Origin of the sequence: Streptomyces sp. NPDC005761 (assembly GCF_040630635.1) — a bacterium.
Taxonomy (GTDB): domain Bacteria; phylum Actinomycetota; class Actinomycetes; order Streptomycetales; family Streptomycetaceae; genus Streptomyces.
This window is the reverse complement of record NZ_JBEXXX010000051.1, coordinates 1-57,032: the sequence shown is the minus strand read 5'-3', so window position 1 is coordinate 57,032 and position 57,032 is coordinate 1. Positions and strand designations below refer to the sequence as shown.

Annotated in this window: 50 protein-coding genes (1 of these 50 running past the window's edge); 24 read left to right on the top strand and 26 right to left on the bottom strand. The window is 70.9% G+C overall.

The window, feature by feature from the left end; genetic code table 11:
• On the bottom strand, window positions 1-130 hold the start of the coding sequence (locus ABZ434_RS31820) for an ROK family protein (protein WP_359144022.1). Its footprint begins 833 nt before the window's first position; only the first 130 of its 963 coding nucleotides appear in the window; the start codon lies at window positions 128-130; the stop codon falls past the left edge of the window.
• Between the two features lie 41 nt (window positions 131-171).
• Here ABZ434_RS31820 and ABZ434_RS31815 point away from each other — a divergent pair, with 41 nt between their 5' ends.
• Genes ABZ434_RS31815 through ABZ434_RS31805 form a run of 3 tightly spaced genes read left to right on the top strand, consistent with a single transcriptional unit; the run spans window position 172 to window position 2,541 of the window.
• On the top strand, window positions 172-981 hold the full coding sequence (locus ABZ434_RS31815; protein WP_359144019.1) for a creatininase family protein: 810 nt from the start codon (window positions 172-174) through the stop codon (window positions 979-981).
• A 31-nt stretch (window positions 982-1,012) separates the two neighbouring features.
• Window positions 1,013-2,140, top strand: coding sequence for an enolase C-terminal domain-like protein (locus tag ABZ434_RS31810; protein ID WP_359144016.1), 1,128 nt, complete (start codon window positions 1,013-1,015; stop codon window positions 2,138-2,140).
• Window positions 2,137-2,541 carry a Rid family hydrolase gene (locus tag ABZ434_RS31805; protein WP_359144013.1) on the top strand — a complete coding sequence of 135 codons (405 nt, stop codon included), beginning with the start codon at window positions 2,137-2,139 and terminating at the stop codon, window positions 2,539-2,541. The genes ABZ434_RS31810 and ABZ434_RS31805 overlap by 4 nt, the downstream gene beginning before the upstream one ends.
• Window positions 2,542-2,621: 80 nt before the next feature.
• Here ABZ434_RS31805 and ABZ434_RS31800 read toward each other — a convergent pair whose 3' ends face one another.
• Both ABZ434_RS31800 and ABZ434_RS31795 read right to left on the bottom strand, forming a co-directional pair.
• Complete coding sequence (locus ABZ434_RS31800; RefSeq protein ID WP_359144010.1) at window positions 2,622-3,170, bottom strand: LURP-one-related family protein; 549 nt, start codon at window positions 3,168-3,170, stop codon at window positions 2,622-2,624.
• Window positions 3,171-3,307: 137 nt separating this feature from the next.
• Window positions 3,308-4,834, bottom strand: a complete 1,527-nt coding sequence (locus ABZ434_RS31795) for an alpha/beta hydrolase (RefSeq protein ID WP_359144007.1) — start codon at window positions 4,832-4,834, stop codon at window positions 3,308-3,310.
• A gap of 96 nt (window positions 4,835-4,930) precedes the next feature.
• Here ABZ434_RS31795 and ABZ434_RS31790 point away from each other — a divergent pair, with 96 nt between their 5' ends.
• Window positions 4,931-5,878: a MerR family transcriptional regulator gene (locus ABZ434_RS31790; protein ID WP_359144004.1), complete on the top strand. Its 948-nt coding sequence runs from the start codon at window positions 4,931-4,933 to the stop codon at window positions 5,876-5,878.
• A 49-nt stretch (window positions 5,879-5,927) separates the two neighbouring features.
• Here the strand turns inward: ABZ434_RS31790 and ABZ434_RS31785 are convergent, their stop codons facing one another.
• The 9 genes from ABZ434_RS31785 to ABZ434_RS31745 form a co-directional block, all read right to left on the bottom strand.
• On the bottom strand, window positions 5,928-6,485 hold the full coding sequence (locus ABZ434_RS31785; RefSeq protein ID WP_359144001.1) for a GNAT family protein: 558 nt from the start codon (window positions 6,483-6,485) through the stop codon (window positions 5,928-5,930).
• A 58-nt stretch (window positions 6,486-6,543) separates the two neighbouring features.
• Window positions 6,544-6,783 (bottom strand): LapA family protein, encoded by a 240-nt coding sequence (locus tag ABZ434_RS31780; RefSeq protein WP_359143999.1) that lies wholly within the window; start codon window positions 6,781-6,783, stop codon window positions 6,544-6,546.
• 113 nt (window positions 6,784-6,896) lie between these two features.
• The gene (locus tag ABZ434_RS31775; RefSeq protein WP_359144027.1) at window positions 6,897-8,669 is read right to left on the bottom strand and encodes a CocE/NonD family hydrolase; all 1,773 of its coding nucleotides are present in this window, start codon (window positions 8,667-8,669) and stop codon (window positions 6,897-6,899) included.
• A 284-nt stretch (window positions 8,670-8,953) separates the two neighbouring features.
• Window positions 8,954-9,901: an LD-carboxypeptidase gene (locus ABZ434_RS31770; protein ID WP_359143996.1), complete on the bottom strand. Its 948-nt coding sequence runs from the start codon at window positions 9,899-9,901 to the stop codon at window positions 8,954-8,956.
• Complete coding sequence (locus tag ABZ434_RS31765) at window positions 9,898-11,886, bottom strand: prolyl oligopeptidase family serine peptidase (RefSeq protein WP_359143993.1); 1,989 nt, start codon at window positions 11,884-11,886, stop codon at window positions 9,898-9,900. The genes ABZ434_RS31770 and ABZ434_RS31765 overlap by 4 nt, the downstream gene beginning before the upstream one ends.
• A gap of 20 nt (window positions 11,887-11,906) precedes the next feature.
• Entirely contained in the window at window positions 11,907-13,250 is a 1,344-nt protein-coding gene (locus ABZ434_RS31760; RefSeq protein WP_359143990.1) for a M20/M25/M40 family metallo-hydrolase, read from the bottom strand.
• Window positions 13,243-14,076, bottom strand: a complete 834-nt coding sequence (locus ABZ434_RS31755) for a M55 family metallopeptidase (protein ID WP_359143987.1) — start codon at window positions 14,074-14,076, stop codon at window positions 13,243-13,245. Before ABZ434_RS31755 ends, ABZ434_RS31760 begins: the two co-directional genes overlap by 8 nt.
• 107 nt (window positions 14,077-14,183) lie before the next feature.
• Complete coding sequence (locus tag ABZ434_RS31750; protein ID WP_359143985.1) at window positions 14,184-15,110, bottom strand: ketopantoate reductase family protein; 927 nt, start codon at window positions 15,108-15,110, stop codon at window positions 14,184-14,186.
• A 48-nt stretch (window positions 15,111-15,158) separates the two neighbouring features.
• Complete coding sequence (locus ABZ434_RS31745) at window positions 15,159-16,136, bottom strand: zinc-binding dehydrogenase (protein WP_359143982.1); 978 nt, start codon at window positions 16,134-16,136, stop codon at window positions 15,159-15,161.
• A gap of 104 nt (window positions 16,137-16,240) precedes the next feature.
• Between ABZ434_RS31745 and ABZ434_RS31740 the strand changes: the two genes are divergently transcribed.
• The gene (locus ABZ434_RS31740; protein ID WP_359143979.1) at window positions 16,241-16,582 is read left to right on the top strand and encodes a helix-turn-helix transcriptional regulator; all 342 of its coding nucleotides are present in this window, start codon (window positions 16,241-16,243) and stop codon (window positions 16,580-16,582) included.
• A 75-nt stretch (window positions 16,583-16,657) separates the two neighbouring features.
• Here the strand turns inward: ABZ434_RS31740 and ABZ434_RS31735 are convergent, their stop codons facing one another.
• Window positions 16,658-17,659, bottom strand: coding sequence for an aldo/keto reductase (locus tag ABZ434_RS31735; RefSeq protein WP_359143976.1), 1,002 nt, complete (start codon window positions 17,657-17,659; stop codon window positions 16,658-16,660).
• A gap of 128 nt (window positions 17,660-17,787) precedes the next feature.
• Between ABZ434_RS31735 and ABZ434_RS31730 the strand changes: the two genes are divergently transcribed.
• Window positions 17,788-18,678 (top strand): LysR family transcriptional regulator, encoded by an 891-nt coding sequence (locus tag ABZ434_RS31730; RefSeq protein ID WP_359143973.1) that lies wholly within the window; start codon window positions 17,788-17,790, stop codon window positions 18,676-18,678.
• Between the two features lie 322 nt (window positions 18,679-19,000).
• On the opposite strand, the gene ABZ434_RS31725 is transcribed toward ABZ434_RS31730, so the two are convergent.
• The 4 genes from ABZ434_RS31725 to ABZ434_RS31710 all read right to left on the bottom strand — a co-directional run bounded on the left by ABZ434_RS31725 (window position 19,001) and on the right by ABZ434_RS31710 (window position 25,709).
• On the bottom strand, window positions 19,001-19,720 hold the full coding sequence (locus ABZ434_RS31725; RefSeq protein ID WP_359143970.1) for a class I SAM-dependent methyltransferase: 720 nt from the start codon (window positions 19,718-19,720) through the stop codon (window positions 19,001-19,003).
• Window positions 19,721-19,833: 113 nt separating this feature from the next.
• Entirely contained in the window at window positions 19,834-22,281 is a 2,448-nt protein-coding gene (locus ABZ434_RS31720) for a SpoIIE family protein phosphatase (protein WP_359143967.1), read from the bottom strand.
• 348 nt (window positions 22,282-22,629) lie between these two features.
• Entirely contained in the window at window positions 22,630-25,077 is a 2,448-nt protein-coding gene (locus tag ABZ434_RS31715) for an MFS transporter (protein ID WP_359143964.1), read from the bottom strand.
• A 188-nt stretch (window positions 25,078-25,265) separates the two neighbouring features.
• Window positions 25,266-25,709: an SRPBCC family protein gene (locus ABZ434_RS31710; protein WP_352121118.1), complete on the bottom strand. Its 444-nt coding sequence runs from the start codon at window positions 25,707-25,709 to the stop codon at window positions 25,266-25,268.
• 148 nt (window positions 25,710-25,857) lie between these two features.
• Between ABZ434_RS31710 and ABZ434_RS31705 the strand changes: the two genes are divergently transcribed.
• The 3 genes from ABZ434_RS31705 to ABZ434_RS31695 all read left to right on the top strand — a co-directional run bounded on the left by ABZ434_RS31705 (window position 25,858) and on the right by ABZ434_RS31695 (window position 29,248).
• The gene (locus tag ABZ434_RS31705; RefSeq protein WP_359143961.1) at window positions 25,858-26,907 is read left to right on the top strand and encodes an Rv2578c family radical SAM protein; all 1,050 of its coding nucleotides are present in this window, start codon (window positions 25,858-25,860) and stop codon (window positions 26,905-26,907) included.
• A 126-nt stretch (window positions 26,908-27,033) separates the two neighbouring features.
• Window positions 27,034-28,626 (top strand): alpha/beta hydrolase, encoded by a 1,593-nt coding sequence (locus tag ABZ434_RS31700; RefSeq protein ID WP_359143958.1) that lies wholly within the window; start codon window positions 27,034-27,036, stop codon window positions 28,624-28,626.
• 46 nt (window positions 28,627-28,672) lie between these two features.
• The gene (locus tag ABZ434_RS31695) at window positions 28,673-29,248 is read left to right on the top strand and encodes a GNAT family N-acetyltransferase (RefSeq protein WP_359143955.1); all 576 of its coding nucleotides are present in this window, start codon (window positions 28,673-28,675) and stop codon (window positions 29,246-29,248) included.
• On the opposite strand, the gene ABZ434_RS31690 is transcribed toward ABZ434_RS31695, so the two are convergent.
• On the bottom strand, window positions 29,226-29,798 hold the full coding sequence (locus ABZ434_RS31690) for an adenylosuccinate lyase (protein ID WP_359143951.1): 573 nt from the start codon (window positions 29,796-29,798) through the stop codon (window positions 29,226-29,228). The two genes, ABZ434_RS31695 and ABZ434_RS31690, sit on opposite strands and share 23 nt — an antisense overlap.
• Window positions 29,799-30,172: 374 nt before the next feature.
• Between ABZ434_RS31690 and ABZ434_RS31685 the strand changes: the two genes are divergently transcribed.
• Together ABZ434_RS31685 and ABZ434_RS31680 are read left to right on the top strand one after the other, a co-directional pair.
• Entirely contained in the window at window positions 30,173-31,954 is a 1,782-nt protein-coding gene (locus ABZ434_RS31685; protein WP_359143948.1) for a 3-hydroxybutyryl-CoA dehydrogenase, read from the top strand.
• Between the two features lie 130 nt (window positions 31,955-32,084).
• On the top strand, window positions 32,085-32,900 hold the full coding sequence (locus ABZ434_RS31680) for a TetR family transcriptional regulator (RefSeq protein ID WP_359143945.1): 816 nt from the start codon (window positions 32,085-32,087) through the stop codon (window positions 32,898-32,900).
• Window positions 32,901-32,947: 47 nt separating this feature from the next.
• On the opposite strand, the gene ABZ434_RS31675 is transcribed toward ABZ434_RS31680, so the two are convergent.
• Window positions 32,948-33,709, bottom strand: coding sequence for a restriction endonuclease (locus ABZ434_RS31675; protein WP_359143942.1), 762 nt, complete (start codon window positions 33,707-33,709; stop codon window positions 32,948-32,950).
• Window positions 33,710-33,893: 184 nt separating this feature from the next.
• Here ABZ434_RS31675 and ABZ434_RS31670 point away from each other — a divergent pair, with 184 nt between their 5' ends.
• From ABZ434_RS31670 to ABZ434_RS31630, 9 genes are all read left to right on the top strand, one after another.
• A complete protein-coding gene (locus ABZ434_RS31670) occupies window positions 33,894-34,697 on the top strand; it encodes a GNAT family N-acetyltransferase (protein ID WP_359143939.1) in 804 nt (267 codons plus the stop codon).
• 356 nt (window positions 34,698-35,053) lie between these two features.
• Window positions 35,054-36,391, top strand: coding sequence for a crotonyl-CoA carboxylase/reductase (ccrA, locus tag ABZ434_RS31665; RefSeq protein WP_359143936.1), 1,338 nt, complete (start codon window positions 35,054-35,056; stop codon window positions 36,389-36,391).
• 1 nt (window position 36,392) lies between these two features.
• Window positions 36,393-38,405, top strand: coding sequence for a protein meaA (locus ABZ434_RS31660; protein WP_359143933.1), 2,013 nt, complete (start codon window positions 36,393-36,395; stop codon window positions 38,403-38,405).
• Window positions 38,402-39,427 (top strand): CoA ester lyase, encoded by a 1,026-nt coding sequence (locus ABZ434_RS31655; protein ID WP_359143930.1) that lies wholly within the window; start codon window positions 38,402-38,404, stop codon window positions 39,425-39,427. Before ABZ434_RS31660 ends, ABZ434_RS31655 begins: the two co-directional genes overlap by 4 nt.
• A gap of 2 nt (window positions 39,428-39,429) precedes the next feature.
• Window positions 39,430-39,957: a MaoC family dehydratase gene (locus ABZ434_RS31650; RefSeq protein ID WP_326740005.1), complete on the top strand. Its 528-nt coding sequence runs from the start codon at window positions 39,430-39,432 to the stop codon at window positions 39,955-39,957.
• A gap of 2 nt (window positions 39,958-39,959) precedes the next feature.
• Window positions 39,960-41,165, top strand: coding sequence for an acyl-CoA dehydrogenase family protein (locus ABZ434_RS31645; RefSeq protein ID WP_359143926.1), 1,206 nt, complete (start codon window positions 39,960-39,962; stop codon window positions 41,163-41,165).
• Window positions 41,166-41,346: 181 nt separating this feature from the next.
• Complete coding sequence (locus ABZ434_RS31640; RefSeq protein WP_326656564.1) at window positions 41,347-41,994, top strand: phosphatidylserine decarboxylase; 648 nt, start codon at window positions 41,347-41,349, stop codon at window positions 41,992-41,994.
• Window positions 41,981-42,835: a CDP-diacylglycerol--serine O-phosphatidyltransferase gene (gene pssA, locus ABZ434_RS31635; protein ID WP_359143922.1), complete on the top strand. Its 855-nt coding sequence runs from the start codon at window positions 41,981-41,983 to the stop codon at window positions 42,833-42,835. Before ABZ434_RS31640 ends, pssA begins: the two co-directional genes overlap by 14 nt.
• A 1,368-nt stretch (window positions 42,836-44,203) precedes the next feature.
• Window positions 44,204-46,573: a discoidin domain-containing protein gene (locus ABZ434_RS31630; protein ID WP_359143919.1), complete on the top strand. Its 2,370-nt coding sequence runs from the start codon at window positions 44,204-44,206 to the stop codon at window positions 46,571-46,573.
• A gap of 66 nt (window positions 46,574-46,639) precedes the next feature.
• Here the strand turns inward: ABZ434_RS31630 and ABZ434_RS31625 are convergent, their stop codons facing one another.
• From ABZ434_RS31625 to ABZ434_RS31605, 5 genes are all read right to left on the bottom strand, one after another.
• Window positions 46,640-47,890, bottom strand: coding sequence for an ABC transporter substrate-binding protein (locus ABZ434_RS31625; protein ID WP_359143916.1), 1,251 nt, complete (start codon window positions 47,888-47,890; stop codon window positions 46,640-46,642).
• A complete protein-coding gene (locus tag ABZ434_RS31620) occupies window positions 47,887-48,933 on the bottom strand; it encodes a branched-chain amino acid ABC transporter permease (protein WP_359144024.1) in 1,047 nt (348 codons plus the stop codon). Before ABZ434_RS31620 ends, ABZ434_RS31625 begins: the two co-directional genes overlap by 4 nt.
• A gap of 67 nt (window positions 48,934-49,000) precedes the next feature.
• A complete protein-coding gene (locus ABZ434_RS31615; protein ID WP_359143913.1) occupies window positions 49,001-49,891 on the bottom strand; it encodes a branched-chain amino acid ABC transporter permease in 891 nt (296 codons plus the stop codon).
• Window positions 49,888-50,691, bottom strand: a complete 804-nt coding sequence (locus ABZ434_RS31610; protein WP_359143910.1) for an ABC transporter ATP-binding protein — start codon at window positions 50,689-50,691, stop codon at window positions 49,888-49,890. Before ABZ434_RS31610 ends, ABZ434_RS31615 begins: the two co-directional genes overlap by 4 nt.
• Window positions 50,688-51,485, bottom strand: coding sequence for an ABC transporter ATP-binding protein (locus ABZ434_RS31605; protein ID WP_359143907.1), 798 nt, complete (start codon window positions 51,483-51,485; stop codon window positions 50,688-50,690). The genes ABZ434_RS31610 and ABZ434_RS31605 overlap by 4 nt, the downstream gene beginning before the upstream one ends.
• Before the next feature lie 348 nt (window positions 51,486-51,833).
• Here ABZ434_RS31605 and ABZ434_RS31600 point away from each other — a divergent pair, with 348 nt between their 5' ends.
• Window positions 51,834-52,559 carry a helix-turn-helix domain-containing protein gene (locus ABZ434_RS31600; RefSeq protein ID WP_359143904.1) on the top strand — a complete coding sequence of 242 codons (726 nt, stop codon included), beginning with the start codon at window positions 51,834-51,836 and terminating at the stop codon, window positions 52,557-52,559.
• Window positions 52,560-52,596: 37 nt separating this feature from the next.
• On the opposite strand, the gene ABZ434_RS31595 is transcribed toward ABZ434_RS31600, so the two are convergent.
• Window positions 52,597-53,724 carry a glycerate kinase gene (locus ABZ434_RS31595; RefSeq protein ID WP_359143901.1) on the bottom strand — a complete coding sequence of 376 codons (1,128 nt, stop codon included), beginning with the start codon at window positions 53,722-53,724 and terminating at the stop codon, window positions 52,597-52,599.
• A gap of 112 nt (window positions 53,725-53,836) precedes the next feature.
• On the opposite strand from ABZ434_RS31595, the gene ABZ434_RS31590 reads away from it, so the two are divergent.
• Window positions 53,837-54,328 carry an NUDIX hydrolase gene (locus tag ABZ434_RS31590; RefSeq protein ID WP_359143898.1) on the top strand — a complete coding sequence of 164 codons (492 nt, stop codon included), beginning with the start codon at window positions 53,837-53,839 and terminating at the stop codon, window positions 54,326-54,328.
• A 156-nt stretch (window positions 54,329-54,484) separates the two neighbouring features.
• Here ABZ434_RS31590 and ABZ434_RS31585 read toward each other — a convergent pair whose 3' ends face one another.
• A complete protein-coding gene (locus ABZ434_RS31585) occupies window positions 54,485-55,078 on the bottom strand; it encodes a CGNR zinc finger domain-containing protein (RefSeq protein WP_359143895.1) in 594 nt (197 codons plus the stop codon).
• Window positions 55,079-55,164: 86 nt separating this feature from the next.
• On the opposite strand from ABZ434_RS31585, the gene ABZ434_RS31580 reads away from it, so the two are divergent.
• Both ABZ434_RS31580 and ABZ434_RS31575 read left to right on the top strand, forming a co-directional pair.
• Window positions 55,165-56,079 (top strand): alpha/beta hydrolase, encoded by a 915-nt coding sequence (locus ABZ434_RS31580; protein ID WP_359143892.1) that lies wholly within the window; start codon window positions 55,165-55,167, stop codon window positions 56,077-56,079.
• A 261-nt stretch (window positions 56,080-56,340) separates the two neighbouring features.
• Window positions 56,341-56,925 (top strand): TMEM165/GDT1 family protein, encoded by a 585-nt coding sequence (locus ABZ434_RS31575; RefSeq protein WP_359143889.1) that lies wholly within the window; start codon window positions 56,341-56,343, stop codon window positions 56,923-56,925.
• The last annotated feature ends 107 nt before the right edge of the window (window positions 56,926-57,032 follow it).

The following is a 57,032-nucleotide window of genomic DNA, read 5'->3' as shown; positions in this document are numbered from 1 at the left end:
GGGTGAGCAGCGCGGCACGCACCAGTCCGGGCAGTACTTCGACGGCGCCCAGCACACCGACGTCCCGACCGGCCGGCTCCCCCGGCTGCGGATCGGGTACCAACCGCAAAGGAATACGTTCATGCGCCATGCGCCGACTCTGTCATGCCCCCGGACCGGGGAGACACCGGCATGACCCACCGGAATCTGACCGAGGCCACGTGGCGCGAGACGCGGGCTGCGGCTCCCTCCGCGATCGCCGTCCTGCCCATCGGTTCGCAGGAGCAGCACGCCGAGCACCTGCCGATGGGCACGGACACCATGCTCGCCGACGCCGTCGTCTCCCGCGCCCTGGACCTGCTCGACGAGCGGGCGGACGCGGGCGTGGACGTGCCCGATCTCGTACGCCTGCCGACCCTGCCGTACGGGCACAGTCCGCACCATCTCTTCGCTGCGGCACTGACGCTGTCCGCGCCGGTCCTCGGCCTGGTCCTCGACGAGCTCCTCGATTCGCTGGCCGCCTGCGGCTACCGCCGGGTGCTCGTCGTCAACGGACACGGTGGCAACGACGAGATCATGCGCCTCGCGGTCAAGCGGTTCGCGCTGCGCGCCGACGTCACGGCTGCCGCCTGCTCGTACTGGACGCTCGACGACACCGGCGAACCCGCTGCGGACGCGGACGCCCCGGAGGAGCGGCACGCGGAGCTGGTGCCTGGGCACGCCGGATGGTTCGAGACCTCGCTGATGCTGGCCGCGGAGCCGGCCCTGGTACGCGCCGGGCGGGCCCGGCACGCGCCGGTCGAGCCGCCGCCGCTGTTCGACAAGCCGCCCTACCCCGGCCTGACCGTCGAGCGGCACGGCGAGTGGGAACGGGTCGGCGGCGCCACCGACGACGCGGCCGGCGCGGACGCCGCGCACGGAGAGCGCCTGCTCGACCGGCGTGCCCGCGGCCTGGCCCGCGCGGTGCTCGCCTTCGACAGCGCGACGCGCCCCCTCGCATGACCTCCACCCCCGCACACGTAAGGAATGGTTCATGAAGATCACCGAGGTCGACGTCCACGTCGTCAACCTGCCGCTGGTCAACCCGTTCACCAGCTCGTTCGAGACGAAGACCGGGGAGACACGCACCGTCGTACGCATCAGGACGGACACCGGCGTGGAGGGCTGGGGCGAGACGATGTGGGGCCGGCCGGTCGCCGCGATCGTCCGCGACCTCGCCGAGGACCTGATCGGCACCAGCCCGTTCGCCCTGGAGTCCTTCCACCGCCGTCATCACATGGTGCCGTTCTTCTACGGATACTTGGGGTACGCGGCCCTGGCCGCGATCGACGTGGCCTGCTGGGACGCCATGGGCAAGGCCACCGGACAGTCGGTGACCGATCTGCTGGGCGGCCCGGTCCGCGACGAGGTACCGCTGACCGCGCTGATCACGCGAGCCGACGCGCCCGGCACCGCTGCGGCCGGCCTGCCGCGCGCACTCGCCGAGCACACCGAGCGCGTGGTGGCCGAGGGCGGCTTCACGGCGGTGAAGCTCAAGGGCACCAAGGACGTCCAGGGCGATGTCGCGATCCTGCGGGCGGTGCGTGCCGCGCTGCCCGAGGTGAATCTGCGCGTCGACCCGAACGCCGCCTGGTCCGTGCCGGACTCGATACGCGCCGGCATCGCCCTGGAGGAGCTGGACCTGGAGTACCTGGAGGATCCCTGCGTCGGGATCGAGGGGATGAGCCAGGTCCGCCAGAAGGTCCGCATCCCCCTGTGCACCAACATGTGTGTGGTCCGCTTCGAGGACTTCGCGCCCGCGGTGCGCCTCAACGCGGTCGACGTGATCCACGGTGACGTCTACAAGTGGGGCGGCATCGCTCCGACGAAGGCGCTCGCCGCGCACTGCGAGACGTTCGGCCTCGGCATGAACCTGCACAGCGGAGGCGAACTGGGCATCGCCACGGCCGCGCATCTCGCGGTGGTCGCCAGTACCCCCGTGCTGTCGCGCGCCATCGACTCCATGTACTACCTGCACGCGGACGACATCATCGAGCCGCTCACGCTGGAGAACGGCAGCCTGCGGGTGCCGGACGGCCCGGGTCTCGGCGTCACCGTCGACGAGGGCAAGCTCCGCCACTACGCCGAGGTCAACGCGCGCGAGGGAGACCTGACGAGGTGACGACCGACAGTCTCCGCACCGGCCGCCGAGCCGTCACCACGGCCGGTGCTCCCGCGCCGATCGGCGGGTACAGCCAGGGCATCGCTGCGGGCCCGTACCTGTTCACCTCCGGGTTCGGTCCGCAGGACCCGGTCACGGGCGAGCTGGGCGACACGATCGAGGAGCAGACCCGTCAGGTCCTCGCGAACGTGAGCGCCCTCCTCGCCGCGGACGGGCTCACGCTGGACGACGTGGTGAAGGCGACGGTCCATCTCCAGGACGTGCACCGTGACTTCCCGGGCTTCGACCGGGTCTACCGGGAGCACTTCGGCGACCCGCGTCCGGTCCGCACCACGGTCGGCTCCGAACTGATGGGCATCCTCGTGGAGATCGACGTGGTGGCGCTGCGCAGAACTCCCTGACACCTCCCATGCCCGCGGGCCGGGCCGTCTTCGGACGGCCCGGCCCGCGTCACTGTTCCCCGGCCGTGCCCAGGTCCCGCTCAGTCTCCCGGGTGCGCCATGGCGTCGATGGCGATCGCGGCCGCCAGGACGGTGGTGTGTTCGACGCCCGGGCCGACGTCGAGGCCGTAGGTGTCCCGTACGCGGAACCACTTCTTCGACACCTCGGCCACTTTGAAGCCGTCCCGCTCGATCGTGTACTCGTGGTCGAGGATGTTGCCGTGCACCGACAGGTCGTCGCCGTCCTCCTGCTTGATCCGCCACCGGTCTCGCAGGGGACCGATCACGGCCTTCTTGACCAGGGCGACACGGTTCCCCTCGGCATCGTCGATCGCCATCGAGTCCTTGATCCTCAACGGCCTGCTCTGCACCGTGGCGACTCGCCGGCCACCGGGGTCCTCGATGTGGTAGGTCCGCCGCGCCCGAAGTGCCTTGCCGTTGACCTTGTAACGGTGGTCACCGGACTCGTCGTCGATCCAGTAGTCGTCTCCGATGGAGATCATCTTCTGCCGCATCCGATAGCGGGTCACACCTTCGCCGTGGTCGAACGCTCTATTGGCGTGACGGCGCTCCTTGCGCTCCTGGAACATCGTCCGTCCTTCTCGCCGTCCGTCGGGGAAAGGAAACCGAGGAAATCGGCCTCCATGACGGCGGATAATTCCTTATTATCCTCCTTCATGGACATATGCAGCTTTTGAGGCTTTCGCGGCTGTACGGCTTATTTCGGTCAGCCCCTCACGTGCACCAGCACCGCTCGCATCGCTCGCCGTACCGCCTGGCGCGACTCCTCCGTCGGGTCGAGGGTCTCGAAGGCGTGGCGCCCGTCGGGGACGTCGATCACCTCGACGTCCGCCCCGCAGGTGCCGGCCGCGGTCAGGAACTCCTCGACGGTGACGGCGATCTCCGGGGCCTCCCGCCCCACCCGCGTGATCAGGATGGGCAGGGTTCCGGCGCTCGCCACCGCCTTGACCGGATGGAACCGGCTGTCGACCAGTCCCCAGCCGGCATGCGAGGCCAGCACCGGATAGGAAGCTGCCAGGCAGCGCAGCCAGGCCGGCGGGCGGCACAACCAGTCGGCCGCCATGAGGCCGCCTCCGGAGAAGAACCACAGCGCGATCCGGTCCGCGTCCACCCGCGGATCGGCCCGCGCCAGCTCCACCGCGGCGGCCACGTCCGCTGCGGCGCGCGGGTAGTCGGCCATGTCGTGCAGACGGTGGTCGAGTGTCACTCCGACCACCCCTTCCGTGGCCGCGTACCGCGCGTACCCCTTCAGCGTCGGCCAGTCCCGTGGAGTCGGCCGCGCCCCCTCGGGCACCGGACCGCCGTGCACGAACACCACGGCAGGCCGGGGGCCCTCGGCGTCGGGCAGATACAGGTCGACGTTTCCGTGGCGCTCGTGCGGGAGTTCGGGCAGCTCCAGCAGGAACGGCCGCAGGTGCGCGGGTGGTCCGACGGAGCCTCGGGCGACCAGCCGGTGTCCTTCGCCGGCGGCCGCTCGCAGCATGACGTCGGCGAGTTCGGCCGGCAGGGACAGCATCGGCCAGTGCCCGGTGGGCAGTTCGAAGAACGAGACCTTCGGATCGACCAGCGGCTGGAAGGCGGGATCGCCCAGGTCCACCCGCCGCTGGACCATCTCGACGCTCGATCCGTTCGCGTTGCACAACACCCCCGTCACGGGAACCGACGCCACCGCACCGGCGAGCCGCAGCGGCTGGACCAGGGTGCGCAGGGGCTGCGGCGAGGCAAGGGCGGCGAGCCGGTCGAGCGAGGCTTCGGGGATGCCTGCGATGCTGCCCCAGCGGGGCCACTCGTCACGGGCCGGGACGGCGAGGCCCCGGCCGTCCTCCCCCGCGCCGGCGCGCCCGGCCACCTCCTCGCGCACCGACCGGTCCGGGACGGCGGCCAGCGCGGGCACTCCGTCCTGGCCCGGCCCCGTGTCCACGCAGACGATCCTGGTGATGCGCTCCGCACGGCGGTCGGCGGCTCCCAGGACGGGGTGGACGCCGTAGTCGTGCCCGACCAGCACGATCTCCTGACCGGGTCCGGCCGCCGCGCTCACCGAATCGATCAGCACGAGAACGTCCTCGATATGCGTCTCCAGGTCGATGCCGTGCGTCGCGACGCCCTGCGGCCCGCCGAGACCGGTGAGAGCCGCCGTGTGCACCCCTGCGCCCGCCGATGCCAGGCGGGCGGCGGTCTCCTCCCATACGTGCGCGCCGGTGAACATGCCTGGAACCAGGATGAATTCGGTCATGGCCCTCTCCTCCGCGATCCGTCGTCGGCCGCCCGGTCACCAAGGGGCCGGCCGCCCTCGCCGGTACCGTAGAAGCTCCCTCAGAGGGAGGTTCAAGTGTTCACGTCGCCCGATGGCCTGTGCAGCATCGGCGAGCTCGCCGAGCGCGCGGGCGTCACCGTCAAGACTGTCCGCTTCTACTCCGACAACGGTTTGCTGCCGGAGTCGGCTCGCAGCGCGGGCGGCCATCGCCGTTACGGTCCCGACTCGCTGGGCCGGCTGCGCCTGCTCCGCTCCCTGCGCAGCCTCGGACTGCCGGTGCGCGAGGTGCGCCGCGTCCTCGACGAGGAGGACGGTGCGGGCCGGGTGCTGGAGGACGTCGTGGCGGGGCAGTTGCGTGAAGTCGGCTCGCAGCTCACGGCCCTGCGCTGGCGGGAGGCGGGGATGCGGCTGGTGCTGGAGTGCCCGTCCGGGGAGCGGGCCGAACGGTTGCGCCTGATCGGTGCGGTGGCCGGCCCTCCGAGCACCGCCCCGCTGGCCCGGTTCTGGCGTGCCTGGCTGCCGCCGCGGATGCCGGCCCGGGCGACGGCCGCGTTCCTGGAGGTGGCGGTGGTTCAGCCTCCCGACGCTCCGGATCCGGCCCAGGTGCTCGCCTTCGCCCGGCTGAACGCGCTCGTGACCCGCCCGTGCACCGGCGCCGAACGGCCCCAGCCCGAGGCGCACAAGGCCTCGGGGCCCCGCGCGTCCACTGTTCTGTACGCGGGTCTCGCGCAGGCGTACGAGCTGGCCGGCGCTCAGGTGCGCCGGGGAGTGGAACCGCACCCCGGCGAGGAGCTGGACAGTTTCGTGGACGCCTACGCGAGCGCGTACGGCAGCCGGGACACGACGGCCTTCCGCGGCCTTCTCGCCGGCCAGCTGGCCGCCGACCCGCGCATCGACCGGTACTGGGAGCTGACTGCCGAAGTGATCACCGCGCCCGGACGTCCGCCGGAGCCGACGCCCGGGACCGCGCACGACTGGCTGTTCGCCGCGCTGGACGCGGAGACCGCCGCAGCGGCCGGCTGAGCTCCCGGCCCGCGCGAGACCCGGTGCCGATCAGGAGCCCTGTGCCGCTTCAGCGCATCCCGGCCGTGATCGCCCACCGTTCGTGATCGCGCCAGGCCCCGTCGATGAGGAGGAAGTCCGGCGAGAAACCCTCCAGCCGGAATCCCGCCCTGCGCACCAGGGCGATCGAGCCCGCGTTGCCGGGCTGGATGTTGGCCTCCAGACGGTGCAGACCGAGCGACCCGAAGGCATGTCCGATGACGAGGCCGAGCCCCTCGCTCATCAGGCCGCGCCCGGTCGCGTGGGCGAAACCGCCGTAGCCGAGCGCACCGCAGCAGAATCCGCCCATGACGATGTTGTTGATGTTGATGAACCCGGCGATCGCACCGTCGCCCGGGCTCCCGGGCGTACCGCTGCGCTCGCACACCAGAAAGCCCGCCCTCGCCGGGTCCCGGAGCAGCACGCCCGCGTAGGCGGCGTACGCGTCGGGGTCGGCGGGCGGGAACAGCCAGGGGCGGTGCAGTTCGCGGCTCTCACGGGCACGGGCGGTGAACTCCGCCGCATCGGTGTGCGAGAAGGGGCGGATCGCCGTGCGCGGGCCCTCGGCCAGATAGGTGGTGTCGGACATCGGACCAGCGTAGATCGTCGCCGCCCGCCAAAACGGCCGGGCGGCCGGCGACGAAGGCCTACTTGGTGCGCCTGCGGAAGATGTAGGCCCCGCAGGCCATGCCGGCCAGGAACATCACGATCAGCCAGACGTACAGCGGCATGGTCACCAGCGGGACGATGAGGCGTACCTCGACCTCTTCGGTGTTCTCGACGATGAACACGATCGACAGGACCGCGATGATGATGACGAGAATGCGGGCCGGTGTGAACGCGCCGCTGCTGCCCTTGCTGCCGCTCGACACATCCTTCGGGCTCATGAAGCGGCCCCTTCCCTCGTTCTTGTGCGCCACCGCCCCCGGAGCACCAGGATGACTCCGTCCGGGTGCCGGGGGGCGGCGATGTACCGCCATTCGAGTGACGTACGCAAGCGCTAGTTCGCCGTACCGCCCACTACCGGCAGCTCCAGCACCCCCGTGTCCCCGGGCGCGCTGACGACGGTGACGGGCTTGACACCGCGGTTGCCGAAGTACGCACTGTCACTGGCCGCGATGGCGAACTCCAGCCGGTGCCCCGTCTCGTACCGGTGGACGATGCCGGGCAGTTGGACGGTGAAGGCGCGGGTCACGTCGGGCACCCTGACGGGCGAGACGAGCCGGTTCACCAGCGTCCGGGTGCCGTCCGGCGCCACGTCGTACACCTTGGCGAACAGGACGAGCTTGTCGGCGGCGTCGCCGCTGTTCTGCACGCGCTCCGTCCTCGGCGAGACCACCTTCAGTGTGGCCTTCGGGGCCCCGACCACGTCGACCGGGGAGGTGAGGGGGGCACTGGTCCAGCCGAGGTAGGTGCCCTTGGTGTCGTAGGGCTTCGGGTCGGGCAGTCCGATGAGGCCGGCCAGAGAGCTCTCGGAGTGGCTGGTGGGGATCAGCCAGTTGGAGTACTGGCGGCTGCCGCGTGCGACCTTGGCGCGGTTGTCGACGAGTTTGCCGTCGCCGGAGAGATACATCGTCCGCGTCGGACCGGGAACGGCGTCCGCGGTGCCGTAGCCGCTCTGCCAGTCGCGGTAGTAGGCGAACTCCGGTCCGGTGTCCGTCGCCGGCTCGTGGCGGAGGTAGCGGTCGAACCAGGCAAGGATGCGCCCGCCGACGTAGCTGCTCTCCAGATTGCCCTGGCCGAGATCGAGTTCGCCGTCCACCTGCCCCCCGCTGTGCCCCCAGGCCTGCCAGATCATCTTGGCCGTGGTGCCCTGCTCCTTGAGCGTCCTGTACGTGGCGGTGGCCTCGTTGAGGTTGAAGAGGCTGTCGGCCTGCCCCTGGATCAGCAGGGTGGGCGCCTTGACGCGCTTCAGGTACGAGACGGGCGAGACGCTGCGCGCGTAGGCGAGCATGGCGGCGGTCCTGTCGTTCGGATAGCGGCCTGAGTTGAGCAGCCGGATCGTGTCGCAGGCCTGCGCGGCGAAGTGGAGGCAGTCCAGACTGCCGAAGCGGGACGGGTCGAGGCTGGGGCTGAGGACGGTCTGACCCTCTCCCATCAGGTAGAAGCCGTTGGTCCACTGCCACTTGAAGGCACCGGCGGTGTCGGAGGAGACGCCCTGGGCCGTACCGGCGTTGTTGGGGGCGAGCGCGTAGCCGAGGTCGTTCCAGGTGATGAGCGGGACGAGGGCGTCCACGCGGGGGTCGACTGCCGCGGTGGCCATCTGGATGGCTCCGCCGTACGAGCCGCCGATCATGCCGACCGTGGGGTCTCCGGGGCCGTCCTGGGTGACGAAGTCGGCTTTGGTGCCGTCGTCGGCGGCGCGTGTTCCGCCGAGGTAGTCGACGAGGGCGGCCGCCGCCCGGCCGTCCGTCTCCGGGTCGTCGAGCGTGATGAGGCAGCCGGACTTGCCGAAGCCCAGCCCGGAGTAGACGAGTCCGGCGTAGCCGCGTGAGGCGAACGCCTTGCCGATGCCGTCGGTCGAGCCGTCCGACTTGCTGCCGCCGAAGCCGTTCGTGGCGAGGACAGCCGGCACCGGGTGCCGGGCGTCGGCCCCGGCGGGCCGGTAGAGGTCCGCGTCCACGGTGCAGGCACGACCGCCCGCGGACACCGTGAACTTCAGTGGGGTGACGGTGTATTCGGGCGCGGCGGTTCCGGCCTGCGCGGTGCCGGCGAGGGCGAGGGGTGCGGCGAGCGCGGCCCCGGCGACGAGGGCCAGCGGTCTGCGGGACAGCGGCTTTGACGGCTTCGAGGACTTCGAACGGGACCGGAAGCGGGAACCGGAGACAGCACGCGACACGAGGACCTCCACACCGAGGACACCTTACCGACCGGTAAGTACTGGGTCGCGCTCATGCTGTGACACAGGTCATAGCCGTGTCAACGCCCAGGGCGGGGTTTCCTGAAGGTTGCTCAGCTTCTTCGCAGCGCGGCCCTGTCCGGGCCGGTGGGCCTACGGATGGCGGACATGGTGACGGCCCCGGCACGATGCCGGGGCCTCGCCGGGGTTCCGTTCTCTCAGACCAGCGCCGGCACCTCGACCGTGAGGGTGGCCGGACCGCCGTCCGCCGGAGCGTCCAGCACGGCGGGCACTCCGAGCGGAATCGTCAGCCCGGTGGGACCGTGACCGAAGCCGAGCTCCTCGACGACGGGCACACCGAGCGGGCCGAGCCGGTCGGCGAGCACCGCCCTGACGTCCTCGTACGGCCCGCAGCCCGCCCAGGACCCACAGGCCACCCCCGCGATGCCGTCGAGCGCCCCGGCCCGCGACAACTGGGTGAGGATGCGGTCGATGCTGTACGGATCCTCGGTCGTGTCCTCGATGACCAGCAGCCCGCCGCGAGCCACGGTACGCGCGTGCGGGGTGGCGAGATCGGCGGCGAGCAGGCTCACACAGCCGCCGTACGTGATGCCCCGGACCCGCCCCGGCACCAGCGCTCTCGCATCGTCGAGTCCGAGCGTCATCACACTCTCGGGCTCGAACAGGGTGGCCCTCAGCGACTCCTGGGTCCGCGGATCCTTCAGGAAGGCCTCCGTCCCCACCATCGGCCCGTGCAGCGTCGCGAGCCCCGTCCGCAGGGCGAACGCCTCGTGGAGCACGGTGATGTCGCTGTAGCCGACGAACACCTTGGGTCCGGCGGCCCGCATCGCCGCCCAGTCGACCAGATCCACCATGCGGTGCGCTCCGTACCCGCCGCGGGCACAGATCACCGCGTCGACGGACGGATCGCACCAGGCGTCCTGGAGGTCCCGGGCCCGCCCCTCGTCCGTACCGGCGAGGTAGCCCAGCTCCGGATGAACGTCGAGCACGTGCGGCATCACGAGTGGTTCGAGCCCCCAGCCTCGCAGGAGGTCGAGCCCCGGCTCCAGCCGGTCGGCGGGCACCGGCCCGCTCGGGGACACGACGGCGACCCTGGCGCCCGCGCGCAGCCGGGCGGGACGGGTCAGGGGGGCGAGAGTCGTCACTTGTCCAGCTCCAGCCGCGGTACGTCGGTGCGGTCGATGCCGAAGGTCTGGGCGTACAGGGACAACTCGGCCTCCAGCGCGCTGATCATGGTCTCCGCGCGCCGGAACCCGTGCCCCTCGCCCGGGTAGGTGAGATAGGCGTGCGGGATGCCGCGCCCGTGGACCGTGGCCAGGAACCGCTCGCACTGGACGGGCGGGCAGATCGGGTCGTCCTCCCCCTGGAGGATCAGGAAGGGGGTGGTGAGGCCGTCGGTGCGGTTGATCGGCGACCTGTCGCGGTAGCGGTCGGGGACCTCGGCGATCGGGCCGACCAGCGACTCCAGGTACTGCGATTCGAAGTCGTGGGTCTCGTCGGTGCCCCAGCCGGTCAGGTCCAGGATGGGGTAGATGATCGTGCCGCAGGCGTAGACGTCGGTCCCGGTCAGCGAGGCGGCGGTGGTCCATCCCCCTGCGCTGCCACCGCGGACGGCGAGCCGGTCCGGGTCGGCGGTGCCCTCGTCGGCGAGCGCCAGGGCGACGGCGGCGCAGTCCTCGACGTCGACGACACCCCACTGTTCGCGCAGCCGGTTGCGGTAGGACCGGCCGTAACCGGTGGAACCCCCGTAGTTGACCTCGGCGACGCCGATGCCGCGCGAGGTGAAGTAGGCGATCTCCAGGTCGAGTACGAGCGCGGCGTGGCCGGTCGGACCGCCGTGGGCCCACATCACGTAGGGCGGCAGCTCGCCGTCGGGGCCGGTCCGGTCGGGACTGTGCGGCGGGTAGACCTGTGCGTGGATCTCGCGGCCCCCGGGGCCGGTGAACGTACGGACGGAGGGCTCGGGGTAGTAGGACGGGTCGACCGCGTCCTCGTGCGGTGCGCCGATGATCCGGGTGTGTCCGGTCGCCGTGTCCAGCTCCACGATCTCGTACGCGCTGCGCGGGCTCGCCGCGATGCCGATGACTCGGCTGCCCTGCACGGCGAGGGTCTCGGCCCATTCGGTCCAGGGCCCTGCGATGTCGGCCAGTTCGCCCGTCTCCGGGTCGAGGATGCCGAGCGCGGTGGATCCCCTGCCGTGGAGTACGGCGATCGTCCCGTTGTCCAGCGGACAGAACCAGTTGAGCCCGATCTTCCACAACGGGCCCGCGAACTCCTCCTCCCGGACACAGAGTTCGACGGCCGCACCTCGGTCCGGGTCTGCCCGGTAGAGGTTCCACCACCCGCTGCGGTCACTGGCGAACAGCAACTGGCCCCCGGAGGTCCAGCGGACCTGCGGAACGGACTCCTCCGGGCCGCCCACGAAACTCCGGGTGTCGTGGAACGTGCCGTCCTCGCCGATGTCGGCGAGCATCACCTCGGTGCCGTCCCACGGCATCCGCGGGTGGTCCCAGGCGATCCAGGCCGCGCGCCGCCCGTCGGGCGAGACCTCGGCCCCGGTGACGAACCGGTGCCTGTCGTCGGAGAGTTCGCGTACCGCCGACCGGTCGTCCGCCGCCGATCCGTCCAGTGGCACGGCGACGACCACCCGGCGCACCTCGGTGGGCCCCTCACCGGTGAACTCCTCCAGGACGCACCAGACCTCGCCCGCCGCTCCCCGGTCCGGGTGCAGGCGCGGGTCGGCCCACCGCAGTCCTCCGCCGATCTCGGACACGGGCGTCAGGGGCCACGGCTCACGCGGTCCGTCGGGGGCGTAGGCGTACAGCCGCTGGTCGTCGAAGTGGACGAAGACGATCAGCGGGCCGCCCTCGGCGCGTTCGGTGCCGGCCCAGGGCCGCCCCCCGTACTCGATGACGCGGCTGCGGGCGTTCCACGGCGCGGGCAGCTCGGCGGTGGTGCCGTCCGCCGAGCGGCGGACCAGGGCGCGCCGGCCGGCCTGGGCCGGGCGCGGTTCCGTCCACCACAGCTCGTCGCCGACCGCTCCGACGTACTCGGGGCGGCCGTCGCGGGAGGCGGCCAGCGCGGCGTCGATCGGTGACGGCCAGCTTCCGTAGGCCTGCGTGGATACCATGGTCGATTCCCCCGAGAGGTTCAGGCGGTGCGCAGATAGTGGTCGAGAACCCGGACGCCGAAGTGCAGCGCCTCGACGGGGACACGTTCGTCCACGCCGTGGAAGAGGGCCTGGTAGTCGAAGCCGACGGGCAGCTTCAGCGGCGAGAATCCGTAGCCGGTGATGCCGAGCCGGGAGAACTGCTTGGCGTCGGTGCCGCCGGACATGCTGTACGGCACGACGTGGCCGTCGGGGTCGAACCGCTCGACGGCCGCACGGAGCTTGGCGAACGTGGGTGAGTCGACCGGCGCCTGGAGGGGTACCTCGCGGTGGTGGAACTCCCAGTCGACCGACGCCCCGGTCAGCCGGTCCAGCGTGGCGTGGAACTCGTCCTCGCCGCCGGGCACCATCCTGCCGTCGATGTAGGCGGTGGCGTGGCCCGGGATCACGTTGACCTTGTAACCGGCTTCGAGCATCGTCGGGTTGGAGCTGTTGCGGATGGTCGGCGCGACGAGGTCGGCGGCCGGTCCGATCTTCCCGAGGAGTTCGTCCACGTCGAGGTCGGGGGCGTCGAGGTCGGGGTGGAGGCCGTGCAGAGCGGCGATCTCGGTGAGTGCGGCACGGACCGTGGGGGTGAGGCGCACCGGCCATTCGTGGGCGCCGATCCGGGCGACGGCCGCCGCGAGCAGGCTGACCGCGTTCGCGCGATTCACCTTGGAGCCGTGCCCCGCCTTGCCGTGGGCGGTGAGCTTGAGCCATGCGGTGCCGCGTTCTCCCGCGGCGATGGGGTAGAGCGGCATGTTCGGCCCGGCGTGGAAGGTGAAGGCGCCCGACTCGCTGATGCCTTCCGTACATCCTTCGAAGAGCGCGGCGTGCCGGTCGGCGAGGAAGCCCGATCCGTCGTCGGCGCTGGCCTCCTCGTCCGCGGTGTACGCGATCACGATGTCGCGGCGGGGGCGGATTCCGGCCCTGGCCCAGTAGCGGACGACGGCGAGGACCATCGCGTCCATGTTCTTCATGTCGATGGCGCCGCGGCCCCAGACGACTCCGTCCCGCACCTCGCCGGAGAAGGGGTGCACGGTCCAGTCGTCGGCCTCGGCCGGCACCACGTCCAGGTGGCCGTGGACCAGAAGCGCTGCCGCGGAGGGGTCCGTGCCCGGAATCCGGGCGACCACGTTGGTGCGGCCGGGGGTGCGCTCCAGCATGGCCGGTTCGAGTCCGGCGGCGGCGAGCCGCTCGGCGACGTACTCGGCGGCCGGGCGTTCGCGGCAGTCGCCGCCGCCCCGGTTCGTGGTGTCGATGCGGATCAGTTCGGAGGTGAACGTCACCGATTCGTCGAGCGCCCGCTCGTCGACGCCGTCCTGGGGGGTGCTCGCCTCAGCCATACTGTTCCTCCACGGCGGACGACACGATGGTCGTCACCGCCTTGAACGTGCGGATACCTTCGTACATCGTCGCGCTCGTGTAGTCGACACGCCTCTCGCCGGAGGGTGCCACGCCGGGCACGACCGTGGCCGCCGCGGCCAGGTGCTCGGCGTCGAACTCCAGCTCCACGGTGAACGGGCCACCGTCCACCGGTGTGCAGCGCCCGGCGAGCGCGGTCGCCTCCTTGGCCGCCGCACGGATGTCGGCTGCGGTACGGGCGGGGGTGCGGCAGACCGCGGCGTACCGCGACACGTAGTCCTTGACGGCGACCGTCCGCGCGTCGGGGGCGTAGCCCTTGGCGTCCACGCAGGTCAGGTCGTCGCCGGTGACGAGGACGACGGGCACGCCGTACTCCGCGGCGACGTGGGCGTTGAGCAGGCCCTCGCTGGCCCTCACTCCGTTCAGCCACACGCCGGTGATGGAGTTGGCCAGAAAGGTGTGGGCCAGGACGCCTTCCGTTCCGGCGCCCGTGTGGTAGCCGATGAAGGCGACGGCGTCGACGTCGCCGTGCTGGATGCCCTCCACCATGCTGAGCGACTTGTGCCGGCCCGTGATCATCTGGGCCCGGTCGTCGAGCTGCTCCAGCAGGAGGTTGCGCATGGTCCAGTGGGCCTCGTTGATGAGCACCTCGTCGGCGCCCCCGTCGTAGAAGCCGAGGACGGCCGCGTTGACGTCGGACGTGAACAAGGAGCGGCACCGCTCCCACTGGGGGGTACCGGGCAGGACATCGGCCGGCCAGGTCACACCGGTGGCGCCTTCCATGTCGGCGCTGACGAGGATCTTCATGCTGCCACACCGTACGCGCCACAGAACGCGCAGGCCAGAGCGGCCCTGCCCTCCAGAGGTCCACTCCAATGAAGGTCTCGGACCCTGGTGCAGCAGGCCCGGGATCCTCAGACGGCGGAGCCGGTGCGGTGCTCGTGGACGCGCAGGTTCAGCGTGACCAGATCGAGCAGCGGCGTGTCCACGGTCAGGCGCCTGGCCGTGGACACGAGGTCCCCGAAGACCTGCTCGGCCTCGGTCGGGACACCGTGGGTCACGTCGCGGTACAGCGAGGCGGTGAGGGATGATCCTTCCGTGGTGAGCATCGCGGCCACGGCGTCGAGCTCCTTCTCCCGCACGGGGTGGCCGGCGGCGGCCGCCACGGCGGCGCACTCGGCCAGGAGCGCGGTGACGAAGCCGGATCCGCCGGGAACGGCCCGGACGTCGCCGACCGTGCCGCGCATCAGGCAGGTGAGTCCCGCCAGGGTGCTGATGAACACCCACTTGCCCCACATCGCGGCGACGACGTCCGTGGAGCGGTGCGTGTCGATGCCCGCGTCGGTGAGGACGGCGGCGACCTCCTCGACGCGCTCGGACACGCCTCCCTGCTGCTCGCCGATCGTCAGGCTCGCCACCGGGGCGAGCCGCACGATGTCGCCCTCGGCGTTCAGTGTGGTGATGATCCGGGCGACGCCGCCCAGCACCCTCTTCTCCCCGAACCGCTCGTTGAGCCGCGCCAGGTGCGCCATTCCGTTGAGCAGGGGCACGATCGCCGTTGCGGGTCCGACGGCCGGCGCGATGTCGTCGAGCGCCCCGTCGAGGGCCGTGGCCTTCACCGACAGCAGCACCAGGTCGTAGGGGCCGGAGAGCTGGTCCGCGGTGAGGAGCCGGGGCGTGACCGTCTCCTCCTCCCCCAGCCCGGTGATGCGCAGCCCGCGCTCGCGCAGGGCGGCGGCGCGCCGTGGACGGACCAGGAAGGCGACGTCCTTGCCCGCCTGCGCGAGCCGGGCGCCGAAGTAGCCACCGGTGGCTCCTGCTCCTACGACCAGAATCTTCATGTACGTGCACCTTCCGGGGTTCGTGATCGGGGGGTCGGGGCGCCGAACTCAGCGGTCGACACGCAGGACCAGCTTGCCGGTCGACGTGCGCCCCTCCATCAGCAGGTGTGCGTCCGCCGCATCTGCCAACGCGAACTCGGCCGTCACCGGAAGGTCGACGTGTCCGTCGGTCACGGCACGAAAGGCACGCTCCGCGACGGTCCGCAGCACGGTGGGGTCGCTCGCGGCCAGCTCCAGGATGGAGAAGCCGGCCACCGACCTGCTGCCGGGGTAGAGCTCGCCCTGCCCGACGCTCCAGGGCCGGGCGCCGCTTGCGTTGCCGAAGGAGACGAGGCGCCCGAAGACGGCGAGCGCGTCGACGCCACGGCGCAAGGTGTCCCCACCGACGGAGTCGAGTACCAGGTCCACACCGCGGCCGCCGGTGGCACGGCGGACCTCTTCGGGGAAGGTGTCGCCGACGAACACCTCGTCGTAGCCATGGGCGAGGGCGTACGCGGCCTTCGAGGCGGAGGACACCACGCCGTACACCGCTCCGGCACCCGCGGTGCGGGCCAGTTGCCCGGCGACCGTGCCCACCCCGCCGGCCGCGCCCTGCACCAGTACGCTCTCGCCGGCGCGCAGCCGGCCGACCTCGTGCAGCAGCGCGTGTGCGGTGGGCAGCACGGTGGGGAGGGTGGCGCCGGTGCGCAGGTCCACGCCGCCGGGGAGCGGGAAGACGGTGGCGGCCGGCGCCGTCACCACGTCCGCGTATCCGCCGCCGTCGAGGAATGCGGCGACCTCCTGCCCGGGACTCAGCCCTTCGACCCCCGCGCCCACCTCGCGCACCCGTCCCGAGACCTCCAGGCCCGGGACGAAGGGCAGTGCGGGCACCCGGTATCCCACGGACCTGGCCTTGAGGTCGGCGAAGTTGACGCCCGCGTAGGCGACGTCGATGGTGACCTGCCCGGGGCCCGGCTCGGGAGTGGCCACCTCGACGACGGTCAGCACCTCGGGCTCGCCGTACTCCTTGAACTCGATCGCACGCATGACAGACCGCCCCCTGAAAGAAGTGTTCAACGAAAAGCGAACACTTGGAGTGTAAGATATTCATCGAACACTCAGCAAGGGGACACGGACACCGGGAGCGGAACATGCCCAACCAGCCTGCGGGCGGCGGACATCGCGCCGCCCCCGTACACACCGACCCCGCGGACGTCTCCGTGCTCGGCGCACTGTCCGCACTGGCCGACCCGGTCCGCCTCCAGCTGGTCCGTGAGCTGGCGGGCTCCGAGGACTGGACGCGCAGCTGCGGCAGCTTCGACGTACCGGTCGGCAAGGCCGCACTCAGCCACCACTTCTCGGTGCTGCGCGGTGCGGGCCTGGTCGAACAGCGCGACATGGGTCCCAAGCGGGTCAACCGCCTGCGCCGCGAGGAGTTCGAAGCCCGTTTCCCGGGCCTGCTGCACCTGCTGCTGCGGGCGGACGACGCCTGAGACGGGGCTCCCGGCAGAACCGTCGGCGCACGCGAAAGGCCGGCACCCCGGGCGGGGGTGCCGGCCTTTCGTGGTTCAGCGGCGCTTCGCGCCCTTCAGCAGCTTCTCGATCCTGGCGAGTTCCTTGTCGCTGAACTCCAGGTGACGGATCGCCTCGACGCTGTTCTCCAGCTGGGCGACGCTGCTCGCGCCGACCACCGCGGAGGTGACACGGCCGCCGCGCAGCACCCAGGCCAGAGCCATCTGGGCGAGCGACTGGCCACGTTCACGGGCGAGTTGGTTCAGGTCGCGGAGCCGGTCGACGAGCTCCGGGGTGACCGAATCGGCCGACAGGAACGGGCTGCTGCCCGCAGCGCGTGAGCCCTCCGGAATGCCGCGCAGGTAGCGGTCCGAGAGGATGCCCTGCTCCAGCGGCGAGTAGGCGATGGAGCCGACACCCAGCTCGTCCAGGGCCGTGAGCAGCCCGTCCTCGACCCAGCGGTCCAGCATCGAGTAGCGCGGCTGGTGGATGAGCAGCGGGGTGCCGAGGTCCTTCAGGATCCGGGCGGCCTCCCTCGTCTGATCGGCCGAGTAGTTGGAGACACCCACGTAGAGCGCCTTGCCCTGCTGGACCGCCGAGTGGAGGGCGCCCATCGTCTCTTCGAGCGGGGTCTCGGGGTCCGGCCGGTGGGAGTAGAAGATGTCGACGTAGTCGAGGCCGAGGCGGTCGAGGCTCTGGTCCAGCGAGGAGAGGAGGTTCTTGCGCGAACCCCACTCCCCGTACGGGCCGTCCCACATCAGATAGCCGGCCTTCGTGGACACGATGATCTCGTCCCGGTGCCGGGCGAAGTCCGTCGCCAGCGCGCGGCCCATCGCGGTCTCGGCGGATCCGGGCGGCGGGCCGTAGTTGTTCGCCAGGTCGAAGTGGGTGATGCCGAGGTCGAACGCCCGGCGGAGGATCTGCCCCTGGGACTCCGGCGTCCGGTCACCGCCGAAGTTGTGCCACAGACCGAGCGAGAGGGCGGGCAGCTTCAGACCGCTGCGCCCGGTGCGCCGGTAGGGCATGTCCTGGTAGCGGCCGGCGGACGGGATGTACATGCGGGACTCCACGGGAGAGATCGTTCCGGTTCACGACGGGTACGACGTGCGGGGTCCAGGTTCGCGCAGAACGATCCAGCAGTCCAACAGGAGATTCCGCTGGGATTCAGCGCCTATATTTCTCAATCATGGAGTTGCGCCAGCTGGAACATTTCGTCGCCGTCGCCCAGGAGCAGCATTTCACCCGGGCCGCCGAGCGCGTCGCCGTGTCGCAGTCCGGCCTGTCCGCCTCCGTCCGGGCCCTGGAGCAGGAGCTGCGGACGCCCCTGTTCAGCCGGACCACACGGAGTGTGCGACTGACCGAGGCCGGGCGCGCCCTGCTGGTGGAGGCCGAACGGACCCTGGCGGGAGCGCAGGCGGCCAAGGACGCCGTCGACGCCGTACGGGGGCTGCTGCGCGGGACCCTGTCGGTGGGTGTGGAGCAGTGCGTGGCCGGGCTTAACCTGCCGCGCCTGCTCGCCGCCTTCCACCGCGAGCACCCCCACGTGGAGATCCGGCTCCGCCAGGAGGGGACGACGAACCTGGTCGACGGGGTGGCCGGCGGCCGGCTCGACATCGCCTTCGCGGCCACGGTCTCCCCCGTGGGCTGGCGTGGCGAGCTGGTCCCCCTGGCCCGTGAGCCCATGGTGCTGCTGTGCGCGCCCGGCCACCGGCTGGCCGGGGCGGACCGGGCCGGATGGGACGAGCTGGCCGGTGAGGCCTTCATCGACTTCCATCCGGACTTCGGGCCGCGCCGCGCGGCGGACGAGGCGTTCGCGGCCGCGCGGGTGCGCCGCACGGTGGCGCTGGAGGTCAACGACGTACACAGCCTGCTGGAGCTGGTGCACGAGGGGCTCGGCATTGCGGTGGTGCCGCACCACTTCTCCCGCAAGCCCGAGGCCCGGTGCCTGGTGGCCGTGGCGCTCGAGGGGGCCGGCCGGCCGTACTACGAGAGCGTCGTGGTGCTCCCGGCCGCCCAGACGATGAGCCCGGGAGCGCGGGCGCTGATGGCTCTCGTACGGGAGGGGACCGGCCCCTGAGGGAGCCGGCCGCCACCGGGTGGCCGAGCGGATGGTGAAGGTCTGCAACGCCCGTGCCGTGACCGTCCCTCTCCGGCACGAGGCGGCACTGATGGCAAGCGTTCCGCTGATCGACCTGATGTGGAAGGTGCCCGCCCTCGAACGCCATCTGCCGCTCGGCAGCACCTGGCTCCAGTTCGGCGTCGCCCGGTCCTCGTCGGCGCGGCGGTGGCGCTCCTCGGCCGGGTCGAGGACGTCGCGGCGAAACGGGAGCCGCGGCTGCCCTGAGACGACGCCACCGGCCCCGGACGGACTCCTCGCCCGGGGCCGGGGCGCGCCCGGATCAGCGGGCGGCCAGGACGAACCACCGCGCCGGCAGGTCGATCCGGGTTCCGTCGGGCAGGTACTCGGTCTGCGGCAGCACCGTGTCGCCGCTGTCCAGCGTGATCAGCCCGGCGGACCGCAGCACCTCCGGCACCTCCTCGTCGGTGGCGCTCGCCGGTTTCAGCCCGTGGTCGAAGACCCGTCGCAGCTTCTTGGGCGGCCCGTCGGGGCCCTGCGCCGCCTGCTGCAGCACCCCCTTGGAGGCCGGAGTCAGTTCGGCGACGAACGCTCGGCCCCGGTCACCCAGAAGCGTTGCCACGGCCGCCGCGACCGCCGGCCTGGCCTCGGGTTCGCTCTGGTGGATGACCGCCCGCATGTAGACGTTCGTATCGCCGATCCGCTCGTGCAGGGCACGTACCGCGTCACCGTCGACGAGGTTCAGCTGGACGAACTCGGCGACACCCCCGGGGTCCGCCCGCCGGGCGAGACCGATGGCCGCGTGCGAGAGGTCGACGCCGATCGCACGGGCGAACCGGGTCGCGAGGTATCGGGTCTGCGTACCGTTTCCGCAGCCGAGGTCGGCCACGGGCAAGGATGCGTCGGCGTGGGGCAGGAGCAGTTCGCTGTGCGGGACGGCGCTCAGCGAGGGGTCCGCGTCCCAGATCGCCTCGCCGGGTGCGTCCGAGGTGGCCGACCAGAATCCTTCCCACGACTCGCGGTATCGCTGTGACACATCCATGCGCGCTCCCCGGTCCGGCCGTTCCGATCCCATGTGCTCAGCACCGGACTACCGCCCCGCGCCGTCGGGGGCAAGGGCGCGCACCACATCCCCGCGCCCGGTGACGTACTCCTTCACCAGGCGGTCGGCCGGGGACGCGGAACGCGGGAGAGCGCCAGCTCGAACCAGACGGTCTTGCCGCGTGCCGTGGTGCTCGTACCCCATTCCCGGGCAAGGCTGCTCACCAGGACCAGTCCGCGGCCGCCCTCGTCGTGGGCGGTGGCGCCGAGCAGCGTGGCGGGGGCGGGCTCGTCGTCGCTGACCTCGCAGAGCAGGGCGCCGGTGCGCACCAGTCGGAGTCCGATGTGGTGGGTGCGGCCGTGCTTGACGGCGTTGGTGACGAGCTCGCTCACCATCAGTTCGGCCGCCTCCACCGCGTCCGGCAGCTCCCAGTCGAGGAGCCGGCCGCGGACGAGCCGGCGGGCCCGGGCCACCTCGCGCGGGTCCAGGGCCAGTTGCCACTCGGCGACGTCACCGTCCGGGATGCCGTTGAGCCGGGCCATCAGCAGGGCCACGTCGTCCTTGCGGCCGCCACTGGGGTTCAGGGCCCGGATGATGGCGTCGCAGGCTTCGTCCATCGACGCGGCAGGATGAGCGGCGGATGCGCAGAGGGCCGCCAGGCCCGCCCCGATGTCCTGGCCCCGCACCTCGACCAGGCCGTCGGTGCAGAGCACCAGCCGGTCACCGGGGCGCACCCGCACGGTGGCGGTCTCGAAGGCGACCCCGCCGACCCCGATCGGGGCACCGGTCGGCAGTGCGAGCAGTTCGGCCCGGCCGTCCTCGGCCCGGACCAGCACGGGCGGGATGTGTCCGGCGTTGGCGATCTGCAGCTCGGAGCGGATCGGGTCGTAGACCGCGTAGAGGCAGGTCGCCAGATACTGCTCACCGAGCCGCTGGGCCAGGTCGTCGAGGTTGCGCAGCAGCTGGGCGGGAGGCATCTCCATGGTGGCCATGGTCAGGACGGCGGTTCGTAACTGCCCCATCATCGCGGCCGAGTTGAGGCCGTGGCCCATGACGTCGCCGACGACGAGCGCGGTCCGGGAGCCGGGGAGCTTCACCGAGTCGAACCAGTCGCCACCGACCCTGCCGAGCCGGGCGCCCGGCAGGTAGCGGGTGGCGATGTCGCAGCCCGCCATGCGTGGTTCGATCTGCGGCAGCATGCTGTCCTGGAGGGTCTCGGCGACGTTCTCCTGGTACGTGTACATGCGGGCGTTGTCGAGGACGAGCCCGGCCCGGGCGGCGAGTTCGGCGCCGGTGGTGCGGTCCATGTCGTCGAACGGTTCGCGGCCGGGACGGCGCATCAGCACCATGAAGCCGAGCACCACCTCACGAGCCTTGAGCGGGACGATGAGCAGGGATCGGTGCGTGATCAGGGGCCGCAGGTCGCGCTTTTCGAACTCGCCGGAGATCCGGTTGCTCAACTCCTCGCTGACGTGGGGCACGATGACGGGTTCGCCGGTGACCATGCACTGGAAGAACGGGGTGTGCTCGGGGAAGGCGATGGATTCGCCGACGGGCACGGTGTCGTCCCAGCGGCCGGGTTCGTCGTTGTGCTCGACCCAGACGCGGTGCCAGATCGTCGTGACGTCGGGCGGCCCGTCCGGGAAACCCTCGCCGGCCAGAACCGCGGCGCGCAGATGCGTGCCGGCGAAGTCGGTGAAGCGGGGAACGGCGGCGCTGGTGACCTCGCGGATGGTCCGTTCCAGGTCGAGGGACGTGCCGATGCGGCCGCTGACCTCGTTGAGGAACTCCAGCCGCTCGCGGACCGCCGCGTATTCGAGGTCCAGCTCGGGGCGCGGTGCGGCATGCGGGGCGGCCGGCTCTCCGGTGGTGCGCTGCGGTCCGTCGGCCGCACGTCGTCCGGTGCGCCGCGGCACGCCCCAGTCCGGGGTCACGGGGATCCGGTCGTGGTGGCTGAACTCCAGTACGGGATATCCCAGTTCGAGGATCTGGGAAACGATTCTGGTGGCTTCCTGGACGCTCATGCTGGGCAGGATCTCGGGAAGCCGCGCGGAGAGCTCCCGGTAGCCGGGGAAGTCGGTGTGCAGGGCGAATCCGGGGGCGATCGTCTCGTTGTCCCGTCCTTCCCCCTCCGCTTCGCCCCGCAGTGGCGCGGGGTCCGCGGCGAGCACGAGCAGCCGCTCCGGGCCCGGGCCGACCAGTGGATAGGCCCACCACAGCACGTCGATCCGGCCGCGTCCCGGCTCGTCGACCCTGGCCCGGCCCGCCGTCGGGTAGGCGACGGTCCCGCTGAGGGAGCTGTCGAGCTCGGGCCCGAACTCGGCGTACGCCCCGTCCGGCAAGGGGTCACCGCGCTGCTGTAACGCCCCGGTCACCGGCAGGAGTTCACCCGCGGGGCAGCCGACGGCGTCCTCCCGGGAGGCCCCGAAGAGTCTCCTCGCACCGGTCGACCAGTGCGAGACGAGTCCGTCCGCGTCGACGACGACCACGGCGAGCGGCACGCGGCCCGCCACGGCGTCACGCTGCTGTGGTGTCCTCTGCGGCGGCACACCGAGGTCCATGAGCGGAAGGCTCCTTCCTCACCGCAAGTCTCTGCGCTGCGTGGGTCCACGGTACGGCTCCGGGTCCGCCGTCGCGGGCCATCGGCGAAATCGCCCCCGAGGGGTGGTGCGCCCGGCGCGAAAGGACCGCGCCGCCGGACCGGCACTGAACCGGAAGGGCCGGGGACCGGCGTCTGGACCGGAACGGCGTGGACCGGACCGGCGCCGGCCGAACCGGCGCATCCCGAACCGGCCTCGACCGAACCGGCGTGGACCGAACCGGCGCCACCCGAACCGCGGTGGCGGCGCCCGCGATGCGCGGGACCTGCGACCGGGCCGGGTCCGCCCCGGGGCCGGCGGGCCCAGACCTCAGTCCTCGTGGCCCAGCTGGAGGTCCCGTTCGGTGCGCCCGCCGCCCGCGACCTGGAGCACGGTGGCGACCGGCGGATAACCGGCGGCGATCACGGTGTACTCACCCGTGGACAGGTCCACGAAGCGGAACGAGCCGTCGGGGCCGGTGGTCAGCGTGTCGACCACGTTGCCCGCCGCGTCCAGGAGCGTCACCCGGGCGTCCTCGACAGGCCGCCCGCCACTCGCGCGGACGATCCCTCGCAGCACGGCCCCGCCGGCCAGTTCGATGTCCTGCCGGGTCTCCCTGGCCGCCTGCACGCTCACCGGCAGCGCGGCCGGCCGGAAGGCGGGTGCGGAGGCGGCGAGGGTGTACTCCCCCGCGACCAGCTCCGTGATCACGTACCCGCCCTCGCGCCCGCTGCGCGTGGAGGCGACGACCTCCCCGCGTACGTCGGTGAGGGTGACGGCGGCGTCCCGTACAGGAATCCCGTCCGCGGTCATGACGGCGCCGGCCAGCCGGCCGGCGCCGCCGAGCACCACGTCCAGCTCCACGGGCCGTTCGCCCACCGTGACACTGACGGCCTGCGGCTGGTGGCCGCCGGCGGCGGCGATGAGGACGTACGAGCCGGCCCCGGGCACGCTCAGCGCGTACCGTCCCTCGTCCCCGCTGGCACCCCGCCCGACCTGCTGTCCCTGGACGTCGATGAGGGTGAGGGCGGCACGCGGCACCTTCGTACCGTCGGGGTGCTGGACGCTGCCGCAGACCGGCACCCCGGAGAGGTACCCGGTGGAAGGGTTACCCGGGTCGGTGCGGGCGGAGGGGATGGCCGCGGGCTCGGCTGCGGTATCGGGGCTGTGGTGGGACACCAGCGGTTTCTCCTTGAGGAAGAAGGCGAAGAACAGGCCGAGCACGAGGACCGGCACGAGGTAGAGGAAGATCCGGGGCATCGCGTCGGCGTACGCCTGGATGTAGGCGTCCCGCAGCGCGGGCTCCATCGCATGGACCAGCTGCGGCGTGATCGACTCCGGGTCGGGCAGGCCGGCTCCGGAGGGAAGCCGCACGGCGAGGGCGTCGGCCAGGCGTCCGGCGAAGAGCGTGCCGAACACGGCGGCGCCGACGCTGCCGCCGATCTGCCGGAAGTAGTTGTTGGCGCTGGTGGCGGTGCCGAGGTCGGCGGGGCGTACGGAATTCTGCACGGCCAGCACCAGGACCGGCATGATCAGCCCGATCCCGAGGCCGAGCACGGCCTGCGCGATGCTGTACTCGAACCTCGGGGTGTCGGTCTCGAGCCGGGACAGCAGCCACATGCCCACCGCCGAGATGGCACTGCCCGCGATCGGGTAGACGCGGTAGCGGCCGGTACGGGAGATCAGCTGGCCGGAGACGACGGAGGCGCCGACGATGCCGCCCATCATCGGCAGCATGAGCAGCCCCGACTCGGTGGCGGTGGCCCCGTCGACCATCTGCAGGAAGGTCGGCAGGTAGCTGGCGGCGCCGAACAGTGCCACCCCGACGACCGCGCCGACCAGGGCCGTTACGTTGAAGATCGAGTCCCGGAACAGCCGCAGCGGAATGATGGGCTCGGGCGCGCGGTGTTCGACGGCGAGGAACAGCAGCGTCGTTCCGACAGCTCCGGCGGCCAGCCCGAGAATGGTGCGCGAGCCCCAGGCGTACTCCGTGCCGCCCCAACTGGTCAGCAGGACGAGGCAGGTGGAGGCGGCGGCCAGCAGCGCGGCGCCGAGAATGTCGAGCCGGGGCCGGACGGTGGGCTTCGGCAGCTTCAGTACGACGGTGATGACGGCAAGGGTGACCAGGCCGAACGGCACGTTGATGTAGAAGCACCAGCGCCACGAGGCGTGGTCGGTGAAGAACCCGCCGAGCAACGGGCCGGCCACGGACGCGAGTCCGAAGGCCGCACCGATGAGGCCCATGTAGCGGCCGCGTTCCCGTGGCGGTACGACGTCGGCGATGATCGCCTGGACGCCGATCATCAGCCCGCCGCCGCCGACGCCCTGGAGGGCGCGGAAGGCGATCAGTTCGTCCATGGAGCGGGACCAGCCGGCCAGCGCGGAGCCGACGACGAAGACGACGATCGCGAACTGGAAGACGCCTTTGCGGCCGAAGAGGTCACCGAGCTTGCCGTAGACGGGCAGTCCGATGGTCGACGCGAGCAGGTAGGCGGTGACCGCCCACGACATCTTCTCCAGGCCGTGCAGTTCGCCGACGATCTTCGGGAGGGCGGTGGCGACGATCATCTGGTCGAGCGCCGCGAGCAGGAGCGTGAGCATCAGCCCGACGAAGACGAGCCGGATGCGGCGCGGATCCGTGGGCCCGTCGCCGGCCAGGACCGGAGCGGCGGCTTCCGTCGCGGCGGGCGGCGGAGGAGGCGGGACGGCCATCGGCACGGTCGCCGTGCTCTCCGTACCGCCGGGCTCGTCCTTCACCAGCGTGATCCCACCCACCACGTGCCGCTCCCCTCGTCGCACTGCCGCCGCCCATTTCTCGCATTGCGCGACAAGCGAGGGCAAACGTGACGAGGGGGCGCTGACGGCGCACTCAGGGGGCTTATCCCCCGGTGGGAGCCACTACGGCGCACAACCGACGGGCCGAAAAAACCACCCGAACCGGTGAGGCCGGGCAGCCCGGCCGGAGACTACTTCTCCACCTCGGCGGCGAGGTTCTGCAGCAGCTCGTCGTAGATACGGCCAAGTCCCTTGGGCGCAAAGGTCTTCTCGAAGAATCCACCGATGCCGCCGGCGCCGTTCCACACGGTCGAGACGACGGCCTTGGACTTCCCCTCGCCTGCCGGGGTGACGGTCCAGGTGGTGACCATCGAGGAGTTGCGGTCCTTCTCCACGAGCTGCCCGTCGGTCGGCTCGGTGACCTCCAGCAGGCAGTCGCGCACCCGCTTGCTGGTGGCCTGGAGCTTCCAGTGGACGAGGGTGCCCTCGCCGTCGCCACCCTCCCGGACCTCGTACTCGCTGAAGTGACCCGGCAGCACCTTGCCGCGGACGTCCTTGTAGTCGGCCAGCGCGTCGAACACCGTCTCCGCGTCCGCCGCGATGATCCGCTCTGTCGTGGCCTCGACCTGCGCCATGGCTGTTCCTCCAGCACTCGGTTGTTCGGGGTGTGCTGAGCCAACCACCTCGGCAGCCCCGCTCAAAATCCGGTCCGGGACGAAGGGGAGAAAACGATCAAGGGAACAAGTGTTCTATTCTCGGGGCAGTACTACCGAGGAGGCGTCCATGCGCTGGGACAATCTGGCCGATAATCCTGCCGAAACCACCAAAACCGGTACCGGCGCGCTCTTCGCCGCGGACGCGGTGACGACCCGCACCTTCGACACCCCGGAATTCAGCGGGATCACCTTCCACGAGGTCCGGGCCCGCTCGATCGTGAACCGGGTGCCGGGTGCGTCCCGGATGCCGTTCGAATGGACCGTCAATCCCTACCGGGGCTGCACCCACGCCTGCGTCTACTGCTTCGCCCGCAAGACCCACAGCTATCTGGACCTCGACACCGGACTCGGCTTCGACTCGCAGATCGTGGTCAAGATCAACGCCCCGGAGCTGGTACGCCGCGAGCTGGCCTCTCCGCGCTGGCACGGCGCGCACATCGCGATGGGCACCAACGTCGACTGCTACCAGCGGGCCGAGGGCCGCTACCGGCTGATGCCCGGCATCCTCACCGCCCTGCGCGACCACGCGAACCCCTTCTCGATCCTCACGAAGGGCACGCTGATCCTGCGCGACCTGGAACTGCTGCGCCAGGCGGCCGAGGTCACCGAGGTCGGCGTCTCGGTCTCCGTGGGCTTCAGCGACCCCGAACTGTGGCGGACCGTGGAGCCCGGCACCCCCTCCCCCGAGCGGCGCCTCGACGTCGTACGCACCCTCAGCGGGCACGGCATCGGCTGCGGGGTGCTGATGGCGCCCGTCATCCCCTACCTCGGAGACCGGCCGGACCAGCTGCGGGCGACGGTCCGCGCGATCGCCGCCGCCGGCGCGACGTCGGTGACCCCGCTCGTCCTCCATCTGCGTCCGGGCGCCCGGGAATGGTTCATGGAGTGGCTCGACCGGCACCATCCGCACCTGGTTCGGCGGTACGAGCGGCTGTACGCGGACGGCGCGTACGCACCCACGTGGTATCAGCGCCGCATCACCCGGTACGTGCACGAGCTGGCGACGGAGTACGGCATCGGCCCCTCGCACCGCGGGACCGCGCGCGGCTTCCGGGAGGCCGCAGAGCCGCAGGCCCCGCCGCCCGGTTCCGAGCCGACCCAGCTGACCCTGCTCTGAGATGGCCGCCCCTGGCGGCAAACGGGTCATCTCTCATCCCAACAGGTCCTTCCGGTCCCGAATACGGGGAGCATGCGGCGGGGGCTGCGCCGCGCGCAGCCGTGTTCCCCCACCACGGGAGGCCATATGACGAATCGTCCAGGAATGCTTTTCGCCGTCGGGGCGACGGTCGCCGGCCTGGTGACCGCCACGCCGTCACCGGCGAGCGCCGAGAGCGGCGCGCAGCGCGCCGCCACGCTCGAGTGGACCGACTGCGGCACCCAGTCGTCACCGACGCTCCAGTGCGCGACGGTGCGCTCCCCGCTCGACCATGACGACCCGTCGGGCCGCAGGGTCACCCTCGCGCTGACCCGGGTCCCGCACACGGCGAAGACCTTCCAGGGGCCGCTGCTGGTCAACCCGGGCGGTCCGGGCGGCAGCGGTCTGTCCATGGCCGGTTTCGTCGCCACCTCGCTGCCGAAGGCGGTGGCCGCCCAGTACGACGTGATCGGGTTCGACCCGCGCGGCGTGGGCAGGAGCCGGCCGGCCCTGGACTGCGTACCGAAGTACTTCGACCCGGTACGGCCCGATCCGGTGCCGCACTCCGCCCAGGACGAGCGGGCCAACCGCGACCGCGCCCGCGGCTTCGCGGCCGCCTGCGGCGAGAAGTACCCGGACCTGCTCCCGTTCATGGACACGGTCAGCGCCGCCAAGGACCTCGACGTGATCCGTCGCGCGACCGGCTCGCGGCAGCTCAACTACCTCGGCTACTCCTACGGCACCTACCTGGGAGCGGTCTACGCCAAGCTGTTCCCTGAAAGCGTCCGGCGCCTGGTCCTCGACTCGAACGTGGTCCCGGACGGGGTCTGGTACGACGACAACATCAGCCAGAACTACGCGTTCGACACGCGCCACAAGGCGTTCGCCGCCTGGGTGGCGAAGTACGACACCACCTACCGGCTCGGCAGCGACCCGGCGAAGGTGGAGGCGGCCTGGTACCGGATGCGGGACGCCGTGAAGAAGCATCCCGCGGGCAAGAAGGTCGGCGCCGGCGAGCTGGACGACACCTTTCTGCCCGGCGGTTACTACAACGGCTACTGGCCGGCACTGGCGGGGGCGTTCTCGGCGTATGTGAACGACAAGGACGAGAAGGCCCTGGTCAAGGCGTACGAGCGGTTCGCCGCGGTCGACGCGGAGGGCGACAACGGGTACTCGGTCTACTCGGCCGTGCAGTGCCGGGACGCGCAGTGGCCGGGCGACTGGAACACCTGGCGCAGCGACAGCCGGCGGGTCAGCGCCAAGGCGCCGTTCATGACCTGGGGCAACACCTGGTACAACGCCCCGTGCGCCGACTGGCCGGTGGAGCCGCTGAATCCGGTGCGGGTCTCCAACCGCGCGCTGCCGCCGGCGCTCCTGTTCCAGGCGACGGACGACGCGGCGACTCCGTACGAGGGTGGCGTCACCCTGCACCGCAAGCTCAAGGGTTCGAGCCTGGTCGTCGAGGAGGGCGGTGGCAACCACGGCGTCACGCTGAGCGGTAACGCCTGCCTGGACCGGTACCTGGCGGACTATCTGGCCAGGGGCACCGTGCCCCGCGGGAAGAGCGGCGACGTGGACGCGGTCTGCGCGAAGACACCCGATCCGAAGCCGGCCGCCGCCAAGTCCGCTCGACCGGCATCCCGTACGGACGCGAGCGGCCGGGGCGGCACGCTGCACGGGCTGCTCGGCTTCCGGGGCTGACGGAAAGACATTGCCGCAGTTCGGGGGCGTGCGTGAGGATGGCCGGATGACTTCTCGGCCCGTGACCGCGCACGCCCCCCGACCGCTGATACGGGACATGGCCATCGACGACTGCGAGTCCGTCGCGAGGGTCCGGGTGCGCGGCTGGCAGAGCGCCTACGCCGGCTTGATGCCGCAGGCGCACCTGGACGCGATGGACATCGCCGCGGACGCGGAGCGCCGCCGCGGCTTCTTCGCGGAAACCGGCGCCGGTGTCGACGTGGTGGCCGAGCGGCCGGGCCTCGGTGTCGTCGGCTGGGCCGCGTACGGGCCGTACCGCGAGGACGGCAGGCGGCTCGCGCGCGGCGAGCTGTACGCGATCTACGTCCTGCCGGAGCAGACCGGGACCGGGGTGGGCCGGGCCCTGATGGCGGAGGTGCTCGCGCGCGCCACCGAGGCCGGTCACCCCGACCTCGCGCTCTGGGTACTGAAGGACAACGCACCGGCCCGCCGCTTCTACGAACGCGCGGGCTTTCGTGCCGACGGCGTCGAGGAGCCCTTCGACGTGGACGGGGTCGTGGTGCCCGAGGTTCGTTACGTACGCCCGCTCGGCCGCCCCCTCAGCCCGTCGGCAGGCGGCTGAGCGCGTCCTCGGCCGCCGCGCCGAGACGAGGGTGGGGCAGGGCCGCCTCCAGGACCGGGCGGGCCTGCGCGTCGCCGAGCTGCCCGAGCCCCTCGACGCAGGCCAGCGCCACCCGCCAGTGCGGTTCGTCGGGCCCCAGCAGCCGGGAGAGGGTGCTCATGAGAGCGGGTACGGACTCCGGGGCCCTCAGCTCGGCGAGCAGGCGGACCGGGTGGAGGGCGTAGGCGGTGCGCAGGGAGTTGGTGGCGAGCGCCGCGGCCGCGCGCGGTGTCCGGGGGTCGCCGAGACGGGCCAGGGCGTGGGCGGCGCCGACGCAGCGTTCCGGGTCGCGATGGTTGAGCAGCAGCACCAGGGGTTCGAAGGCGCGGCGGTCGCCACCGCAGCCGAGCCTGAACGCGGCGATCTCGCGTGCCCAGAGCGGGCGTTCGCGCTCGATGAGCACCTGTGCCAGCTCATCGTGGTCATCGGTGTCCAGCAGTCTGCGGTAGGCCGCCGACTCCCCCGCCTCGTCCGCCAGCCGGTGGGTCAGTGACCGGAGCTCCTCGTCCATGACCGTCAGCTTATCGGTGGCCACGCAGCGTGGCGGATGTGTTGGTGGATGTGAGGGGGGCCACAACAACCGAGGACTGGCGCGCTCGTTACCCGCCGGTTAACCTCATGTGAGCGGGACACTCCCCCGCCGGCTCCGGTGGCCTGGTGACGCAGCCACCCGGAGTGATTGTCGGTTCGGCAGCTTTGCGAAGACGTGACTCCGGGACAGAGTCCGTCGCCCCTTCCCGGTCCCGGCGCGTACCGCGCGTCCGGGACCTGAGCACCACGACAGGCAATTCCCGCACGCCCTGCGCCGGTCGGGCCCCTGGGCCCCTCTCATCGGCCGCGCACCCCGTGCGTCCCTCAGTCGTCACTCATCCCTGGAGTCCCGTGATGGACACCCCGTTCAGCACCATTGCCGTCGTCGGCCTCGGCACCATGGGCACCGGCATCGCCGAGGTCCTCACCTGCGCCGGCCGCGAGGTCATCGGCATCGACATCGACGACGCGGCCGCTCGCCGGGCCGTCGCCTCCCTGGAGGCCTCCACCGCCCGCGCCGTGCAGCGCGAGCGGATCACGGAGGAGGAGCGGCGCGACGCCCTCGCCCGGTTCCGTACCTTCTCCGACCTCCAGGCCGCGGCCGAGGCGGATCTGGTCATCGAGGTCGTCCCGGAGACGTACGAGATCAAGCAGCAGGTCTTCCGCGAGCTCGACGCGATCGTCTCCGCCACCGCGATCCTCGCGACCGGCACGAACGCACTGTCCGTCACCCGGCTCGCCGCGGAGTCGCAGCACCCGGAGCGGGTCCTCGGCCTGCACTTCTTCAACCCGGCGCCGGCGATGAAGCTGGTCGAGGTGGTCTCCTCGGTGCTGACCGCGCCGCCGGCCGTCGAGGCCGTCACCGCGCTCGCCCGGCAGCTGGGCAAGGAGCCGGTCGCGGTCGGGGACCGGCCGGGGTTCGTCGCCGACGGCCTGCTGTTCGGCTACCTCAACCAGGCAGCCGCCATGTACGAGGCGAACTACGCCTCCCGCGAGGACATCGACGCGGCCATGAAGCTGGGCTGCGGTCTGCCGATGGGTCCGCTCGCACTGCTCGACCTGATCGGCATCGACACCGCCCGTACGGTCCTGGAGGCCATGTACTCCGCCTCGCACGACCGGCTGCACGCTCCGGCACCCGTCCTGGGCCAGCTCAGCGCGGCCGGGCTGACCGGCCGCAAGTCGGGCCGTGGGTTCTACACGTACGCGCAGCCGGGCGACGAGACCGTGGTGCCGGACGCGCTGACCCCGGCGCCGGACGCCGGGGCGGGCGCGGGCCGTACGGTGCGGTCGGTCGGCGTCGCGGGCTCCGGGACGATGGCTTCGGGAATCGCGGAGGTCTTCGCGAAGGCCGGATACGACGTGGTGCTCGCCGCGCGCAGCCAGGAGAAGGCGGACACCGCGAAGGGCCGGATCGCCAAGTCGCTGGAGCGTTCGGTCACCAAGGGCCGGCTCACGGCCGAGGCTCGGGACGAGACGCTCGCCCGCATCACCGCGGCCGGGTCGCTGGACTCCTTCGCCGAGGTCGACCTCGCCGTCGAGGCGGTGGCCGAGGACCTGCTGGTCAAGCAGCAGCTGTTCGCCACGCTGGACAAGGTGTGCCGGCCGGGCGCGGTGCTCGCGACCACCACCTCCTCGCTGCCCGTCGTCTCGATCGCCCGGGCCACCTCGCGGCCCGAGGACGTCGTCGGGATGCACTTCTTCAACCCGGCGCCCGCCATGAAGCTCGTCGAGGTCGTCCGTACCGTGCTCACGGCCGATGATGTGCACGCCACGGTCCGCGAGGTCTGCGGGAAGGTGCGCAAGCACCCGGTGGACTGCGGGGACCGGGCCGGTTTCATCGTGAACGCGCTGCTGTTCCCCTACCTCAACAACGCCATCAAGATGGTCGAGGAGCACTATGCGACCCTCGACGACATCGACGCCGCGATGAAGCTGGGCGGCGGCTACCCGATGGGGCCCTTCGAGCTCCTGGACGTCGTCGGACTGGATGTCTCGCTCGCGATCGAGAAGGTGCTGCACGGCGAGTTCCGCGACCCGGGCCTCGCCCCGGCACCGCTCCTGGAGCATCTGGTGGCCGCTGGCTGCCTCGGCCGCAAGACGGGGCGCGGCTTCCGCGAATATGCCCGCCGCTGAGAGGGCGCGGCCCGGGGGGCCCGATGCGGGGCCCTCCGGGCCGGGAGCCGGATGGGGCGGGCTGCTCGGCCCTACGGGCGGCCCGCCCCCACGGGCGCACTCCCCTGCACCGATGCAGTACGTTCACACCATGTCCCAGCCCGCCAGGTCCCCCCGTGTGTCCGCCGCGCCCGACGTCCCGGAGAGTGCCGCAGGCACCCGCGCCGCCACCCAACGGCTCAAAATGCGCCGTGAACTGGCCGCGGCGGCGATGGAGTTGTTCGCCACCAAGGGGTACGAGGCGACGACAGTCGACGAGATCGCGGGCGCGGCGGGTGTCGCCCGGCGGACCTTCTTCCGGCACTTCCGGTCCAAGGAAGAGGCCATCTTCCCGGACCACGACGACACGCTCGTACGGGCCGAGGCTGTTCTGAACGCCGCCCCCGCGCACGAGCATCCGCTCGACACGGTCTGCCGCGGCATCAAAGAAGTCATGCGGATGTACGCGGCGAAGCCCGCGGTCTCCGTGGCCCGGTACAAGCTGACCCGTGAGGTACCCACCCTCCGGCAGGCCGAGATCGCCTCGGTGGCCCGTTACGAGCGGCTGTTCACGCGCTATCTGCTGGGCCACTTCGACGAGCGCGACCACCACGCCGGCAACGACGACCCGCTGCTGGCGGAGGTCGCGGCATCCGCCGTGGTCACCGCGCACAACCACGTGCTGCGCCGCTGGCTGCGGGCGGACGGCCGGGGTGACGTGGAGACGCAGCTGGACCTGGCGTTCGCCATCGTCCGCGACACGTTCGGAACGGGGATCGGCGCGGGCCGGACCGCCGGCAGTGAGCCGGCGAAGCCCCCGGCCGCGTCGGTGAGCACGGAGGGCGAGGTCCTGGTGGCCGTGGCGCGGACGGACGCGCCGCTGGACGAAGTGATGCGCACCATCCAACAGGCGCTCCAGGAGCGCTGAGCGGGGCCGTACGGCGCTCAGCGGCCCCCGGGGCCCGGGAGGGGCCTTCAGAGGACCTCGCCGGTCCGCCACGGCGGCGGCGCGGAGCCTTCGCTCCAGGCCGCGAGCTCCTCGCCGTCCAGGCACAGGATCGCGCACTGCTCCGCGTAGTCCAGGGCGGGACCCGTGTATTCGCTGGTGGTGACACAGATGGCGATCTCCGCCTCGTGCACGGCGTAGCAGGTTCCGCCGAATCGCTGGAGGTCCTGGGAACCGACCTTGGTGGCGGGGCCGTAGCACTTGCACTGGATGACCAGGCGACGCCCGTCGGGGGCCGTCGCGATCACATCGGCCCCCAGGTCACCCGCTCCGCCCACGACCTCCACGTCGATGCAGCCGTCCCGCTCGCACAGGGCGGCGATCGCTTCCTCGAAGCCGTCGGCATCCAGGGCCGCGTAGTCCTCGACCTCGACCTCGGCCTCCGTCGGTTCCGGTTCCGGTTCCGGCTCTGGCTCCGGTTCCGTCAGGACGACGGTCCGGGCGATGTCGTCGTCGGGGAAGTGCCCCGGCGGGCCGGGGGCCGGGTCGGAGGCCTCTTGAGGCGGGTCGAAGAGCTCGCGCACGGCCTCCGTGAGCGGACCGGGCGTCCCGCGCGGCCGACGGCGCGGCCTGCGGAGGTACAGGAGCAGGAGAACCGCCGCGCCGAGCGCCGCGACCGGCAGCACCGCGGCCGGATGCCTGCACACGCCCTCCCACACGGTGCGCACCGCCAGCCATCCACCGCAGATCAACAGGGCAACGGCGCCGAAGCCGAAAGCGGTCCTGCGCACGCTGAAGGCCTTCCGGGGCTCCTCGCTGGCACGTTGCCGCACGGGGACCGTCATCCGCGCCGCCCCGCTCGTCCCGATATGAGTCTTCCAAGATCATTCATGTCTGCCGTCTGCCCGGGCCGGGCGGATCCAACGGCCGTGAAATGCGGTTGCCCGCATTTCGGCCCGGTGCTGTGGTGTGGGGATGATACGGAATCAGGACCACCTCGCCCTGCTGGCCGCCTTCGACCGCGAGATGCGCGAGCACGCCCGCCCCGACGGCCCCGACGTCCGCGTCGAGCGCACCGACGACCTCGTACGGCAGTTGGGCACGGACCAGGACTGGAACGGGGTCGTCTGGTCCTCGCCGGATCTGGACGCCGTGCGGGCGGATGCCGCGATCGCCGCACAGGTGGCCCACTGCAAGGCCCTCGGGTACGGGGAGTTCGAGTGGAAGCTGTACGAGCACGACCGGCCGGCCGACCTCGGGTCCCGGCTGCTGGCAGCCGGCTTCGTGCCCGAGGAGCCGGAGACCCTCCTCGTCGCACCCGTCGCGGAACTGCCCACGACCGTGCGACTCCCGGACGGTGTCGAGCTGCGCACGGTGCGTGACGAGGGCGATGTGGACCTGATGGCCCGGGCCCACGAACTGGCCTTCGGCACGGACTCCTCACGGCTGCGTCATCAGGTGCTGGCCCGGCTGCGCGACGACCCGGACCACTTCGTCGGGGTGCTGGCCATGGCGGGCGACGAGCCGGTGAGCTCGGCGCGGATGGAGCTGTACCGGGACACCGGCTTCGCCGGGCTGTGGGGTGGCGGCACGGTCGAGGCATGGCGCGGCAGGGGGATCTACCGGGCGCTGATCGCCTTCCGGGCCGAGATCGCCGCCGCGCGCGGCTACCGGTACCTCCAGGTCGACGCGACGGAGGACAGCCGCCCGATCCTCCAGCGCCTCGGATTCACGGCCCTGGGTACGACGACGCCGTACGTCTACCGCCGCGCCTCCTGACCGCCCACCACGGGGCACATGACCCCAAAACCCCCGTCGTGTTGCTCATGCGTGGCACCGGGATGACAATTGAGGGAAATTGCTGGCACCGAGTGCCTTGCCAGCTGTCACGGAGTGCCATACGTTGAAGTCGTCCGGGCGGCCGGCGTGCTGAGACCTTACGTACGCCGGCTGTCCCCGCAAGCCACGTGCCTGCGCGCCCGGACGCCTGCGTCACAGGCAAACCCTTCTGCTCCACAGAGCAAGCAGCCGAAGCACCGCCCGCCGAACCGACGGCACACCTCCACACCCGTCACCCCCCTGTTCTCAGGGACCCCTCAAGCGTTCCCTCAACGCCGCACCGCCGGAGGCACACCGTGAAGGAAATCCTGGACGCGATCCAGTCGCAGGACAGCACCGCCGCAGACTTCGCGGCCCTGTCCATCCCCGAGTCGTACCGCGCGGTGACCGTGCACAAGGACGAGGCCGAGATGTTCGCCGGCGTCGCCAGCCGCGACAAGGACCCCCGCAAGTCCCTCCACGTCGAGGACGTCGCGGTGCCCGAGCTCGGCCCGGGCGAGGCCCTGGTGGCGGTCATGGCGAGCTCGGTCAACTACAACTCCGTGTGGACGTCGATCTTCGAGCCCGTCTCGACCTTCGGCTTCCTGGAGCGGTACGGAAAGCTCAGCGACCTCAGCAAGCGCCACGACCTGCCCTACCACGTCATCGGTTCCGACCTCGCGGGCGTCGTCCTGCGCACCGGCCCCGGCGTCAACGCCTGGCACCCCGGCGACGAGGTCGTCGCACACTGCCTCTCGGTCGAGCTCGAGTCCTCGGACGGCCACAACGACACGATGCTCGACCCCGAGCAGCGCATCTGGGGCTTCGAGACCAACTTCGGCGGCCTGGCGGAGATCGCGCTCGTCAAGTCCAACCAGCTGATGCCCAAGCCGGACCACCTGAGCTGGGAGGAGGCCGCGGCTCCCGGACTGGTCAACTCCACCGCGTACCGCCAGCTCGTCTCGCGCAACGGCGCCGGCATGAAGCAGGGCGACAACGTCCTCATCTGGGGCGCGAGCGGCGGACTCGGCTCCTACGCCACGCAGTTCGCCCTGGCCGGCGGGGCCAACCCGATCTGTGTCGTCTCCAGCGATCAGAAGGCGGAGATCTGCCGGAAGATGGGCGCCGAAGCGATCATCGACCGCAACGCCGAGGGTTACCGGTTCTGGAAGGACGAGCACAACCAGGACCCGCGCGAGTGGAAGCGGTTCGGCAAGCGCATCCGTGAACTGACCGGCGGCGAGGACGTGGACATCGTCTTCGAGCACCCGGGCCGCGAGACCTTCGGCGCGAGTGTGTACGTGACTCGCAAGGGCGGCACGATCGTCACCTGTGCCTCGACCTCGGGCTACAACCACGAGTACGACAACCGCTACCTGTGGATGTCGCTCAAGAAGATCGTGGGCTCGCACTTCGCCAACTACCGCGAGGCGTGGGAGGCCAACCGCCTGGTCGCGAAGGGGAAGATCCACCCGACGCTCTCGAAGGTCTACTCCCTGGAGGACACCGGCCAGGCCGCGTACGACGTGCACCGCAACCTCCACCAGGGCAAGGTCGGCGTCCTGGCACTGGCGCCCACCGAGGGCCTCGGCGTGCGCGACGGGGAGCTGCGCGAACAGCACATCGACGCCATCAACCGATTCCGGAACATCTGACATGACCGGCCGTCAGAAGGACCGCCCCTGGCTCATGCGGACGTACGCCGGCCACTCGACCGCCGAGGCGTCCAACGAGCTCTACCGGCGCAACCTCGCCAAGGGCCAGACGGGTCTGTCGGTCGCGTTCGACCTGCCGACCCAGACCGGCTACGACCCCGACCACATCCTCGCCCGCGGCGAGGTCGGCCGGGTCGGCGTCCCCGTCTCGCACCTCGGCGACATGCGCCGGCTGTTCCAGGACATCCCCCTGGAGCAGATGAACACCTCCATGACCATCAACGCCACCGCCATGTGGCTGCTGGCGCTCTACCAGGTGGTCGCCGAGGAGCAGGGGGCCGACGCGGGCAAGCTCCAGGGCACCACGCAGAACGACATCGTCAAGGAGTACCTCTCGCGCGGGACGCACGTCTTCCCGCCGGGACCCTCGCTGCGGCTGACCACCGACATGATCACGTACACGGTCAACCGCATCCCGAAGTGGAACCCGATCAACATCTGCAGCTACCACCTGCAGGAGGCCGGGGCCACCCCGGTCCAGGAGATCGCGTACGCCATGTCGACGGCGATCGCCGTGCTCGACGCGGTACGCGACTCCGGACAGGTGCCCGAGGAGAAGTTCGGCGACGTGGTCGCCCGGATCTCCTTCTTCGTGAACGCGGGCGTCCGCTTCATCGAGGAGATGTGCAAGATGCGCGCCTTCGGCCGCATCTGGGACCGCGTCACCCGCGAGCGCTACGGCATCACCGACGCCAAGCAGCGCCGCTTCCGCTACGGCGTCCAGGTCAACTCGCTCGGCCTGACCGAGGCGCAGCCGGAGAACAACGTCCAGCGCATCGTGCTGGAGATGCTGGCCGTCACCCTCTCCAAGGACGCCCGCGCCCGCGCCGTGCAGCTGCCCGCCTGGAACGAGGCCCTGGGGCTCCCCCGGCCCTGGGACCAGCAGTGGTCCCTGCGTATCCAGCAGGTCCTCGCCCATGAGAGCGATCTGCTGGAGTACGAGGACATCTTCGCCGGGTCCCACGTCATCGAGGCCAAGGTGGACGAGCTGGTCACCGACTCGCTCGCCGAGATGGACCGGATCGAGCAGATGGGCGGCGCCATGGCGGCCGTCGAGTCCGGCTATCTGAAGTCCGAGCTGGTCTCCTCGCACGCCGCCCGGCGCGCCCGGATCGAGGGCGGCGAGGAGAAGATCGTCGGCGTCAACATCTACGGGACGACCGAGCCCAATCCGCTGACCGCCGACCTCGACGGGGCGATCATGACGGTCGATCCGGCGAACGAGGCCAAGGTCGTCGCCGCACTCCACGAATGGCGCGACAACCGCGACGAGCCGCGCGCGACCGAGGCGCTGGCCGCTCTGAAGAAGGCCGCCGCGGGGAGCGAGAACATGATGGAGGCGACCGTCGAGTGCGCCCGCGCGGGCGTCACCACGGGCGAGTGGTCCTGGGCCCTGCGCGACGTGTTCGGTGAGTTCCGCGCACCGACCGGTGTGTCATCGGCCCCGGTCGCGGTGACTGCGGAGGCGGGCACCCCGCTGGCTCTCGTACGCGAGAAGGTCGCCCGGACCGCCGAGGAGCTGGGGGCGGGCCGACTGCGACTGCTCGTCGGCAAGCCCGGCCTGGACGGGCACTCCAACGGCGCCGAGCAGATCGCCGTGCGCGCGCGGGACGCCGGTTTCGAGGTCGTCTACCAAGGCATCCGTCTCACGCCCGAACAGATCGTCTCAGCGGCCGTCGCCGAGGATGTGCACTGCGTCGGCCTGTCGATCCTGTCCGGTTCGCACGCCGAGCTGGTGCCGGACGTGCTGACCCGGCTCCGCCGCACGGGAGCCGGCGACATCCCGGTGATCGCGGGCGGGATCATTCCTCCCGCCGACGCCGAGGCCCTGATCAAGGCCGGTGTCGCCGCCGTATTCACCCCGAAGGACTTCGGTATCACGGAGATCATCGGCCGTATCGTCGACGAGATCCGGAAAGCGAACAAGCTCGACCCTCTGGAGGTCCCCGCATGACCACGCCCAGCCCGTCGCCCGCCACCACCCCGGTGTCGGGCGGCTCCGCCGCGCACCCCTCGTCCGCCGTGAACCGGCTGCGCCCCCGTCGCTCGTGTCTGGCAGTGCCCGGGTCCAACCCGCGGTTCCTGGAGAAGGCCCAGGGCCTCCCGGCCGACCAGGTCTTCCTGGACCTGGAGGACGCCTGCGCGCCGCTCGCCAAGGAGGGCGCCCGTCACCACATCGTCGACGCGCTGAACAACGGCGACTGGACGGGCAAGACCCGGGTGGTGCGGGTCAACGACTGGACGACGCACTGGACGTACCGCGACGTCATCACGGTCGTCGAGGGCGCGGGTCCCAACCTCGACTGCATCATGCTGCCGAAGGTCCAGGACGCCCAGCAGGTGGTCGCGCTGGACCTGCTGCTCACCCAGATCGAGAAGACGATGGGCTTCGAGGTCGGGAAGATCGGCATCGAGGCGCAGATCGAGAACGCCAAGGGCCTCGTCAACATCGACGACATCGCTGCGGCCTCGCCCCGCCTGGAGACCCTGATCTTCGGCCCGGCCGACTTCATGGCGTCGATCAACATGAAGACCCTGGTCGTCGGCCAGCAGCCGCCCGGCTACGGCGCGGACGCGTACCACTACATCCTGATGCGCATCCTGATGGCGGCCCGCACGCACGACCTCCAGGCCATCGACGGCCCGTTCCTCCAGATCCGCGACGTGGACGCCTACCGCGAGGTCGCCGGCCGTGCCGCCGCGCTCGGCTTCGACGGCAAGTGGGTGCTCCACCCCGGTCAGGTCGATGCTGCCAACGAGGTGTTCTCGCCCTCGCAGGAGGACTACGACCACGCCGAGCTCATCCTCGACGCCTACGACTGGTGCACGTCGGAGGAGGGCGGCAAGAAGGGCTCCGCGATGCTCGGCGACGAGATGATCGACGAGGCCAGCCGCAAGATGGCCCTGGTCATCGCGGGCAAGGGCCGCGCGGCCGGCATGCAGCGCACCTCCAAGTTCGAAGCGCCGGAGGCCTGATCATGCAGTTCGGACGCACGTACGAAGAATTCGAGGTCGGTGCGGTCTACAAGCACTGGCCCGGGAAGACCGTCACCGAATACGACGACCACCTCTTCTGTCTGCTGACCATGAATCACCACCCGCTGCACATGGACAGCAACTACGCGGAGAAGACCACCGACTTCGGCAAGAACGTTGTCGTCGGCAACTACATCTACTCCCTGTTGCTCGGCATGTCGGTCCCGGACGTCTCCGGAAAGGCGATCGCCAACCTGGAGGTCGAGTCGCTGAAGCACGTGGCGCCGACCTTCCACGGCGACACGATCTACGGCGAGACCACCGTTCTGGACAAGACCCCGTCACGGTCCAAGAGCGACCGCGGAATCGTTTACGTGGAGACCAAGGGATACAAGCAGGACGGCACGCTCGTCTGCGTGTTCCGCCGCAAGGTCATGGTCCCCACCGAGACGTACATCAAGGAGCGGGGCGGCGAACAGCCCGGCCGCCCGGAGCTGAAGCAGCCTTCGCAGAAGAACGTGGAGAAGTAGCCATGACGCGACTCGCCCAGACGGCCGGTCTCAACGACGTCCAGCAGGAAATCCTCTCCACGGTCCGGGATTTCGTCGACAAGGAGATCATTCCGGTCGCGACCCAGCTGGAGCACCGCGACGAGTACCCGACCGAAATCGTCGAGGGCCTCAAGGAACTCGGCCTGTTCGGGCTGATGATTCCCGAGGAGTACGGGGGTCTGGGTGAGTCGCTTCTCACATACGCGTTGTGCGTGGAGGAAATCGCCCGCGGCTGGATGAGCGTGTCGGGGATCATCAACACGCACTTCATCGTGGCGTACATGCTCAAGCAGCACGGCACGCAGGAGCAGAAGGACACCTTCCTGCCCCGGATGGCGCTGGGCGAGGTCCGTGGCGCCTTCTCGATGTCCGAGCCGGCCCTGGGCTCCGACGTCTCGGCGATCAGCTCCAAGGGCGTCAAGGACGGCGAGGAGTACGTCCTCAACGGTCAGAAGATGTGGCTGACGAACGGCGGCACGTCCTCGCTCGTGGCGGTCCTGTGCCGGAGTGACGAAGGACACCCCGAGGGCACCGCGCCCCACAAGTCGATGACGACCTTCCTGGTGGAGAAGGAGCCCGGATTCGGGGAGGTCCGGCCCGGCCTCACCATCCCGGGAAAGATCGACAAGATGGGGTACAAGGGCGTCGACACCACCGAGCTCATCATGGACGGACTACGCATTCCGGCCAATCGTGTGCTGGGCGGCACCACCGGCCGAGGGTTTTACCAAATGATGGACGGCGTGGAGGTCGGCCGGGTAAACGTGGCTGCGCGTGGCTGCGGCGTCGCGCAGCGTGCATTCGAACTGGGCGTTTCCTACGCGCAGCAGCGCCACACCTTCGGAAAACCGATCGCCCAGCACCAGGCGATCCAGTTCAAGCTGGCCGAAATGGCCACCAAGGTCGAGGCCGCTCATGCGATGATGGTAAATGCAGCGCGCAAAAAGGACTCCGGGGAGCGAAACGACCTGGAGGCAGGGATGGCGAAGTACCTCGCCTCCGAGTACTGCAAGGAAGTCGTCGAGGACGCCTTCCGTATCCACGGCGGTTACGGCTTCTCCAAGGAGTACGAGATCGAGCGCCTCTACCGTGAGGCCCCGATGCTGCTGATCGGTGAAGGTACCGCCGAGATCCAGAAAATGATCATCGGGCGCCGACTCCTCGAGGAGTACCGTTTCCAGGGTTGATTGTCCCATTCGCGGCGATTTAGCCGCGAAGAAGATCACACCCTGTCATCCTCATCCGGTGCCTTCCAGACGTCCGACTCGGCTGCTGGCTTGCCCAGTTGCGGTCAGCAACCGATAACATCGCCGGAAAAGCCGCCGTCCCCCGTTGCCAGCGCGGCATCATCCGCTACGAAGGTCATCCATGCCCGACAGCCATACCTCTGCACCACGCGGCGGGGTCCGCCTTGCTCGCGGAGCTTCGCCGTGGCTCCTGCCGACCGTCGCCACCGCCGCACTCAGCCTGACCCGGGCCCGCAGGTCCGGGCGCTGGGCGGCCGTGGCCGTGCCCACCACCGCGCTCGCGGCGGGCATGCTGTGGTTCTTCCGCGACCCCGAGCGCGAGATCACCCAGGGGCGCGTCATCTCACCGGCCGACGGCGTGGTGCAGAGCATCATGCCGTGGAAGGACGGACGCACCCGCGTCGCGATCTTCATGAGCCCGCTGAACGTGCACGTCAACCGCGCGCCACTGGCCGGCACGGTGACATCGGTCGAGCACATCCCCGGTGGGTTCGTCCCGGCGTTCAACAAGGAGAGCGAGAACAACGAGCGCGTTGTCTGGCACTTCGACACCGAGCTCGGTGACATCGAGATGGTGCAGATCGCGGGTGCCGTCGCCCGCCGCATCGTCCCCTACATCCCGCAGGGCACGAAGGTGGAGCAGGGCGAGCGCATCGGCCTGATCCGGTTCGGCTCCCGGGTCGACATCTACCTTCCGGAAGGTATCGATGTCGCGGTCGAGGTCGGACAGGCCACCACCGCGGGGGTGACTCGCATTGACCGTGATTGATCCGGACACACAGGCCGGCTGGGTGCCGGAGGCCGAGGCGGAGGACGACGCCGAGGCCATGCCGCTCTCGATGCGGCTGTCGATAGCGGACACCCTCACTCTCGGTAACGCCACGTGCGGATTCATGGCGGTGTACTTCACCACCACGGGGATCCTCATCCCGCATCTCACGGGCAGCGACGAGAGCGGCATGGCGCGGCACTCCGCGGCCACTGCCGTGATCCTCATGCTCATGGCGGCCATCTTCGACCTGTTCGACGGGCTCGTGGCCCGCAAGCTGCGTTCCTCGCCGATGGGTGCCGAGCTGGACAACCTCTCGGACCTGGTCAGCTTCGGGCTCGCCCCGGCGTACTTCGTCCTGGTGTACGGCATGGTCGCGGACGACGCACACCAGCGGGTCTCGGCTCTCGCGGCGATCGTGGTGCTGCTGGCGGTGGTTCTCAGGCTTGCGAGATTCTCCTGCGTGACCCTGAAGGACGGCATGTTCCAGGGCATGCCGAGCCCCTTCGGGGCGCTCACGGTCATCTCGATCGTGCTCCTGGAGCTGCCCTTCGTGCCGACGCTGCTCGCGATCGTCGGAGTGGCGTGGCTGATGGTCAGCCGGGTCGAGTACCCGAAGCCGCGGGGCGTTCTCGCGGTGGCGATGCTGGGCTGGATCGTGGCGGCGATGGGGCTCCTGGCAGCGTGGGCGTTCGACGCCCCCGGTGGCCAGCTGCTGCTGCAGACCGGCTGCGCGCTCCAGGTGGTCCTGGGCGCGGTCATCCCGCTCTTCGCGACCGCCCGCCGGGTGAACAGCTTCCGGGACAACCGGCGCGAGGCACGAGCGGCCCAGCTGCCGTAGTCCGCACAGCACAGCACGTACGAGGGCCCGCATGCTCCCCAGCATCCGGGCCCTCGTGCATGCCCGGCCCGTGTGGGCGGGCTCGGCACACGGGGGCGCAGGCGGCAGCGCCACCGGTATCCGTCTCCTGCCCGCCCGGCGCGGCGGGCCCCGGGGTGGTGGCGCCGTCCGGGTCCCGGCGCCCCGCTCCGGCGTCGTGCGGCGCCGCTCGCCCTGGAACGAGGACCGGGCGAGGACGAGCGACCCCGCTCCTGGTCGGGCGAGCCCTCCCACTTGGCGCGAGGATGTCGACCTGCTTCGGGAGGCTCGTTCTTGCTGTCCATCGCCACCAGGGTGTCGTCGAACCTGTACCGGTCGCTCTGCCCTTCCCGTGCCCAGCAGAAGACTGTTCGGCAGGGTGAGCTCCCGTCCACCGGGGGACGTGGATGTGCACGGCATTGCCCGCCCCGGCGCCGTGTACGCGTCGAGCATGACCTGGTGCCGTATTTCTCCGCCACATCGAGAGCGGCATCGAATTCCGGAAGGCTGCTCCTGCACTTCCGTTCCGTATTCGCCCGTGAATTGACCGGGCTCGGGAAGCGCGCCTGTCCGTTCATCCGTTGCGGGCTGGAGCTGCGTGAAAGCCGACCTGCGCGATATCGATTCCGCGTTCCGTCACAGGTCGCGTGAGAGTGTCCGGATCGGTCGGCCACGGGCCGTGGACGCGTCCGCTCGATGGCATTGCAGGCGAGCCGGCCGGCTCCTGTCAGCAGGACTTCGTGACCGCTCTCCTCGACGATCCGATTGTCATCGCCGCGCACCCGGTCCGAGCCGGTCGCAGCTTCGCTACGGGATTCCCTCAGGGATTCCGTTTGTGCCCCGCCCCGACGTATACGCGACCTCGACGGCGGCGCGCCCGGGCTGTGCGACAGCCTTGCCCGACACATGCCCGGCCAGGGGAACAGAGGGGCGGCCGACGGCCCCGCGTCCACCACCACGAGGGCATTTCGCCCGCACCCGAGAGTCCTCTTTCGTTTCACTTCTCGGGTGAAGAACGGGGCAAGTGCGGGAGCCCTTCCGAGCCCGAAGCCGACCACCTGCCGGCTCCCAAAGGGTGCGGCGGTATCCACGGCTGAGATGCCCCGGCCTTTCGCGGCGGGGCATCTCTTCGCCAGGCCTTCACCGGCCGGCCCGCGCGGCGCCGGCCGCGCAGCCACGCACGTCCGCCTGCCTGACAACCCTCCCAGAACACCCGATCCCCACAGTGATCCGTCGACATTTTGAGCCCAGAGAACAGATTTTTGCGCAGCAGCGTGGACTTCCTTGCGGCCTTGCTCCTAGCCTGTGGGCGTCCGAAGTGCCCCCACGAGCCGCAAGGACGACTGTCACGTGACCCCACCTCCCCGACGTCCGTTGCTCAGAAGATCCATATCCGCCTCTCTCTCGCTGGCACTCGCCGCGCTCGGCACCGCCGCCGCCGTGGTCCTGTCCGGTGCTCCGCCCGCCCAGGCGGCGGGGGTCCCCGCGCCCTCCCCGGTGGCGGTACCAGGTCGCGGTGCGACCGTCCCGTTCAAGGAGCAGGAAGCCGAGTACGCCGCCACCAACGGCACCCTGATCGGCCCGAACCGCCTCTACGGCACGCTGCCCTCCGAGGCCTCGGGCCGGCAGGCGGTGACACTGGACGCCGTCGGCGAGTACGTGGAGTTCACGCTCACCGCACCCGCCAACGCCATGTCCTTCCGGTACTCGCTGCCGGACAACGCCGCCGGATCGGGCCGGGACGCCTCGATCGACGTGCGGGTGAACGGCGCCTCGCCCAAGGCGGTGCCTGTCACGTCGAAGTACGGCTGGTACTACGGCGGCTACCCGTTCAACAACAACCCCGGCGACACCAACCCTCACCACTTCTACGACGAGGCCAGGACCATGTTCGGGTCGACCCTCGCGGCCGGCACGAAGGTCCGGCTGCAGGTCTCGTCCACCGCCGCCTCACCGTCGTTCACCATCGACCTGGCCGACTTCGAGCAGGTGGCGGACCCGACCGCCAAGCCCTCGGGCGCACTCGACGTCGTCGCCGACTTCGGCGCCGACCCGACCGGATCCGCGGACTCGACCGCCAAGATCCAGGCGGCCGTGAACGCGGGCAAGGCACAGGGCAAGGAGGTGTACATCCCGCGGGGCACCTTCCAGGTCCGCGACCACATCGTCGTGGACAAGGTCACGCTGCGCGGAGCCGGTCCCTGGTACTCCGTCCTGACCGGGCGCGACCCCTCGAACCGGAGCAAGGGCGTCGGCGTCTACGGCAAGTACGCCGGGGAGGGAGGCAGCAGCGGGGTCACGCTCAAGGACTTCGCCATCATCGGCGACATCCAGGAACGGGTGGACAACGACCAGGTCAACGCCATCGGCGGCGCCCTGTCGAACTCGACCGTCGACAACGTCTGGATGCAGCACACCAAGTGCGGCGCCTGGATGGACGGCCCGATGGACAACTTCACCATCAAGAACAGCCGCATCCTGGACCAGACCGCGGACGGCGTGAACTTCCACTACGGGGTCACCAACTCCACGGTCACCAACACCTTCGTCCGCAACACCGGTGACGACGGTCTGGCCATGTGGGCGGAGAACGTCCCGAACGTGAAGAACAAGTTCACGTTCAACACGGTGATCCTGCCGATCCTCGCCAACAACATCGTCACGTACGGCGGCAAGGACATCACCATCTCCGACAACGTCATGTCGGACACCATCACCAACGGGGGCGGCCTGCACATCGCCAACCGCTACCCGGGCGTCAACTCCGGTCAGGGCACCGCTGTCTCCGGGACCACGACAGCGGCGCGCAACACGCTGATCCGCACCGGCAACAACGACTACAACTGGCAGTTCGGCGTCGGAGCCATCTGGTTCAGCGGGCTCAACGAGCCGATCAACGCCACGGTCAACATCTCCGACACCGAGATCCTGGACAGTTCGTACGCGGCGATCCACCTCATCGAGGGTGCGACGAACGGGCTGCACTTCAACCGCATCAGGATCGACGGCGCCGGCACGTACGCCCTCCAGATCCAGGCACCGGGCACCGCCACCTTCACCGATGTCGTGGCCACGCACGTCGCCCAGTCCAACCCCATCCACAATTGCGTGGGCAGTGGCTTCCAGATCACCCGGGGCTCCGGGAACTCCGGCTGGTACGCCGATCCCCCGGCCTGCACCGGCACCTGGCCGGCCCCGGTGTGGACCAACGGCGGGGTGCCGGGCGGCGGCAGCGGTCCGACGGACCCCACCGACCCGCCGACCGACCCGACCGACCCGCCCACGGACCCGCCCGCCGAGACGGGGAACCTCGCCCGGGGCCGTAGCGTCACCGAGTCCGGCCACGCGGACGTGTACGGCGCGTCCAACGCCGTGGACGGCAATGCGAACACCTACTGGGAGAGCACCAACCACGCTTTCCCGCAGACCATCACCGTGGACCTGGGCGCGGCCAAGACGGTCAAGCGACTGGTCCTGAAACTTCCCCCGGCGGCTGCCTGGTCCACCCGCACACAGACACTGGGCGTGTCGGGCAGCACCGACAACAGCACCTTCAACTCCCTCAAGGGTTCCGCGGGTTACACCTTCGACCCGTCGAGCGGGAACCAGGCGACTGTCACCCTGCCCGGCACACCGTCCCGCTATCTGCGACTGACGTTCACCGGCAACACCGGCTGGCCGGCCGCACAGCTCTCCGAACTGGAGGCCTACACCAGCTGATCCGGACACACCCTCGGGGCGGCACGCACCACGCGTGCCGCCCCGAGGGCCTTGTGCCGCTGTCGTCTACTTCAGCGTGTAGGACTTCGCCATCGCCGCCGCCTGCGCGGGCCTGACGACCTTGAGGCCGCCGGGGGCCTTGGCGTCGGGCTTCATGATCACGCTCTCCCGGGTGGACGGCGCCGCCGGGTCGGAGAAGTCGTGCGGCATCCCGAAGTCGCTGCCGAAGTCCTTGATGGTGAGCAGGGCCTTGTCGATGCCCTCACGGGTGAGGTCCTTGGCGGCGCAGGCCTTCTTCAGCGCCTCGCCGAACAGGCTCGCCGCGTTGTAGCCCGCGACGACGCCGTTGTCGAGGCCGTCCTTCGGGTACTCGGCGCCGTACTCCTTGGCGAGCTTCGCCGGGCCGGCGCCCGGGTCGCCGATCGGCAGGGTGGACGCGGCGACGTAGTAGTCCTGCGTCAGGGCCGGGCCTGCCTGTGTCTTCAGCAACTGGGGTGCGAACGCCGAGTTGTTGCCGACCACCGGGACCTTGAAGCCGGTGGCGGCGGCGACGCCGACCAGCGAGGCCGCCTGCCGCGGGCCGGCGCTGACGATGACGGCCTTGACGCCGGCCTGCTTCAGCGCGGAGACCTGGGCGGTCATGTCGTTGTCGGTGGGCTTGATCTTCTGCTCGACGACGGTGAGGCCCGACTCCTTCGCCGCGTACTTCGAACCGGCCAGGGCGTTCTCGCCGTAGTCGCCCTCGAAGTAGACATGACCGATCTTGTCGCCCTTGGCGATGCGCTTCTCGGCGAGCAGGTAGTCGATCAGGTTGATCGTCTCGACGTCGTACGTGGCTCCGATGACGCGGACGTACTTGCTGCCGAGCAGATTCGCCGACCAGGCCTGCGGCAGGACGAGTCCCTTGTCCTGGCCGTCGATGCGCTGCTCGACCGCCGCCACGAACGGCGATCCGATGAACTGGGCGAATCCCAGTACCTTCGGCTCCAGTTCGGTGTAGCCGGCGATGGCCTTCTGCGGGTCGTACCCGTGGTCGCGCACGGTCAGCTCGATCTTGCGCTCGCAGATGCCGCCCGCGGCGTTGGTCTGCTTGACCCACAGCTGCTGGGCCTGGGTGACGCTCTTGCCGAGCGAGGCGTAGACGCCGGTCATGTCGGTGAGCGCGCCCAGCGAGATCACCGAGTCGGTGACGCCCTCGCCGGTCTTCACACCGGCCTTGTCCTGGGTGCCCTCGTCGGAGGACTTGGCCTTCTCGCTGCATCCCACGAGAGTGAGGGTGAGGGCCGCGCACACGGCCCCGAGCACACGCAGTTTCATTTCTTCTCCCCTGAATTCTTCATCAGACGTGTCAGGCCGCCGGGCAGGAACAGAACAGCCGCGACCACCGCGGCGCCGTACAGGTAGCGCGATGCCTCGCCCGGAGCCAGACCGCCCGTACCGGGGGCGGAGACCAGGGGCAGGGAATCGCTGTAGTGGGTGAGCAGTTGCGGCAGCAGCGAGACGAACGCGGCCCCGACGACCGCTCCCGCCACGGTGCCGAGCCCGCCGATGACGATCATGGCGAGGTATTCGAGGGACAGGACCATCCCGAAGTACTCGGGCACGGTCCGCTGGAAGACCAGCGCGAGCAGTACGCCCGCCAGTCCGGCGTACATCGAGGACAGGACGAAGACGCCCGCCCGGTAGCGGGCCACCGGAACGCCCATCACACCTGCCGCGATGCGGTGGTCCCGAATGGCGTTGAGCGCCCTGCCCGGCCGGCCGCGCAGCACTCCCCGGGCGAACAGACCGCTCAGGAGCAGGGCGAGCAGGGCCGCGTACCAGAGCTTCTCGGAGGACTGGAACGGCACCCCGGCCACCACGACCTCGGTGTCGTCGAAGCCGAAGCCGAAGAGCGAAAGTGGCGGTACGGCACGGCCGTTGAAGCCCCCGGTGAGGGATCCGGCGTTGAACAGGACGTGCTGGCCTATGAAGATCAGCGCCAGGGTCGCGATGCCCAGGTAAGCGCCGCGCAGCCGGCTCGCGATGGGGCTGAACAGTCCCCCGGCGGCTCCCGCGAGGAGCACCGCGAGCACGGCGGCGAGCCAGCTGGGCAGGCCGAGTCCGGAGAGCTCGTGCCCGTTCTCCGTACTGCTCTCCCCGGCCAGGACGCAGTAGCCGTACGCGCCCACGGCCAGGAAGAAGGCGTGCCCCATGGAGAGCTGGCCGGTGGCGCCGGTGAGGAGGTTCAGCCCGATGGCGCCGATGGCGGCGGCCATCGCGAAGAGTCCGGCCTGCAGCCAGAAGCGGTCCAGGTAGAACGGGAAGGCGAGCAGCAGTACCGAGCCGATGGCCCAGAGGTAGGTACGCGGGTGGCGCAGCCGGGCGGCGAGGACGGTACCCGGGGTGGTGAGCCGGGCTCCCGCGGCGGTCTCGGTGGTCGTGGTCTCAGACACGGGCGAGCTCCTTCGTACCGAAGAGTCCCGCGGGCCGCAGGAGCAGCACGAGCACCATCACCAGGTAGGGGGCGAGGTCGCCGATCCCGCGGCCCAGGAAGGACAGGTCGCTCTGGTAGCCGGTGGCGAGCGATTCGGTGACGCCGACGATCAGTCCCCCGGCGAGGGCCCCGGTCGTCGAGTCGAGTCCGCCGAGAATCGCGGCGGGGAAGGCCTTGAGTGCGGCCAGTGAGGTGGCCCGTTCCAGGCCGGGGGTGGGGAAGACGGTGAGGAAGAGCGCGGCCACCGCGGCCAGTGCTCCGGCCACCGCCCAGGCGGCGAGCGAGACCCGGCCGAGTTTGATCCCCATCAGGGCCGCTGTCTGCGGATTCTCGGCGGCGGCCCGCATCGACACACCCCAGGAGGTGTAGCGGAAGGCGAGCAGGAACACCGTGATGAGGAGGCCGGCGGCGAGGAACGCGGCGATCCGGGTCTCGGCGAGGGTGACACCGCCGATGGTGACGACGCCGTTGCCCCACGGGTCGCCGAGGGCGAGCACGTCCGTGCCCATGCGCCGGGTGAGTTCGGTGGTGAGGAGGATGTCGACGCCGATGGTGACGATGGCCAGGACGCTGTGGTCGCTGCCCCGGTAGCGGCGCATCACCAGGAACTCGACGGCCGCTCCGACCACGGCCGCGCCCGCGATTCCGACGGCGAGCGCGGGCCAGAACCCGATGTCGTCATGGAGGACGGCGGTCACGTAGCCGCCTGCGAGCAGCAGGGAGGCGTGGGCGAAGTTGACGACCTCGGTGGCCTTGAAGATGACGACGAAGCCGAGCGCGATCAGTGCGTAGACCGAACCGATGGAGAGGCCGCCGAGGAGGAGTTCGATGAAGGTGGTCATTCCTGTGCCCCCAAGTAGGCCTGGACGACGGCCGGATCGTTCTGGACCTCGGCGGGGGTGCCGCCGGAGATCCTGCGTCCGAAGTCGAGTACGGTCACGGCGTCCGCGAGCCGCATCACCACTCCCATGTCGTGTTCGACGAGCACGATGGAGATGCCGAGGCTGTCGCGCACCCCGGCCACGACCGCTGCGGTGCGCCGCCGTTCGTCGGCGGTCATCCCGGCTACCGGCTCGTCCAGGAGAAGGACCTGCGGCTCCATGCACAGCGCGCGGCCGAGCTCGACGAGCTTCTGCTGCCCGTACGGGAGCGCCCCGGCGGGCCGGTCCAGCACCTGGTCCAGGCCGATGAACTCGGCGATCTCGCGGACCCGGTCCAGATGCCGCCGGGCCTCGCGGGCGGCGGACGGCAGGCGCAGTCCGCTGGCGAGGAAGCCCGCACGGGTGAGCCGGTGCCTGCCGAGCAGGAGGCTGTCGGTGACCGTGGCGTGCGGGGGGAGCGCGAGGTTCTGGAAGGTGCGGGCGATGCCGAGCTGGGCGACCTTGTGCGGTGCGAGTCCGGTGAGTTCCGTCGTTCCGAGGTGGACGGTGCCGGATGTCGCCCGGTAGACCCCGGACAGCACGTTGAAGGTGGTCGACTTCCCTGCCCCGTTGGGGCCGATGACCGCGTGTACGCTGCCCGGCTCCACGGTGAAGGAGACGCCGTCGAGTGCGGTGAGTCCGGCGAAGCGGACGGTGACGTCACGGACGGCGAGTGCGGCCGGGGCGGTTGCGGCCTGAGCTGTCTCCTGGACAGTGGTCATGCGGACCACCTGCTCAGGCTGCGGACGGACCCGGAGGCCCGGTCCGCGTCCTCGGCTGCCGCCTCGTCGACGACGCCCAGGTAGCGGCGGCGCACCTCGTCGGAGGCGGCGAGCTCATCGGCCGGCCCCTGAAGGGTGACCTCGCCGACCTCCAGGACGTAGGCCGTGGAGGCGAGCCGCAGGGCGATCGCCGCGTTCTGCTCGACGAGCAGGACGGAGGTGCCCGACGCGTTGATCTCCTGCACCGTCTCCGCGATGCGCTGCGCCATCAACGGGGCCAGCCCGAGCGAGGGTTCGTCGAGCAGCAGCAGCCGCGGCCGGGCCATCAGGGCCCGCCCCATGGCCAGCATCTGCTGCTCGCCGCCCGACAGCAGCCCGGCGCGCTGGTGCGCCCGCTGGGCCAGTACCGGAAAGAGTTCGTGTACGCGGGTCAGCGCGCCCGCCGACGCCTTGCGGCCGCCGGGGGCCCCGAGGGCACCCGCCCGCAGGTTGTCGGCCACCGTCATGCGGGCGAACACCTGTCGTCCTTCGGGCACCTGGACCACTCCGGCAGCCACCACCTGGGCGGGCCGCAGCCCGTCCAGGGGGCGGCCGTCGAAGCGGACGGTGCCCGTACCCGTCCCGCGGTGGAAGCCGAGGGTCCGCGAGATGGCCCGCAGCAGCGTGGTCTTCCCGGCCCCATTGCCGCCGAGTACGGCGGTGATCGCGCCGGCCGGCACATCGAGGGAGACGTCGCGCAGGGACCGTACCGGGCCGTAGCCCACGGACAGTGCGCGGATCTCGAGCGTTGCCATGCGTCCTCCTCCTTCCGCCTTGTCTTGGAATCGACGCGTCGATTCGTGGTGCGCAGGGGTCCCGGTCCGGTCGTGCCCGGCGGTGTCGCCTGTGCCTGCCTGTGCCCTGCCTGTGTTGCTGTGGGGCCACAGACCAGCAGCGGGCGGGCCGCGCGTCCACGGTCACCGGCCGAAACGCTGCGGGTGACCAGTGCGGAAGGCCACCGGTTGTGCACGCGCACAGAGCCGGGGTGTGTGCTGTCGCCCCCGGCCCGTACGGGTGCCATCCTCACGACGGCGGTCCGGCGGACGGGCCGGTGGCCTGAGCACAGGGGCAGCCCTCGAGGGCGTGCGGAGATCGGAGCGGGCATGCGGCAGCGCGGGGACGAGCGGGGGTGGGCGCTGCTCGACGCGCTGCTGGACGACGAGACCGGGCAGGACCTCGCGGCACTCGCCGGGGCGGTCCTGGGGCTGCCGGAGCGGGGCCGGTACGCGGTGGCGGTGGTCGGGTTGCGGGGAGGCGTCCGGAAGCGTCCGGCCGACGCCGACGGGATGCGCCTTCTGTGGCGGTCGCGGCCGGACCGGGAGATCGCGGTGGTGGCGCTGGGCGAGGCGGATACGGCGGCCGTCGCCGCGCTGTTGTCCGGCGGAGGTCCGGGGCCCGGTGGGGTCAGCCCGGTGGTGGACGGTCTGTCGGCTCTGGGCACGGCCCGCCGGCTGGCCGATGCGGCGCTGCTGACGTGCGGCCCGGGCGGGGAGGGGGTCGTCTGCCTGGACGGCAGGGTGCCCGCGGCGCTGGTGGCGGGGCAGCCGGCCGTCGCGGCCCACCTGGCCACGGACGTCTTCGGCGCGCTCCTGGCCCGCGACCCGGCGGACCGCGCCCTGCTGGTCTCGACACTGGACGCGTGGGTGGAGTGCGGGGGGTCGGCGGGGCGGACGGCGGTACGGCTGTGCTGCCACCGGAACACGGTGCTGAACCGTCTGCGGCGGCTGGAGGAGCTGACGTCACGGTCGTTGTCCCGGCCGCGCGAGCTGGTGGAGCTGATGCTGGCGCTGGACGCGGTGCGGCTGGGCTTCCACCCGGCCCGCGAGTGAGGGACGGCGAGGGTCCGAGCCCTCGCCGTCCCTCGACTCAGCGCAGGAAGTCCTGTGCGATGGACTCCGCCACCCGCTCCAGCAGCGGTCCCGCCTCGGCCATGCAGACCGCGGGGTCCGGCTCCAGCTCCGTGAGCGCGTACGCCCGGCGGATGCCCGCGGCCTCCAGGGCCTCCGGTGCGAGTGCCAGGCGTCCGCAGACCGCGACGACCTCGATACCGGCCGCGCGGGCCGCCGCGGCGACACCGGCCGGGGCCTTGCCGTGCAGGGTCTGCTCGTCGAGTGAGCCCTCGCCGGTGATGACCAGCGTCGCCCGGGCCAGCGCGGGCGCGAAACCGAGCACGTCGAGCATCACCTCGATCCCGGGCCGGAACCGCGCGCCGAGCGCGACGAGTGCCCCGTACCCGATCCCTCCGGCCGCGCCCGCACCCGGCAGCTGTGCCTGTTCCGGCCCCAGCACGGAGGCGTAGTGGGCGAGCGCGGCGTCGAGCACCACGACGTCGTCCTCGGTCGCGCCCTTCTGGCGGCCGTACACCTCAGGCGCGCCCTTGGGCCCGGTGAGCGGATTGTCGACGTCGCTCGCGAGGATCAGGTCGACCTCGGCGAGCCTCGGGTCGAGTCCGGAGAGGTCGGCCGTGGCGAGGTCGGCGAGGCCGCCGCCGCCGGGGCCGACGGGCTTGCCGTCCGCGTCCAGGAACCGTGCGCCGAGCGCGGCCAGCATGCCCGCGCCGCCGTCCGTGGTAGCGCTGCCCCCGACACCGAACACGATGGTCCGCGCGCCCGCTCCGAGGGCGGCGAGGAGCAGCTCACCGGAGCCGTACGTGGTGGCCGTGAGCGGGGCGAACACGCCTGCGGGCAGGTGCTGGAGGCCGGAGGCCTCGGCCATCTCTACCACCGCTGTGGTGTCGCGCACCGCGTACGCGGCGGTCACGGAATCCCCCAGCGGCCCGGTCACCCGCGCTTCGCGGCGCTCGAATCCGGCGGCCACCGCGGCCGCCACCGTGCCGTCCCCACCGTCGGCCACGGGCAGGGTCTCGACCCGTGCCCCGGGAGCCACGCGCCGCAGCCCGGCCGTCACCCGCTCCGCGACCTGCACGGCCGTGAGCGAGCCCTTGAACTTGTCCGCCGCGACGAGCACGCGTGCGGTCACTGCTCCGTCCGTCACCTTGATTCCCTTTGCTTTCGAACAGGCAGTCGCGCCGCCCCGACCCTATCCGCAGCACCCCCTCCCTGCCCATGGGTGTCCGTGCCCTGGACCCGGCCACTACGCTGCCGTCGTGACCACGACTGATTACGCCACGTACATCGCCGGTCTCCCGAAGGTCCTGGCCGGTGCGGCCTGCGTCTTCCGTGACGGGCAGGGACGGGTGCTGCTCGTCGAGCCGAACTACCGCGAGGGCTGGACACTGCCCGGCGGCACGATCGAGTCGGCGGACGGCGAGACCCCGAGGCAGGGGGCCCGGCGCGAGTCGGCCGAGGAGATCGGACTCGACCTGGAGCCGGGCCGACTGCTCGCGGTGGACTGGACGCGCGGCACCGGGCGACCCCCGATCGTGGCGTACGTGTACGACGGCGGGGTGCTGGACGAGGCGCAGCTCAAGGCCATCCGGCTCCAGGAGGAGGAGCTCCTGTCGTGGAAGCTCGTGGAGCCCTCGGAGATCGACCAGTACCTGTCCGGTGCACGCGGCCGGCGCCTGCACGCGGCTCTGGACGCGTTGGAAACCGGGGCGGGGGCCGTGGAACTGGAGGACGGCAGCCCCGTCCGCTGACGGAGCGGCTCCGCCGACCGGTCAGCCCTGCTGCTCCTGCGGCCCGGCCGAACCGATCGGAACCGCACTCCCCGCCCTGCTCAAGCGGCTGACGGAGGAGGCCGGTCCCACCTCCGGGGCGTGATCCCCGGGGAGACCCCGTGCCGCTCCGGCCCCCTACTGCGGGGCGGCCGGCCCCTCCCCCTTGTGGCGCCGGTAGTAGCGGGCCACCCGCGCGCGGTTGCCGCAGCGCGCGGCCGAGCACCAGCGGCGTCGCGGGTGCGCGGGCACGAACAGCATCGTGCAGTCCTCGGCCTCGCACTCGCGGATGCTCGCGAGCGCCGGGTCTGCCAGCAGCTCGGCCGCTTCCGCGGCCAGTGCGGCGGCCACCCGCACCCCGAGCGGGCCGGAACGGCGGGCCGTCACCACGACGGCCTCACCGTTCCACTGCGCGAAGCGGACAGCGGGGGCGGCGAGCTGGGCCGCGTTGAGTCCGTCCAGAGCCGTTTCCGGCGGGCGCTCACCGCGTCGGGCCACCGCGACGGCGAGCGCCGCGTGCGCCCGGACCGCTTGCACCGCCGCCAGGTCGTCGCGGGACACCTCCCGCGCCCCCGCTCCCTCGGGCAGCCGCTCCTCCTCCAGGGCCAGCCAGGCCCGCAGACCAGCCGGGTCGGCCAGATGATCGACCGGAGGCCCCTGCGCCGCGTACGGAAGCGTGTTGAGCAGGTCCAGGGCGAGCAGCTCACCGGTCATGGGCTCGAGACCATTCATGACACTAACGCTAACTCATCTGCTTGACGCATTAGATCTGTCGGGCGTAGAACTAATGCATTGACCCGCCAAGGAGGCATGTGAACATGGGGATCCAGGCTGTTCCGCACATCCGTCACCGCTCCATCGAGGTCGACGGCGTCCGTGTCTTCTACCGCGAGTCACTCCCCGCCGGTGCGGCGGACGACGCCCCCGTGATGCTGCTTCTGCACGGCTTCCCGTCGGCCTCGCACCAGTTCCGCCGGCTGATGGACGCGCTCGGCGCGCACTACCGCCTCATCGCTCCGGACTACCCGGGCTTCGGCCACAGCGACGCTCCGGCCTCCTCGACCACCGGCGGCCCGTTCACCTACACCTTCGACCGGCTCGCCGACATCACCGAGGGCTTCGTGCGACAGCTCGGGCTGTCCCGCTTCGTGATGTACCTGTTCGACTTCGGCGCTCCCGTCGGGTTCCGGCTCGCCGCCCGCCACCCGGAGTGGATCGCCGGCCTGGTCGTGCAGAACGGCAACGCGTACGAGGAAGGGCTGTCGCAACAGGCCCGCGACTTCATCGCGCTGCGCCCGGAGGTCCCCGGCGCCGCCGGCACCGTACGGTCGCTGCTGACCCTGCCGGCGACCCGTGGCCAGTACGAGGGCGGCACGGCCGACCCCGAGCTGGTGGCGCCGGACGGCTGGACCCTGGACCAGCACTTCCTGGACCTGCCGGGCCGCACCCAGCCGCAGCTGGACCTGGCCTTCGACTACCACTCCAACGTGGCGCTCTATCCGCGGTGGCAGGAATGGCTGCGCACGTACACCCCTGCGGCGCTCGTCGTCTGGGGCACGGGGGACATGTTCTTCACGGAGCCCGGCGCCCGCGCCTACCTGCGCGACCTCCCGGACGCCGAACTGCACCTCTTCGAGACCGGGCACTTCGCCCTGGAGGACCACCTCCCGCAGATCGCACCGCTGATCGCGGACTTCCTGGACCGCACGTGGGCAGCGGCGCCCCGGTCATGACCGGCGCCCCGGGGGCATGCGGTAATGTTGACGGCTGCGAAGGGGAGTAGCCCTGCAAACCGGTCGTCGACACACTGGAACCTCCGGGTTCCCGGTGGCCGGGCTCGTGGATCATTGCGGGCGGGCGAGACCTTCGGTCAGGTGTGACACGCCCACGCCCCGTGGGCGGTGCCGTCATGCCGGGCCGAGTGGTCCTCCGAACAGCCCGAGCGGCACTTCGCGGAAGATCCGGGGCCCGGCTCCAAAAGAAAGCCACCCGGAATGCATCTCGACCCCCTGGCGATCATCACCGCTTTCGGGCTGATCTTCCTCGCGGAACTTCCCGACAAAACGATGTTCGCATCGCTGGCCATGGGCACGCGCATGCGCCCGCTCTACGTCTGGTTCGGCACGTCGTCCGCGTTCATCGTCCACGTCGCCATCGCGGTCGGGGCGGGGGGACTGCTCGGCCTCCTGCCCGAATGGATCGTCAAACTCGTCTCGGCCTCCCTGTTCGCCTTCGGCGCGTTCATGCTGCTGCGGGCCGACGCGGGCGATGACGACGAGGAGGGCGGGCCGAAGACGGTGAGCGGCTTCTGGCCGGTGTACTCCACCGCCTTCATGGCGGTGTTCATCAGCGAGTGGGGTGACCTCACCCAGATCACCACGGCCAACCTGGCCGCGAGCAACGGCGCCTGGTCCACCGCCATCGGATCCGCTGCCGCCCTGATGTCCGTATCGGCGCTGGCGCTGCTCGCCGGACGCTTCATCGCCAAGCGGGTACCGCTCAAGACCGTGCAGCGCATCGGCGGGGTCTGCATGCTGGGGCTGGCGATCTGGACGTTCGTGGAGATCTTCACCGGCTGACCGGGTGCCGGTACGGCGAGGGGCCCCGCGCACCCCCCCCCGGGGCCCCCCCCCCCAGCCCGCCCAGCAACTAATATATTCAAATATCCCACCTCTAACACCACAAA

Coding starts and splice junctions, on each gene's coding strand:
- ABZ434_RS31685 (WP_359143948.1), top strand. CDS start 30,173: ATGGACACCCCGTTCAGCACCATTGCCGTCGTCGGCCTCGGCACCATG.
- ABZ434_RS31795 (WP_359144007.1), bottom strand. CDS start 4,834: ATGACCGAATTCATCCTGGTTCCAGGCATGTTCACCGGCGCGCACGTA.
- ABZ434_RS31745 (WP_359143982.1), bottom strand. CDS start 16,136: ATGCGTGCGATCGAGTTCAAGGAGTACGGCGAGCCCGAGGTGCTGACC.
- ABZ434_RS31645 (WP_359143926.1), top strand. CDS start 39,960: ATGACGCGACTCGCCCAGACGGCCGGTCTCAACGACGTCCAGCAGGAA.
- ABZ434_RS31785 (WP_359144001.1), bottom strand. CDS start 6,485: ATGTCCGACACCACCTATCTGGCCGAGGGCCCGCGCACGGCGATCCGC.
- ABZ434_RS31725 (WP_359143970.1), bottom strand. CDS start 19,720: ATGGATGTGTCACAGCGATACCGCGAGTCGTGGGAAGGATTCTGGTCG.
- ABZ434_RS31755 (WP_359143987.1), bottom strand. CDS start 14,076: ATGAAGATCCTCGTCAGCGCCGACATGGAAGGCGCCACCGGTGTGACC.
- ABZ434_RS31735 (WP_359143976.1), bottom strand. CDS start 17,659: ATGTACATCCCGTCCGCCGGCCGCTACCAGGACATGCCCTACCGGCGC.
- ABZ434_RS31750 (WP_359143985.1), bottom strand. CDS start 15,110: ATGAAGATTCTGGTCGTAGGAGCAGGAGCCACCGGTGGCTACTTCGGC.
- ABZ434_RS31650 (WP_326740005.1), top strand. CDS start 39,430: ATGCAGTTCGGACGCACGTACGAAGAATTCGAGGTCGGTGCGGTCTAC.
- ABZ434_RS31760 (WP_359143990.1), bottom strand. CDS start 13,250: ATGGCTGAGGCGAGCACCCCCCAGGACGGCGTCGACGAGCGGGCGCTC.
- ABZ434_RS31720 (WP_359143967.1), bottom strand. CDS start 22,281: ATGGACCTCGGTGTGCCGCCGCAGAGGACACCACAGCAGCGTGACGCC.
- ABZ434_RS31670 (WP_359143939.1), top strand. CDS start 33,894: ATGATACGGAATCAGGACCACCTCGCCCTGCTGGCCGCCTTCGACCGC.
- ABZ434_RS31580 (WP_359143892.1), top strand. CDS start 55,165: ATGGGGATCCAGGCTGTTCCGCACATCCGTCACCGCTCCATCGAGGTC.
- ABZ434_RS31815 (WP_359144019.1), top strand. CDS start 172: ATGACCCACCGGAATCTGACCGAGGCCACGTGGCGCGAGACGCGGGCT.
- ABZ434_RS31640 (WP_326656564.1), top strand. CDS start 41,347: ATGCCCGACAGCCATACCTCTGCACCACGCGGCGGGGTCCGCCTTGCT.
- ABZ434_RS31655 (WP_359143930.1), top strand. CDS start 38,402: ATGACCACGCCCAGCCCGTCGCCCGCCACCACCCCGGTGTCGGGCGGC.
- ABZ434_RS31800 (WP_359144010.1), bottom strand. CDS start 3,170: ATGTTCCAGGAGCGCAAGGAGCGCCGTCACGCCAATAGAGCGTTCGAC.
- ABZ434_RS31765 (WP_359143993.1), bottom strand. CDS start 11,886: ATGGTATCCACGCAGGCCTACGGAAGCTGGCCGTCACCGATCGACGCC.
- ABZ434_RS31810 (WP_359144016.1), top strand. CDS start 1,013: ATGAAGATCACCGAGGTCGACGTCCACGTCGTCAACCTGCCGCTGGTC.
- ABZ434_RS31585 (WP_359143895.1), bottom strand. CDS start 55,078: ATGAATGGTCTCGAGCCCATGACCGGTGAGCTGCTCGCCCTGGACCTG.
- ABZ434_RS31740 (WP_359143979.1), top strand. CDS start 16,241: ATGCCCAACCAGCCTGCGGGCGGCGGACATCGCGCCGCCCCCGTACAC.
- ABZ434_RS31705 (WP_359143961.1), top strand. CDS start 25,858: ATGCGCTGGGACAATCTGGCCGATAATCCTGCCGAAACCACCAAAACC.
- ABZ434_RS31780 (WP_359143999.1), bottom strand. CDS start 6,783: ATGAGCCCGAAGGATGTGTCGAGCGGCAGCAAGGGCAGCAGCGGCGCG.
- ABZ434_RS31615 (WP_359143913.1), bottom strand. CDS start 49,891: ATGACCACCTTCATCGAACTCCTCCTCGGCGGCCTCTCCATCGGTTCG.
- ABZ434_RS31600 (WP_359143904.1), top strand. CDS start 51,834: ATGCGGCAGCGCGGGGACGAGCGGGGGTGGGCGCTGCTCGACGCGCTG.
- ABZ434_RS31660 (WP_359143933.1), top strand. CDS start 36,393: ATGACCGGCCGTCAGAAGGACCGCCCCTGGCTCATGCGGACGTACGCC.
- ABZ434_RS31730 (WP_359143973.1), top strand. CDS start 17,788: ATGGAGTTGCGCCAGCTGGAACATTTCGTCGCCGTCGCCCAGGAGCAG.
- ABZ434_RS31680 (WP_359143945.1), top strand. CDS start 32,085: ATGTCCCAGCCCGCCAGGTCCCCCCGTGTGTCCGCCGCGCCCGACGTC.
- ABZ434_RS31610 (WP_359143910.1), bottom strand. CDS start 50,691: ATGACCACTGTCCAGGAGACAGCTCAGGCCGCAACCGCCCCGGCCGCA.
- ABZ434_RS31625 (WP_359143916.1), bottom strand. CDS start 47,890: ATGAAACTGCGTGTGCTCGGGGCCGTGTGCGCGGCCCTCACCCTCACT.
- ABZ434_RS31710 (WP_352121118.1), bottom strand. CDS start 25,709: ATGGCGCAGGTCGAGGCCACGACAGAGCGGATCATCGCGGCGGACGCG.
- ABZ434_RS31690 (WP_359143951.1), bottom strand. CDS start 29,798: ATGGACGAGGAGCTCCGGTCACTGACCCACCGGCTGGCGGACGAGGCG.
- ABZ434_RS31700 (WP_359143958.1), top strand. CDS start 27,034: ATGACGAATCGTCCAGGAATGCTTTTCGCCGTCGGGGCGACGGTCGCC.
- ABZ434_RS31695 (WP_359143955.1), top strand. CDS start 28,673: ATGACTTCTCGGCCCGTGACCGCGCACGCCCCCCGACCGCTGATACGG.
- ABZ434_RS31575 (WP_359143889.1), top strand. CDS start 56,341: ATGCATCTCGACCCCCTGGCGATCATCACCGCTTTCGGGCTGATCTTC.
- ABZ434_RS31605 (WP_359143907.1), bottom strand. CDS start 51,485: ATGGCAACGCTCGAGATCCGCGCACTGTCCGTGGGCTACGGCCCGGTA.